The organism is Acidobacteriota bacterium, from assembly GCA_035471785.1.
Taxonomy (GTDB): domain Bacteria; phylum Acidobacteriota; class UBA6911; order RPQK01; family DATIPO01; genus JANQFM01.
In genome coordinates this window covers 1-57,671 of sequence record DATIPQ010000110.1, presented here as the reverse complement: position 1 = coordinate 57,671, position 57,671 = coordinate 1, and the positions used below count along the sequence as shown (strand labels likewise).

The window sequence follows — 57,671 nt, the reverse complement described above, 5'->3', positions numbered from 1 at the left end:
CTCACTTGGGCGGCCAGATTCTCGGCCACCTTGCGGAAGGCCGCGGCCTCTTCGGAGTCCGGCTCCGAGACCACCACCGGCTCACCGGTGTCGGAACGCTGACGGATCTTGGCCGAGAGTGGAATGTCTCCCAGGTAGGGGATGTCGAGGCCCTCCCCGAAGCGCTGGGCGCCGCCGCGTCCGAAGATGTCGCCGGTCATGTTCTCGACGATGCCCAGTACCGGAGTATTGAGCTGCTGGAACATGAAAATCGCCTTCTGAGCCACGTTGAGCGCCACGTCCTGGGGTGTGGAAACCACCACGGCCCCCGTCAGAGGGACCTTCTGGCAGAGACTCAACTGGACGTCGCCGGTTCCCGGAGGCAGGTCGATGACCAGATAGTCGAGGGCGCCCCATTCAACGCCTCCCATGAACTGGGTGACGGTCTTGTCGAGCATGGGGCCGCGCCAGATCACCGCCTTGTTCTCGGGCAGGAAAAAGCCCATAGAGAGCACTTTGATGCCGTGGGCCTTAGAGGGAATGATGCGGTTGTCTTCGGTGGCTGCCGGCTTCTCTTTGGCTCCCATGATGGTGGGGATGCTGGGGCCGTAGACGTCGGCGTCGAGCAGGCCCACCGAGGCGCCCGACTGATGCAGAGCCAAGGCCAGATTGGCCGCCACGGTCGATTTGCCCACGCCGCCCTTGCCGCTGGCCACAGGAATGATGTTCTTGACCTCGGGAAGCAAGGGCGAAGACTGGCTGCTGCCGGAACGCACCTGGGCCGTCATCTTCACCTCGGCCTTCTCGATGCCCTCAAGCCCCTCGATCAATTCCTGTGCTTGGGCCTGCATCTGGTCTTTGACGGGGCAGGCGGGAGTCGTCAGTTCGATGGTGACCGAAGCCACTCCGCCGCAAAGGGCCACGTTCTTGACGAATCCCAGCGAAACAATATCGCGTCCCAGGTCGGGATCTTGGACCCCTTCCAGAACGCGCAGAATATCCTTCTTCTCAACGCTCATGGATCTATCTTAACAGGTATGGGAGAGGCGCCTTCTCTAGTGAGGAATGTGGAAGCGGGTCAGTTTCTTCGACCACTCGCGACGCTGGAACTCTTCGCTGGAATGGTAGTCGGTCAGCCAGCGGCGGAATCCGCCCGGGTTCATCTCCAGGATCTGGCACACCCAGTTGAGGCTTCCCGGTCCGTTGCCCGAGGCGGTGAACCATTCCACGGCATCATCGCGCCAGACCTCGGAGTCCTCCCGACTGCTCTCCTTGGGTGCTGTGACGTCCCGCAAAGCCTGCAACAGTATGCCCAGGGCCAACTTAGAAACGGGCGGCTCCGGTCTCTTCAGCTTGGATTCAGGAATCTTGGCGGACGTCGAAACAGATCTCGTGCTCATAGCCCCTCAGTCTACTAGTGCGCTTTCACCATCCCCGATGGGAAACGGCCCCTACTCGGCGAAAAGATGTGCATACTTTTATACGAGATTGTTCAAAAAGTCAAAGAAAACCTGATGCGGCATCGAATTTTCGAATAGGGGAGAAAGGCGAAGACTCCAAATAATAAAGGATCTTTCGTGTTTCCGCAAAGGCGATGCTGCTCATCTCCTCCCAGGGCCGCCCGAGAGGCTGGAAAGGGTCCTCCCGTCCCTCCGATCAGTGCGCCTCTTCGACCGGGGGAGGAGTGCGGTGGGGGTTGGGAGGAGGCGCCTCGGAAAGGGCCAGCAGCTTCTTCATGTCCATCACCATCTCTTCGCGGCTGTAGGCCGAGAACTCGAGAATGCCGGTGTCCATGCGGATGGCGTCCTCAGGGCAAGCCTCCACGCAGTAGCCGCAGAAGACGCACAGACCCAGGTCGATGTCGAAGCGGGTGGGGTACTTCTCGATGTGGGGATTGGGATGTTCGCCGGCCGTGATGAAGATGCAGCGGGCCGGGCAAACCGTCTCGCACATCATGCAGGCCACGCAGCGGGGAGCGCCGTCCTCGCGCTTGGTGAGGCGGTGCAGGGTGCGCAGCCGGGGAGCCAGCGGGCGCCGCTCCTCGGGATACTGATAGGTTTCGGCGCCGCGGCTTGTTTTCTTCAATCCGAAGCGCTGGGCCGTGAAGATCCACAGATTGCGGAAGAAGTGCCGCGCCGTGATCCACACGCCTTTGAGGACTTCGGGGACGTAGGTGCGTTCCCAGAAGGTCAGTTCTCGGGCTTCGATTCTCTTGATTGCCATAGCGTCTTTTATCCTTCGATGAGCAGCACCACCAGGGCCGTCACCACGGTATTGAGTATCGAGAGCGGCAGCATGATGGTCCAGCCCAGCTTCATCAGTTGATCCCAGCGGAAACGGGGCAGCGTCCAGCGAATGAGCATGAAAAAGAAGCACAGGGCGGCCACTTTGAAGATGAAAGCTCCCACCTGCAGCGACATGACGGCCCAAACCGGCAGCAGCCATTCCCCTCCCCAGGGAAAGTGGAATCCGTCGGCCAGCAGATAGGGGACCTGCCATCCCCCCAAAAAGAGAGTGGTGGTCAGCGCCGCCGCCAGCACCGTCTCGATGAAATCGGTCATGAAGAAGAGCAGGAACTTCATTCCCGAGTATTCCACGAAGTAGCCCACGATTTCGGATTCGCCCTCGGGGACGTCGAAGGGGACGCGCTTGGTTTCGGCCAGGGCCGCCGTGACGAAGAGGATGCAGCCCAGCGGCTGCAGGATCAGCCCCCACTTGGGCAGCCAGCCCCACAGCAGCTCGCCCTGGTAGAGGACGATTTCCTGCAACTGCACCGAGCCGTAAACTATCAGCGCTCCGATCAGGGTGGCGCCCATGGTGATCTCGTAGGAGATCATCTGGGAACTTGCGCGAAGACCGCCCAGGGTGGCGTAGTTGTTGTAGGAGGCCCAGCCCGCCAGCACGAATCCATAGATGCCCAGGCTCATGAAGGCGAAGACCATCAGCAGTCCTGAGCTGATGGGGAAGACCTGCAACGAAACGGTCGTGTCCCCGAAGACGTAGATGCCGCCGAAGGGGATGGCCGCGAAGGCCATAATGGCGAAGACGAAGCCCAGGCCGGGGGCGATGGTATGGAGCACCTTGTGAGCCTTGGGCGGGATGAAGTCCTGCTTGGTGAATCCCTTCAGTCCGTCGGCCAGGATGTGAAAGAGGCCCAGCAGGCGGAATCCCATGATGTCGGCGCGGTTGGCTCCGATGCGGTCCTGCATCAGGGCGCTCTGCTTGCGCTCCACCCAGCTCAGGATGGAGGCGAAGCCCATGATGACGGAAAAGAGGAACGTCACCTTGGCGAACTCGATCGCCATGAATTCGTAGCTCATCAGCGCTCCCTCAATTGGCGGACGGCTGTTGGCCCGCCGATCCGCCGCTGGGGGGCGGCATCGACCCGCCGTCCCTGTTCTCGATGTTCTCGCCTCGGGGGTTCATCTCTTCATAGGTCATCCCGAACCATTCCATGAAGAGGTCCCCGGCGTTGTTGTAAACCAACTGCTGACCCATCCGGGCAGCCAGGTCCAGCAGGATTTCGATGTCGCGACGCGACTCGTCCAGCGGCTGCAAGGCGGCCTTAAAACGCTGCACGCGGCCCTCGAAGTTGGTGAAAGTGCCGTCTTTCTCGGCCCACACCGAAGAGGCCAGCACGACCTGGGCCCTTTGGCTGGTGCTGTTCCGGTTGCTGCCGTGGAAGATGAGCGTACCGGCTTGGTCCAGCAGCTTCCGGGCCTCCTCCGAAGCCAAGTCATGGAGGAAGACGTAGAGGACCTTGATGTCGCCCGAGGCGGCTTTCTCGAGGATCTGCTTGACGTCGCCCTTGAAGCCCATTTCCTCGGCTCCCCGGGTGTTGGGATTCTTGTCGGCCTTGATCAGGTAGTCGTCGCAGAAGCCTTCCTTCTCCCAGGGGTTCTTGAATCCGATGTTCTCGATTCCCAATCCTTGGCCGAAAACCTTTTTGGTCAGGTAGAGCTCTTCGTTCGAAAGCCGGGGCGATGCGATCACGCCGACGCTTTCAGGACCGTGTTCATCGATGGCCTGTTTGAGGACTCCCGCTGCTTTGTCCAGGGCTTCCTCCCATTCGGCGTACTGCAGCTCGTCCTGCAGGCGCAGCATGGGGAATTCGAAGCGGTGGCGGTCGACGAAGCCGTAGCCGAAGCGTCCCTCGTCGCACATCCACCAGGTGTTGACCTGTGGATGATAACGGGGCTTGAGGCGCTGCAGACGCCGTCCGCCGGCCTTGTAGGCGCGCCGCTGGTTGTAGTGGATGCTGATGTTGCATCCGTTGGAGCAGCCAGGGCAGATGGACTCTTCGCTGGAGAGATACCAGACGCGGCATTGAAAGCGGAATTCCCGTTCTGTCAGCGCTCCCACCGGGCAGATGTCGATGACGTTGCCCGAGTAGGGGTTATCGAGCGTCTTGCCGGGGTTGAGGTCGATGACGGATCGGTCGCCGCGGTTGAACACGCCCAATTCATGGGTTTCGGAGACCTCGTCGGTGAAGCGGGTGCAGCGGGTGCAGAGGATGCAGCGTTCCTGATCGAGCACCACATGGGGGCCGATGGGGAAGGCCTTGCGCTTCTTGACCTTGTTCTCGAGGAAACGGCTCTGGTAGCGCCCGTGCTCCATGTAGAAGTTCTGCAGGTCGCACTCGCCCGACTGATCGCAGACGGGACAGTCGAGGGGGTGGTTGTGGAGCAGGAACTCCAGCATGTCGCGGCGGCCTTTGAGCACCTTTTCAGAGCTGGTGCTGACCTTCATGCCGTCGTTGACCGGCGTGTAGCAGGCGATGGCCAGCTTGGGTATGTTCTCGACTTCGACCATGCACATGCGGCAGCTTCCGGCGATCGACATCCCCGGGTGGTAGCAGTAGCGGGGGACGTAGATGCCCAGCTTTTCGGTCGCCTCAATAATGGTTGAGCCGTCTTCGACTTGGACTTCCTGTCCGTCGATTTCAAGTGTCGCCATAGATGTCTCCAATGTGTCGGTTCCAGCCATCGGCCCGGCTGCGCCTGCTAGGCTGCGGGGGCGGACTCTTCGTCGGCCACCATGCTGCGTCCGTGAGCCGCCATGTAGTCGAATTCTTCCCTGAACTTGAGGATGAAGCTTTCCACCGGCCAGGCGGCGGCCTCGCTGAGGGCGCAAATACTGGTCCCCTGCATGTTGCCCGAGAGGCTGAGCATGGTGTCGATGTCCGAGGGACGTCCTTCCCCGCTCAAGAGGCGGTTGAGGGTGGTCAGCAGCCATCCCGTGCCCTCCCGGCAAGGAGTGCACTGCCCGCACGACTCGTGGGCGTAGAAGGAAGTGATGACCTGCAACGCCTTGACCATGCAGGTGTCTTCATGCATGACCATCACGCCGCCTGAACCCAGCATCGACCCGGCGGCCTGCAAGGCTTCGATGGAACAATCGCAGTCAGCCTCTTCGGCCGTCAGCACCTTGGCCGAACTGCCCCCCGGGATGACGGCTTTCATCTTCTTGCCGTCCAAAATGCCGCCGGCGTGTTCGTAGATCAGTTCGTACATGGGCGTCCCCAGGCGGATTTCGTAGACGTCGGGTTTGTTGACGTGTCCCGAGACGCACATCAGGCGCGTTCCGCCGTTCTTCTCGCATCCCAGGTCGGCGAACCACTGTCCGCCCTGCTTGATGATCTCGGGGACGTGTGCGATGGTCTCGACGTTGTTGACAATGGTGGGCGCTCCGAAGGCGCCTTTGACGGCCGGGAAGGGAGGCTTGAGGCGGGGCCAGCCTTTCTTGCCTTCCAGCGATTCCAGCAGGCCGGTCTCTTCGCCGCAGATGTAGGCTCCGGCGCCGCGGTGGATGTAAACGTCCAGCTTGAAGTCGCGGCCCATGACCCTGTCGCCCAGGAGGCCTCTTCGGTAGGCCTGGTCAATGGCCCTTTGCAGGTGCTCGTAAGGACGTACGTACTCGCCCCGGATGTAGATGTAGGCGACGTGAGCGTCGATGGCCCAGCAGGTGATGATGATGCCTTCGATGAGCCGGTGGGGATCCCAGGTCATGATGTACTTGTCTTTGAAGGTCCCCGGCTCGGACTCGTCGGCATTGACGGCCAGGTAAACCGGCTTGCCTGAGTCCTTGGGCACGAAACCCCACTTGACTCCGGTGGGGAAGCCGGCTCCTCCCAGTCCTCTCAGGTTGGAGGTCTTGACCTCGTCGATGATCTCCTGCGGGGACATGTCAAAGGCCTTGAGGGCGCCCTGGTAGCCGTCGCGGTTTTCTTTGTACCAGTCGGAGTCGCGCGCTTTCTCGTTGTAGAAGTCTTTGGAGATGAGCGTATGGAGGGGCATGTCTGCTTCCTTCTAAGCCGTGTGCTTTTCCAGGATCTGGTCGACCTTCTCGGGAGTCAGCTTGTCGTAATAGTCTTTGTCGAGCTGCATCATGGGGGCGTCCTCGCAGGCTCCCAGGCAGTCGCTGATGGCTTCCCAGGTGATCTTGCCGTCCGAGGTGGTGCCGCCGCTGCCCACTCCCAGCTTCTCTTCAAGGTGGTGCCTGATGCAGTCCGAACCCCGCAACCAGCAGGCCACGTTGGTGCACAGCCTGATCTGGTGGCGGCCCACCGGATGGCGGTGGAAGAGGGTGTAGAAGGTGACCACCTTGTGGACTTCCACCGAAGGCACTTCCAGCACTTCAGCCACCGCTTCCTCGACCGCCTGTGAGACGAAACCGTTCTGTTCCTGGGCCACGTGCAGGACGGGAAGCATGGCTGCCTGCTTGGTGGGATAACGCTTGAGGTAGTCCTGGCAGCGCTGCAGGTTCTCCGGGCTGAATTCGAATGTCTGGCTTTCTTGGCTCAACGGTCCAACTCCCCTGCGATCATGTTCACCGACCCGAAGGTGGGAATGATATCAGCTACCTGGTCGCCCACCAAGATCTCGCTGAGGGCGGCCATGATGGGAAAACAGGGCGGATGGCAGCGTACCCGGTAGGGATGGTCGGTGCCGTCGCTGACGATGTAGAATCCCAGCTCGCCGTTGGCTCCCTCGGTGGGGACGTAGCACTCGCCCTTGGGCGGACGCACTCCGTGACCGTCCATGACGATCTTGAAGTGCTGCATGAGGGCTTCGATGTTGGAGTAGGTCTGCTCCTTGGCCGGAATCCAGGCGTCGACGCTCTCGGCCGCGATGCCCGGGCGCTGGCGCTGGCCCGAGCCCTCCAGGGTGGGCTCCAACAGGGCTTCGTTGGTGAGCAGTCCCTTGGTGCGTCCGAACTTGCCCAGGTCGGCCATCAGTTCGGGCGAGATAAGTTCTCCCTGGGGATCGACGTTGGTGGGCCCCTCGGGCAGGCGGTCCAGAGCCTGCTCCACGATGCGGATCGACTGGCGCATCTCCTCCATGCGCACCAGGTAGCGGTCGTAGGAGTCGCCGTTTTCGCCCACCGGCACGTCGAAGTCGTAGTTTTCGTAGCCCGAATAGGGCTGGGCCTTGCGCACGTCGTATCCCGTCCCCGAGGCCCTCAGGAAGGGGCCTGTGATGCCGTACTCCATGGCCCGCTGGGCGCTGATCACGCCCACGTCCTTGACGCGGTCATAGAAGATGCGGTTTCGCTTGAGCAGGGAGTCGCATTCCTCGATGACTTCGGCGGTGTCCTTGATGACCTTGCGGCAGCGTCCCTCGAAGTCCTTTGGGAGGTCGGCCTTGACGCCTCCGATGCGGGCGTAGGAGATAGTCAGCCGGGCTCCCGTCACCGATTCCACCAGCTCCCACAGCCATTCGCGGGCTTTAATCATGTAGAGGAAGACAGTGAAGGCGCCGAGTTCCATGGCCGAGGCTCCCACGCAGGTCAAGTGGTCGCTGATGCGCGAAATCTCGTTCATCAGCACCCGGATGACCTGGCAGCGCTCAGGCACTTCCAATCCCATCATCTTCTCCACGCAGAGGGCGAAGGAAAAGTTGTTGATGAGGGGGGAGACGTAGTTGAGGCGGTCGGTATAGGGGAAGCACTGGGTGTAGGTGCCGACTTCGCACTCCTTCTCGAATCCGCGGTGCAGGTAGCCGATCTCGATGTCGCATCCCCTCACCATCTCCCCGTCCAGCTCGGCCTTGATCTGGATGACGCCGTGCATGGCCGGATGAGCCGGGCCCATGTTGAGCATCATGGTGCGGGTGTCTTCGCTGTCCTTTTGGATGCGAAGCTTTTCCATGGCCTCATGGGTGTCTGAAACGATTTCCGTCGCCATTAGTCGATTCCTGTCTTTTCAGAAGAGGTTATTCCGTTTCGCCCACCAGCGGCTGGCGCTTGTCGAAGGGATAGTCCTTGCGCAGCGGATGGCCCTCGAAGCTCTCGTACATGAGGATGCGCCGCAGGTCGGGGTGCCCCTGGAAGCTGATGCCGAACATGTCCCAGACCTCTCTCTCGTACCAGTTGGCCGAAGGCCACAGCCCGGTCAGGGTGGGCACCTCGGGACTCTCGCCTCCCACCGGGACCTTGAGGCGCAGGCGGTGATTGTGGTTGAGCGAATAGAAGTGGTAGACGACTTCGAAGCGGGGACGTCGCTTGAAATGGTCGACCGCGGTGACGTCCATCAGGAAGTTGTAGTCGAGCGTCGGATCCTCCTTGAGCATACGGGCGGCTTCCAAGAGGACCTTTTTGGGCAGGATCGCGGTGTCCTGACCCAGACGGGAATGGCTTTCGATGATGGAATCGCCGAACTGCTCCCGAAGCTTTTTCAGGGTGATGCTGTCTTCAGCCATGATGATCTTTCATTGGTTCTCGCTAGCCCGGCCGACAGAGGACGTCAGGCGATTTCGTTGGGCTGGTTCTGGATCTTCTCCTGCAGGAGCATCAAGCCGTTGATCACGGTTTCGGGCCGCGGAGGGCAGCCGGGGATGTAGATGTCCACGGGGATGACGTGATCGATGCCGCGAACCACGGCGTAGTTGTCATAGAAGCCTCCCGTGCAGGTGCAGACTCCGAAGGCTATCACCCACTTGGGGGCGCACATCTGCTCGTAGATGTGAACCAGCACCGGAGCCATTTTCTGATTGATGGTTCCCACCACGAAAAGGACGTCGGCCTGACGGGGCGAGAAACGCGGCAAGCCGGCGCCGAAGCGGTCGACGTCGTAGTGGGCGCAGGAGGTGGCCATGTATTCCATGCCGCAGCAGGCGGTCACGAAGGGATATTGAAAAATGGAGTATTTGCGCGACCAGCCGATGACGGCATCGAGCTTGCTGGTGAAGAATCCGGTTTCCGGCGATCCTTTGAAATCTAGTCCCATTCCAGGGCTCCCTTTTTAACGGAGTAGTAGAGTCCGGCCACGACGACGAGCAGAAAGATGAACATCTCGACGAAGCCGAACAGTCCGAGTTCGCGATAAATGACAGCCCAGGGGAAGAGGAACATCAGTTCCACGTCGAAGAGGATGAAGAGAAGCGCCACCACGAAAAACTTGATGGAGAGCCGTCCCCGCACCACTTCCTTGGGCGGGAGGCCGGCCTCATAGGGCATCTCGTAAGAGGCGCCGCGGGCGGGATTGACGCGGGGCCCCAGATACCAGGCCAGGGCCAAGAAAGCGACCGCGTTTCCGGCGACCATGAGGAACAGGAACAAGAGTCCGAGATAGGTCTCCACGTGAGCTATTTACCTCCCCTGAGTCAGGCGCCGCGGCGGGGCGAGGACCAGTCTCCGCGGCCGGCGCCTTTTCGCCTCGGAGTATAGCAAATGACGGTATCCGCTGTCTGCCGCCGTGGCAGGCCGACAACCCGCTGCGGGCCTTGGAATCTGCTATCCTCAAAGATGTTATGAGCGACGATTCCGCCAAGTCCTCGGCCTCACGCCGACGCCACCCTCCCTGGCTCAAGGTCAAGGCGCCCTTCGGGCACAAGGTCCACCGGCTTAAGAAGCTGCTGGGAGGGCTGCAGCTCAACACGGTCTGCGAAGAGGCCCGCTGCCCCAACATGGGCGAGTGCTGGGGCCACGGCGTGGCGACCTTCATGATTCTGGGCGACATCTGCACCCGCGGCTGCCGCTACTGCGCCGTGGGCAAGGGAAAGCCCCAGCCGCTGGATTTAGCCGAGCCCTCCCGGGTGGCCGAGGCGGTGGAGGCCATGGGACTCAAGCACGTGGTCATCACCTCGGTGGACCGCGACGACCTGGAAGACGGAGGCGCCGCCATTTTCGCCGCCACCGTGCGCAAGATCCGCCGCACCTCGCCGGAGTGCGTGGTGGAAGTCCTCATTCCCGACTTTCAGGGCGACCAGGCGGCTCTGCGCCGCGTCCTCGATGTCGAGCCCGAAATCGTCAATCACAACATCGAAACCGTCCCCCGGCTCTATCGCCAAGCCCGCGGCGGAGGCATCTACGAGGTGTCCCTGCGGGTGCTGGAGATGGCCAAGGAAATCAAGCCTCATCTCACCACCAAGACGGGCATGATGCTCGGTTTGGGAGAAGAAGAGGCCGAAGTCAAGCAGGTCATGGACGACCTGCTGCAGCGGGGGGTCAGCATCCTCACGCTGGGACAGTATCTGCGCCCCAGCGGATGGCACCTGCCGGTGAAACGGCACTACACGCCTGAAGAGTTTCGAGACTTCAAGGAAATGGGCGAGAAGATGGGATTCGCCCATGTGGAAGCCGGCCCGCTGGTGCGCTCCAGTTATTTGGCTGACCGCCAGTTCGACGAGATGACCCGCAAGTCCCCTCCCGTCAGCTAGTGACCTGCAACGCGGCAACCGAGCCGACCCTTGAATGGTGGGAGGCGCATCCCTGCGGCGATGGAGGGAAGGCCGCGAGGCGGCTGGCTGAAAAGGACTGGGGGGGGGCTGCATCACGCAGAGGTCAGCTTCCGGTTAGACCTTGACCAGGATGCGTCCTTCTTCCACCCGGGTCTGGAAAGTCTCCTGGCGGATCGATTCGTTGAAGGTGCAGATGCCGGTGCGGACGTCGAAGGTCCAGGCGTGAAAAGGGCAAGAGACCACGCAGCCTTCCAGGGCGCCTTCGGCCAGGGGCCCTCCCCGGTGCAGGCAAACGTTGTCGATGGCGTAGATGTTGCCGTCGATATGAAAAAGCCCGATCTCGCGCCCCTGGGCCAAGACCGCCATTTGGCCGCCCTCGGCCAGCTCCTCAAGCGACGCCACGTCCCTGAACTCAGCCATGGGGCCCGATTGTACAGCACCGGAGGCCCGGGCCGAGTCCGCGGGCGGGGGGTTATGATTGAGAAGACCGAGATTTGAGAGGTGCTTATGTGTTTCCGACCCCAGGCCGTTTTCTTCGACCTCTTCAACACCCTGCTTCATTTTGATTACGAGCGCTTGCCGCTGGTCGACCACCGGGGCCTCGCCAGGCGCACGACCATGTTGAAGGTGCACCGCGAATTGACCCGCGAGTGGGGGCTGACGCATACGCTGAGCGCCTTTCTGGAGGCCTTCGACGAGGCCACGCGGGAGATGTACCGGCTTAAGGGGGGAGGACGGGAATATCCCTCGCTGGCCCGTTTCGAGCTCTTGCGGCAACGCTTGGGGTTGGCGGATAAGGCCGTCAGCGAACGCATGGTGGAGGTTCACATGGAGGGCATGTATTCCATGATGCATCGTCCTCCCGAGCACCTCGAGATGTTGCAGCAGTTGCAGGGCGTTCCCAAGGTGCTGGCCTCGAACTTCGACCACGCGCCCACCGCCCGGCGGGCGCTTAAGGCCTTTGGCCTGGAAGCCCACCTCGATCACATCTTCATTTCCGACGAAGTGGGATGGCGCAAGCCGGCTCCCCAGTTCTTCCAGGCCATCTGCCGCCAATCGGGATTCGAGCCGTCGCGCTGCGTTTTCGTCGGCGACGATCCCGAGGCCGACGCAGGGGGCGCGGGACGGGCCGGCTTCCAGGTGGCCTGGCTGCGCGACGGTCGTTCCTTGACGCCTTCTCCGGCGCCCCGCTGGACGCTGGAGAGGGTCACCGACCTCCCCGCCATCCTGGAGTCGGCGTCAAGCACAGGTTGAGTCCCAGACATCAAAAAGGGCGGCCTGCCTGGCCGCCCGTGGGGTCATCAGCCGATCTGAGGAGGTCTAAAAGCGGCGCATCAGGCCGACGACGACGCCCTGGATGCGGATCTTGTCTTCGTCCACGTAGATGGGCTGGAGTTTTTCGTTGGCGGGCTGCAGGCGGATCCTGGCCCCTTCCCGGTAGTACTTCTTGAGGGTGGCGTCGCTGCCGTCGATGAGGGCGACGACCATTTCGCCGTTGTTGGCGTGGGAGCGCTCTTCCACCACCACCATGTCGCCTTCCTCGATGTGCTCGTCGATCATGGAGTCGCCTCTGACCGTGAGCACGTAATTGCGTCCGCGGGTAAGCAGGTGCTCGGGCACGTGAACGGTTTCAGGGTTGGGAATGGCTTCGATGGGCTGGCCGGCGGCCACGTAGCCCTGCATGGGCACGGCCGTCTCTTCGATGATGGCCTTGTCGATCAGCTCGATGGAACGGGACTGGTTGGGCAGACGGCGGATGAAGCCGCGCTCTTCCAGGTTCTTGAGATGCTTGTAGACGCCGTTGAGGGAAGCCAGGTCGAACTTCTCAGCAATCTCCTCCAAGGTGGGAGAATAGCCGTTGCTGTTGATGAACTCCCGCACGAAATCGAGGATCGATTTCTGCCGCTTAGTTAGTGACATTGTATCCTTGCTCCTTCCCCGTCCAAGTTTCTCTCAAGGTGTGGATTTGCGCTTCTCCCGCCGGCTCTGATGGCGCAATCCCCACCCGTTTTTACCTTCTTCGAGACTAGGCCATTCGCTCGCCAACTGTAGTGTATGTTGGGTGAATTGTCAAGCTGAAAAGTGGAGTGGGGGTGGAAAATCCGGTGCTCTCAGTATGCATTTTCCTGGATTTGCAAAATTCCGGGTATGTGTTAGAGGCGCTGGCGGGAATCGAGCATGAGGGTGACGGGGCCGTCGTTGACCAGTTCCACCTGCATGGAGGCCTGAAAGACGCCCGTCTCAACGGGGACTCCCCCCGCTCTCAGGTCCTCCACCAACTGATCATAGAGGGCCTGGGCCTTGTCGGGGCCGGCCGAGCGCGTGTAGGAGGGCCGGTTACCCTTGCGGCAGTCGCCGTAGAGGGTGAATTGGGAGACCGCCAGGATCTTTCCGCCCACCTGGCTGAGAGAGAGGTTGAGCTTGCCCTCGGCGTCGTCGAAGAAACGCAGATTGATGAGCTTGCGCCGCATCCAGGAGACGTCGCTTTGTTGATCGTCGCGATGAACGGCCACCAGGGCCAGCAGGCCGGGTCCGATCTTTCCCGTCACTTCGCCGTCGACGGACACTTGGGCGCGGCGGACTCGCTGCAGTACGGCTCTCATCCATCTTCTCCTTCCCCGTTCCGCGTCAGGCTGTCTGAAGGCCCGGCATCCTTGCCCAGGAGGCCGGCCGCCAGGCGGACGCCCCAGCTCAGGGCATAGAGCAGCAAAGCGGGCAGCAGACGCGATTGCAGCGGGCTTTGAGGGTCCAGGGACCAGGGCGAGACGCGGTTGAGCCCCACGGCGTAGTCGATGATGAAGACCAGGATGACGCAGACCGCGAAAATCCTCAATTCGGTTCGCAAGACCGGTCGTTTCATGATGCCGTCCGCTGTTTGTTAAGCGCCCTGCCCGCTTTTGCCGGGGAATTCGCTACTATGATACAAACACTTGCATGGCGGCAAATTGGAAAGTGTCCCTGCACGGCGGTCATTGCGGCGAATACTGCGAGCACGCCAAGGGTACGCTGCGCGACGTCGTGGAAGCGGCCGTGCAAGCCGGATACCATGTCTTCGGCGTCAGCGAACACGCCCCCCGATCCGATCCCCGCTTTCTCTATTCCTCCGAGAAGAAAAAAGGCTATGACGTCGGGCGCTTGCGGCGCGACTTCGATACCTATGCCGCCGAAATGCTGGCTCTTCAGGAGGAATTCGAGGACCGCATCGTGCTGCTGCGCGGATTCGAGGCCGAGTCGGTTCCAGCGGACCGCTACGGCGACGAGATGGCCGAACTGCGGCGCAAGTACAACTTCGACTTCATGGTGGGTTCGGTCCACCACGTGGAGGACATCTCCATCGACGGGGCCAAGCAAGACTTCCAACAAGCCGTGGAGGCCTGCGGAGGACTGGAAGAACTCATCCTGCGCTACTACGAGCGGGTGGCCGAGATGGTGGAAGCCGTCAAGCCCGACGTGGTGGCTCATATCGATCTCCCTCGCCTTAACGCCCCCAGGGGAGACGGCGCCCTCAGCAGTCCCAAAGTCCGCCGCCGCCTGGACCAAACGCTGGATGTAGTACGCAGCCATCAATCCATCCTGGACGTCAATACCGCCGCCTACCGCAAGGGTCTGTCGGAGCCCTATCCCGAGGGGTGGATCGTGCGGGCCGGCGTGGGCATGAGAATCCCTTTCTGTTTCGGGGACGACAGCCATGGTCCCGATGAAGTGGGGCAGGGGCTGAATGAGGCCCGCCGCTTCCTGCTCGAGCACGGAGTGGATCATGTCGTCAACCTGACCCTGCGGCATGGGACGGTGATTCGGGAGCGGCGGATGCTGGGGTGAGTTCGAGGGCTTCACCTCGGGCCTGTTCAATGGCCTAGTCGGTTTCTGTGTCCCGGGGGTCCGGGGGTTTACGAAGTCTTGATAATCCCTTCATCCACTGATTGGTGGAAATGCCTGTGGAAAAGCCTTGGAAAAGGGCATCAGGGCCTCATGCTGCGGGCATCGACAGCAGATTGCATTCTTCGTGTGCATTAAGATGTGATTAAGGAGGCCCACCGGGGCCGTTTTTACCCAAGGGCCTGATATTGCCCTCCTCGATGACCTTTGCGGGCAGATTAGCAAACTGTGGATGCTGACGCCCCAAGAGAATGGTCACTTCGCTCTTTTGACTCCGCTCGCGCACCCAGCGTTCGATTTCAAGATTCGTCTTTTCCACAGTGAGGATTTCGCGGATGTCTTCCCGGATCAGATCCAGGTCGGGCAGGGGCTGCCCCGATTCCTCCAACTCGGGACGCAGGCGGTTGTCGTAGAAGTCGGAGATCTCGTCGGGCAGGACGATGATGAAGGGCTCGAAGCGGAGTTGCAGAAAGCGCAGCACGGCCAACTGCCGTCCGATCAGATTGCGCAGGTCGGTGCGGTCCATATCCATCTCCTGCAGCCGCCGCTGAAAGGCCTCCTCGTCGGGAAAGCGTTGCCGGTAGGCCTCCACCTGGCGCTCTACCTCGACGGCTGTGACGTTCACTCCCGGCGTCCGCCGGGCTTCGTTGGCGATGAGCTTCTCCTCGATGATTTGCTGCAGGATGTCGAGGCGGAAATCCTGCACTTGCCGCGGGTCTTGAGGAGGCTCGAATCCTTTGTAGAGGATCAGCCACTGGACGTCGGTCAAGGTGATCACCTCGCCCTCGACCACGGCGGCCAGGCGGTCGGCCAGGCGGCTGTCGCCGCTGGCGGGAGCGGGTGGCTGAGCGAGGGCCGGCGCATTCAACTGCAAGCACAGAAGCAGCAGGGCCGGGAGTCCCCGGATCAGGCTCAAGATCAGCGATGGTCTGGTCATGACATGCTCCTCCTTAAAAGGCCTGCCCCAGGCTGATATGAAAGGTCCAGCGGTCGAACCCGGGCGCCGAGGGCGGATCGGGATTCCATCCGGCGTCGAAGCGGACAGGCCCTACCGGGGTCTTGACCCTCAGCCCCAGGCCGAAGGTGTGCGAGAAGTCTCGCAGAGAGATCTCGCTGTAGGACCTGAAGACATTGCCGGCGTCGTAGAAGAGGGTTCCCGAGAGAATCTTGTAAAGGGGGACCCGCAGTTCGATGTTTCCGATGATGAGGGCGTTGCCGCCTTCGGGGATGGGCCGTCCGTTGGGGTCGATGCGTCCCTCGTTGTCGACCAGAATCACCTCTCCCGTTTCAGGATCGCGCAAGAGCGGGCCGGCCAGGTCCTGGGGCAGGCCGCGCAGGCTGGTGGACCCGCCCGAGAAGAAGCGTTCCGAAATGGGCACGGGATTGCCGGCGCTGCTGGTCCTTCCGTAGGAGGCGATCCATCCCAGTCGAAGCGAGGTGGCCAGAACCACGTCGCGGGGCAGCGGACGGTAGTGCTGTCCTTGTGCCAGGATGCGGAAGAATTCCTCTTGAGAGCCCAAGGCGCGGGTGAAGAGGGAAGAGGAGCCGGAAAGGAAGAAGCCCTGGTTGGGGTCGGAGGGGACGTCGCGGCTTTCGTTGACGTAGGTCACCTGCAAGCTGGCCAGCGTGAGGTCCGCTTCCTGGCGGAAGAAGCCCAAAGTGGCGTCGGAGAGGTTGGGGGGCAGATCGACGTTGACGTCTTCGAAACTGAGTCCGAAGAGCAGCGACTCGCGTCGGCTGAGCTGTTTTTGGCTTTGTGACGAGGCGGTCAGGCGAAACTCCTCGAAGGGGCGCCCGTCGATGGTTTCGACGTCGCCGTCGGTTTGAGTGCGCAGTCCCTCGTTGCGGGCGGTGAGGGAGAGGATGGTGGGCAGATCGCGGCTGAAGATCCGCGGGAAGTTCCAGGAAAGGGTGCCCCGTTGGCGGATCTCCGAGGCCCGCACACTGAGGGAAAGGACCTGGGCGCGGCCCAGGAAGTTGTTGTCGGACAGGCCCAGAGTGCCACGAGGACCCTCGAAAGAGCTGTAGCCCAGACCGTAGAGCAGAGTAAAGCGGGGCGCCTCCTCCAAACGGATGACCACCGTACGCTTGTCGGGATCGCCGGAAATCTCGGCGGCGTCGATCTGCACGCGGTCGAATACGGCCAGGTCGTGCAGGTTGGTCTCGGTGTCCAATACCTGGCGCAGGGCGAAGGGCTCTCCGCTCTGCAGGCGAATCTGCCGCTGCACGACCGCCCGGCGGGTATTGAGGTCGCCCACCACCACCACTTCGTCGACGAAAGTCTGGCTTCCTTCCTCCACGGTGAAGTGGAGAGACACCCCGTTTCCGCTGCCTGAGGTCACCTCGGCTCTCACGTCGGCCTCGCGAAAGCCCCGGTCCTCGTAGGCGGCCAGCAGTTCGGAACGGTCGCGGGCGGCGTGAAAAGGCGAGAAGGGCTGCCCTTCTTGAGAGATGATCAGCTCAGCGATCTCCTGGTCGCTGAGGGTCGTGTTGCCGCTCCAGCTCACCTCTTTCAGGGTCGAGCGGGGCCCCTCCTCGATGTGGTAGACGATTTCCAGGTGCCGCTCTTTTCCTCCCTTGAAGGGCTGCAGACGGTGGGTCACGGTGGCTTGCTGAAAACCCTCGCTGCGGTAAAGGTTCTGCAGCGTCTCCTCATCCTGGCGGGCCAGGCGTCGGCTGAATTCTCCGCGCGAGAAGAAGCCCGCCGTCTCAACCCGCAGCACTTGCCGCAGGCGGGCCTCCGGGATCTCGCGGGCTCCTTCGATGACGATATTGCGCAGGGAGGCTTTCTGGCCCTTGTCGACAAAAAAGGCGAGTCCTCCGCTGGAAGTGGCGTTGACGTCGGCACGGGCCTGGAAATAGCCCTTTTGATGATGAAGCTCTTCCAGCCGGCGGACCGTCTCGCGGGCCAGCACCTCGGAGGCGCTGGAAAAGTTATAGATGGGCAGGCTCAGCCTCTCGCTGTCCTTGAGGTCGGCGCCCTCGATGAGGATTTCGGTCCGGGGGCCCCGTTCGAAGTCCAGCGTCAAGGCCACTCTTCCGGTCTCCGGGAAGTAGTCTTCGCGCACGATTTCCAGGGTGGTGTCGAGGTAGCCCTGCAAGGTCAGGTCCTGGCGGATCCGTTGCAGGCGCTCTTCGGCTTCGACTTTGGAGTAGGGCTGCCCGGGCTGAATGTCGAGCTCTTGCAGCAGGTCGGGATCGGTTGAACTGACGGCCGTCATCTCCACGCTGTCCACCCGCGCCTGCTGGCCGGACTCGATGTGCATGTCGATCTCGATGAGGGCCTTTTCGCGGTTGACCGAGTAGCGGGGCTGAATGGAGGGCAGGTAGTAGCCATGGCGCTGATAGAGCACCTCAAGTTGGCGCACTCCCGCCTCAAGCTGGTCTTCCGAGAAGGCGGTGCCGACCCGCAGGGGGAATTCGCGCCTCAGCATCTGCCGCGGCAGGCGCAGTTGGCCGCTGAACTCGAGCTTGGCGATGAGGTAGCGGCGGTAGAGCAGGAAGGTGACCTCCACGGCTTGGCCCGCGACGGGCTCGACTTGGGCCCGGATATCGTAGAAAGCCTGAGAGGCGTAGAGCTGCTCGATGGAGTACTTGACGCGCGAGCTGGAGAAGGGCTGCTGGGCCTTGATCTCGATGAGGCGGCGGCAGTCGGCCTCGGAGATGCGCGAAAGAGGACCGTCGGAGCGGATATGAAGGGCCCGCACGGTGCGGCCCTCGTAATCGCTTTGGGCCAGGGCGGGGCCGGGCAGGCCCGGAAGAAGGCAGAGCACGACCAGCAGGAGAGTGCGCATGGGAAGCAGTAAAGCCGCCGCTGTCGTATTCATCGTTCGTTGGATTGAGACCGCATTCCCGCCGCTCTTGTTCATCGGGCCGCGCGGCGGTGGGATACTAAAATCGTTTCTTGAGCTTGAAGTCGACGGCCAGCGAGCCGTCCTGCTCGCGCGTGGCAACGGCTGTCAACCATTCCAGCAATTGAATTTCCACGATGACGATTTGGCCCGAGTTCTCGGATCCGATGTCGGTCACGTAAGTCACGCCTACATTGTCGCTGATTTGGCGCCCCAGTGTGATGCGGGCGCCGGGGTCCCGTCCTTCGTCGGCCAGGAAAGGGTCGACGGTAAAGCGCTGCAGTCCGAAGAGCTTGTCGGTCCGCGACTCCAGGCTCTCTCCCAGGGCTCGGCTGAGCACCCGGCCCGCTCCCACCACGCCCAGCGATCCGGTGCGGTAGATGGAATCGCCGCCGCCTCCGCCCAAATCCTCCAGCGTCTCCCCCACTGCCAACAGGGAAAAGATGTCGGGCTGAGGCAGCGGCGGATCGGAGCGGAAGTTGAAATTGAGGCGGTCCAGCGGCCCTCTGATCTGCACCGTCACGTCGAAGTCGCGGACGTTGGTTTCGGCCTCGAAGTTGATGTTGGGCTTGGTGCGGCGAGGATCGTTGAAGTTGATGACGCCCCGGTTGATGGAGTAGTCGTTGCCCTCCAGCGTCAGCTCGCCGCGGTCGATGTTGATATTGCCCAGCAGGACGGGCGAGGCCACCGTCCCCCTCACCCGAAGGTCGGCGCTGGCATTGAGATCGGCCAGATTGTTGTCCACCCGCAAGGCGCGGTAGCCTTCCACCGATACGTCCAGGTCGATGTCCGATCCGGTCTGCTCATAGAGGTCCAGGTCGGTTCCGGTCAGATAGCCGGTGATCAGTTCGGTGAGGGAGATGTTGCGGGTGTATTCGGCTGACCGAACCACCACCGATCCGGTAATGAGTTGGCCGGCCTCGCTCTTCAGGTAATCGAGGTTGGCGTCCACCACCGAAAGCACGTTTTCGGGAAAGGAGGGCTGGAGCCCGGTGCCGTAGAGATTGATCTGCCAGGACTCGGGCAGGAAGCCGTTCAAAAAGATGCCGCCTTGGGCCTGGATCTGGCCCATCGAGGTCCCGGCCCTGAGCGAGTCGATGGAAACCTGGCTGGGATTGAACTTGAACTCTCCGCGGACGTTGTAGAGGGAGGTGAAGAGGTCAGGCGAGTAGAAGATGCCTTTGCTCAGGGATCCGCTGCCCACGATGCGCGGGTCGGCCAGAGAACCCGAAATGACGGTGTTGAGCTGAACCTCCCCCGACATCACTCCGCTGGGAAGGAAATCGTTGAAGAGACGCAGATTGGTGTTCCCTTCCAGGCGCAGTTGCAGTTCGCGAGGCGGTTGGACGGAGATGTTTCCCGACAGGGTCAGGGCGGTTTGAGGGCCTTGGACGGTGAAGGGCTCGATCCTGATCATGCCCTGCCTGAGGCTGGCCTTGAGGGGCGCGGGATTACTCAGTTCATATCCCGTGGAGGTCAGGTGCAGAGTGTCGAGGTCGATGCCGATGTCGGCCCGTGCCAGTTGGGCCAGGTCGCCCTTGAATGTGACGCTGCCGGTCACCTGGGCGGCGAAAGCGTCGCCCAACTCCACTTCGGCGGCCTCTTGAATGAAGGGTCCCAGGGCCAGGTCGGCGAAGCTCAGGCGGGCGTCGGCTTGATAGGGCGGCTGCAGGGAGACGGTTCCCTGGCTGTGGAGGACGTCGGAGCCGTACATGCGGTGTTCGAACTGGAACTCGACGCGGCCTTGGCGTCCCTGCGCGCTCAGCTTGGCATCTTCCAGCTTGTAGTCGGCCAGGCTCAGGGCGGGAGCCTCGATGCGCAGGTCGAAGTCGGGACTGGTCCATGGCCCCTGGGCATCGAGGGTCAGGTCGGCGCGTCCAGCCAGGGGCAGGTCGGGACCCGCCAGGGGTTCGAGGGGAAGGTTGCGGGCTTGCAGGCGCAGTTCCTGAAAGGACTCCTCATCGAGCAATGCCGTCAGCGAGCCCCTCAAGCTGCCTTCCTCCAGGGAGCCTTGCAAGTTCTCCAGCAGCAATCGTTGCTCGGCCAGGCTCAAGCGTCCGCTCAGGGAGTCGAGGCGGCGTCCCAGCAGGCGAGGTTGGGTGAGGCTGAAGTCGCTTTGCAGCGTCCAGGGTTGGGCGGGGGCGCGGGACAGCCTGAGGTCGCCGCTGACGCGTCCGCCCGCCTCCAGCTCGGGAGGCAGGAAAGACTCGAACAGCTCCACCGGCAAGTTGGCGGCCCTGGCCTGCATTCGCAGGGTGAAGTCGGCGGGATGCGGCAGCGGCAGCAAGAGCAGTCCCTGGCCGTCCACCGGACCTTCCTGCAAGTGGATCTCTTCCAGATGCAGCGCTTCGGGCGTCCACAGGGCTTGGGCGCTGAGGCGGCCCATGGGCTCGCCCTGCCACAGCACTTGAGTCGGCTCCAACTGGCTTCGCAGGTTGAAGGCATCGCCCCGGCCCTTGAGTTGGGCCTCCAGCCGCAGCGCGCCCCGCAGGGCCAGACGGTCCTGCAATTGGGGGGGGAGTTGCTGGGCGTATTCGATGAGGACGGCCTGCAGCAATCGGTCGGCCCATTCAGCTTGCAAGCTGGCTTGGCCCCGGTAGTTCTGGTCGCCGTCGATTTGAAAGGAATACTTGAGGGCGAGCCCCTCGCCGGAAGCTTCGCCGCCCTGAAGATAGACGGTGCTTTCGGCGATGCGGATGGGGGTGCTTCCCGCCAGGGAAAGGGCGGGCAGGCGGGGGTCGAGCAAGTCCAGCTTCAGCTCGGCCTGATAGCGTCCGCGGCCTCGGCCCCGAATCTTTTCCCACTGGCGGCCCGGGTAGGAAAGGTCGATGGAGGCGTCGGCGCGTCCGCTGAGGAGGCGGTGGAAGCCGTCCAGGCGGGTTCCTTCAACCTGGGCCTTTATTTCGGTTTGCAGGTCCTCTGAGATGGCCAATCGGCCCGAACCGCTAATTCGGCCGCCCCTGAAAATTCCTCCCAGATCCGAGAAGTCAGCCTTCTCGGCATCCACCGTGATCTGGGCGGAGATCTCCTGAAAATCGAGGTCGTAAGCAGTGACGAGCGCAGAGGTGACCCTGCCCTGGTAGAGGAACGACTTGCCCTGACCCGTGAGGGTTCCGCGGCTCCGCAGGGGAGCGCTTTGCAGCGAGTCGAGAAAGCCCGGTCGCTTCAGGTCCTCCACGCGGCTTTCGATCTCGGCCTGAAATTGATAAGCGAAGCTGCTGAAGTCCGCGATCTGACCCTGAAGAGCCGCTTTCAGCGGCGCCGAGTCGAGATCGATGCGCAGATCGCTGATCCCTTCCATGTTGCCGCTCAGGTTCACCGCCACGTTGGCCGAGGGGATCAGCACTTTCTCGGTTTCCAAATCGAGCCCGCTCAAGGCCAGGCGCCCTTGATAGCTGCCCTTGGTGATCCCCGCTTCCACTGCGCCGCGGAATCCGAAGCGGGTGGTGGTGATGGGCAAAACCCGGTCGTTGTAGATAAGCCGGCCCCGGTCGATGTTCAGTTCTTCGATGGTCAGCGATCCCAGATCGAATCCGCTGCCGCCGCCGGCTGCCCCGGCTGTCTTACCCGCGAACATGGCGCGCAGGTTGAAGGGACCGTCTTGAGGGCTGCGCAAGCGCAGCACGGGACCGTTCAAGTCCACCCTCTGCAGCCGGATTTCATCCGAGAAGAGAACGCTCAAGTGAGCGTCTACCAGCACCGACTCGAATTGCAAGGCAGGTTCGGGATACTGGCGGGGGCGCTGGAAAATGCGCAAGCCGGTGAGACGGGCGCGCAGCCTGAAGATGTCGAGGTCGAGGCCGTCCAGCTCGACCTCGACCTGATAGCGGGCCTCCATCCAATCGACCAGCCAAGCCTGGGCCCGCCGGGCAAAGGAGCCGGAATTCAGGTAGACGAAGAAAAAAACTACCGCTAGGACCAGTAGAATTGCCGGAATGGCCAGAATTTTTTTCAGGCGTGGCGACATTCAATACGCTCTAACTGTTTGAACCCACTCGATTTTACCAGAAATAGTAGGTTGGGGACGGTGGTTGACAAAGGCCCGGTTGGAGATTATGATTTTCCCCATTTTGGGGAGGTTTGCGATTAGCGAAACGACGGTGACTCAGGCACAGGTCGACTTATCCTTCGCGAGCGCGGTCTGTTACCTCGAACTCGTCCAGGATGTTTCCGACAATATCACAAAGCTGATTGGATTTGATGAGGACGCCCGCTACTGGATAGGCATGTCCATCCGGGAGTCGGTGATCAACGCTATCCAGCACGGAAACAGGGAGGACGAGAACAAGACGGTCGGAGTTTGCCTGACGGCTTCTCCGGACGGTCTTGTCGTTTTGGTACGGGACCAGGGCGAGGGATTCAACGAAGATGATCTCCCCGATCCCACCGACTCAGAGAACCTGCTCAAGCCAAGCGGACGCGGCATTTTTTACGTTCGCTCCTTTATGGACGACGTATCCTTCGCGGCGCTGCCGGAAGGCGGGCTTGAGGTACGCATGGAAAAAAGATTGAACCGAGAGAAAAAGGGAGACCACGATGAAGATTGAAGAGCGGAAGATAAGCGGCGTCACGATTCTCGACGTGTCGGGCAAAATTACGATCGGGGAGGGCAGCGCCGAGATCCGCAACAAGGTTCGCCAGCTATTGGAGCAGGGCGACAAAGACATCCTGCTCAACTTGGGCGAGGTGAGCTATGTCGACAGCTCCGGCATCGGGGAGCTGGTGAGCTGCTACACCACCGTGACCAACCAGGGAGGCCAGCTCAAGCTGCTCAACCTGACCCGCAAGATGCGCGAGTTGCTGGCCATCACCAAGCTGCTGACCGTCTTTGACGACTATAAAGAAGAGGGAGCGGCTCTCGCTAGCTTCAAGAGCTGAGCGAGTCGAAGACGACATTTGAGAGGCCGCGACAGTTTCCCCGCGGGGATAACTGCGCGGCCTTTTTTTTCCGGGCCGTGTGAATTCCGCCTACTGCCGCTGCCCCATCGTAGGATGGCAGCGGAATGGACGACGCAACATCGTACCCTTCGGCGGACCCGAGGTCGACCTGCGCAGTGGGGAGTTGGGTTTTCGTTGACTATTGGCAAGAATTTAAGCAAAATTGTGCAATGAGAACTTCAAATCCTGCCCTTGGATCGCGCTTTGAACGGCATCTGAGCGCCTCCGCCGGCCAAGCCGCCATGACCGTTGACGGGACCGTCCACAAGACCGGTTTCCTCATCTTGCTGGTCGTATTGGCTTCAGCCGTGTCCTGGACCTACGCCGATACGCCGCTGGGATCATTGCTGCTTTTCGGCGGACTTATCGCGGGCCTCATTCTGGCTCTGGTCACCATTTTCAAGCCCCAATGGGCGGTCATTACCGCGCCTCTCTACGCCCTGGCCGAAGGGGCCTTGCTGGGAGTGATCTCGCGCTACTTCGACGCCCAGTACCCAGGCCTTCCCGTCTATGCGCTGGGACTCACCATCGGCACCTTGCTGGCCATGCTGATGCTCTACCAGACCGGGACTATCAAAGTCACCGCCAAACTGCGTTCGGGGGTGATGATGGCCACCGGCGCCATTTTCCTCTTTTACCTGGCCAGCTTCGTGGTGGGGTTCTTCGGAATCAGCATGCCCCTGCTTCACTCCAGCGGACCTCTGGGCATCATCTTCAGCCTGGTCATCGTGGGCGTGGCGGCCTTCAACTTGCTGCTCGACTTCGATTTCATCGAGAAGGGCGCCGAAAAGGGCGCTCCCCGCTACATGGAATGGTACGGGGCCTTCGGGCTGGTGGTCACGCTGGTCTGGCTCTACCTTGAAATGCTGCGGCTGCTGGCCAAGCTGCGCGACTAGTGCCGACGGTCCTGGATTCTGCGCCTGGGTACCCCGACGGCATCGCCCGCGACAGCCGGGGACACTTCTAGGTAGCTCTCTTGACCCTGCGCAATCCATCATCACTGGTTCCAAAAGCATCCCCAGACTATTTGGCCCGCCTTCCCTGGTGAGGGAATGACGAAGGGCGGTATGCGAAGTGCGAACTCGGGCTGAAAGGGAAACAAATGGAACACTTGGTCGGGGAACTGGGGCCCGAGGGACGCGTGCTCGACCTGGGAGCCGGGGGCGGAAGCTTCAACTACGCCGCCACCCGGGCGCGGGTGCTGGCCCTCGACCTCGACTTTCCGGCGGGACCGGCGCCGGGCAATGCACGCCGCCTCAAAGCCGGAGCCCAAGGGCTTCCTCTCAAGGACGCCGCCATCGACGTGGTGGTCTGCAACCACACTTTGGAGCACTTCGAGGATCTGGACAGCGTCCTGGACGAGATCGGCCGCGTCCTCAAGCCGGGAGGTCTGCTGTGGGCCGCCGTGCCCGACGGGTATTCCCTCGATGACCGCCTCTACCGATGCGTCTTCAAGGGGGGAGGCCACCTCAATCAATTCCGTTTCGGCGAGTTTGTAGACCGGGTGCAGCAAGGCGCGCAGGTGGCGGCGCGCAGCTCCAAGGGACTCAATACCGGTTTCGTTTACCTCAATCCCCCGGATCCCTCCAAGCTGCCCCATTTTCCTCGCCGCGCCCGCCTTCTGGGACGCATCCGCCCCTCTTGGCTGCGGGCCGGCCTGGTCTTGCTCAACTACCTGGCCCGCGCCATGGACAAAGCCGGCTGGAAGGGCCTCAGCCGCTATGGATGGGGCGTGGTCTTCCAACGGCTCGAAGAGGCTGATCCTCCGCCGCCCCCGCCCCGGCTGGACGGCGAGCACCTCAGCACCAAGCCGCAGGAATGGAACGTCTGCTGCCGTTGCGGCGCGGGACATCCCGAGGATTCTTTGCGTCCGGGCTTGCAGCGGGTGTTCCTCTGGATCAAATCCTACCGTTGTCCACTCTGTGGACAGCGCAACCTCTACTCACGTCCCGGCTGACGCAAATCCCAACCCCCAACGGCCAACTCCCAATCAACTCGAAACCTCCCCGTCCTCTGGCGAAGGTTCTTCTTCGTCGCGGGGCGGCAGGTGGACGCGGACCTTGTTGCCGGGAGGCTCGTATTGCAAGTCGAGCAGGGAACTGGCCATCAGGATGCCGCGCCCGTGGGAGTCATAGAGACGCTCCTGATCAATGGTCATGAAGTTGTCGAAGTCGAACCCGGGGCCGTCGTCGGTGATGACGATGTCGCCCCCCTTCTCGCTGATGCGCACGTGCACGGTGACGAACTTGTTGCGGTTGGGAGGCAGGGCCAGGAGGCGCTTGATCTCTTCACGGTAGCGGCCTTCCTTGAGCAGCTTGCTCTTCTCCTCGTAGCCGATTCCCAGGTTGCCGTGCTCGATGCCGTTGCTGAGCAGCTCCAAGATGGCCATGCTGTCCTGCCGGTTGCGGCACAGACGGCCCAATCCGATGGCCAGCGACTCGGCGTCCTTGAGGGTGTGGACCTTGAAGATGCCTTCTTTGAGCAGTCCGAGGGCGTCTTCATACTCGCGGATGCGTCCCAGCAGCGATTCCTTCATCTTGGAATCGGAGACCGCGGAACGCAAGGCGGCCTGCAACTGAATAGGCTGCCAGGGTTTGCTGACGAAACGGCAGGCTCCGCAATCGAAGCAGTGGCGAACGTCTTCGGGTCCCAGTCTGGAGGATTCGACGACTACTTCAAGGTAGGGCAATCTCTCTTGCCGGCGGGTCCACTGAAGGAGTTCAAGGCCGCCCTCCGGAGGAAGCTTCCAATCCAGCAGCAAGACGCGGACATTCGTCTGTTCCTGGCTGAGAATCCGGCGCGCCTCGGCGCTGGATTCGGCCCGCAGCAGTTGCACGTCTCGGTCGGTGATCGTTTCGGCCAAAACCGGCGGAAGCGGCTCGGCGTCCGCGACCAGAATGAGGTCCATCGACAAGCTCCCGGATCAAGTTCAGAATCGCCTCAAGAGCATCGCATTCTGCCGCGCCATTTTCAACCGGCCAAGCCCGATTTCTTGACGCTTGGCCTTGTGCTTTGGAACAATGACTTTATGGTTAAGACTGCTTCGACGATGCTGGACCTGGGAACCCAGGCCCCTCCTTTTGAACTGCCCGACACCGAAGGAAAGCTGGTTTCCCTCGACGATTTCACCGACAAGAAGGGCCTGCTGGTGATGTTCATCTGCAATCACTGTCCTTTCGTCAAGCACATCAGCCAGGGCTTGGCCGACTTCGCCCGCGACTACACTTCCAAAGGACTGGGCATCGTCGCCATCAACTCCAACAACGTCGAGACACATCCCCAGGACCGGCCCGAGAAAATGAAGGAAGAGAAGGAAAGAGTCGGCTATGTCTTTCCTTATCTTTTCGATGCTTCGCAGATGACCGCCAAAGCCTACAGGGCTGCCTGCACCCCCGACTTTTTCCTCTTCGACCAGGACCTGAAGCTGGTCTACCGAGGCCAATTCGACGACAGCCGTCCAGGAAACGAGGTTGCCGTGAGCGGGCGAGACCTGCGTCAGGCCGCCGATGCCGTGCTTGAAGGCAGAGCGGTGAGCCAAGACCAGAAACCCAGTGTGGGATGCAACATCAAGTGGCGCGGCGGTATGGAGCCTGACTATTTCCACGGGTAACCGGTTCTCTCAAAACTGATTCGGACTTAAGCCTCTCTTTTCTCCAAAAATCGCTTCATCTTTCTGCGGTCTCTGGCATTATAGATGCGGAAGCTATTGAAGCGGGAACCATTGTTGAGGAAGGAACCATGGTTAAGCGATTGTTCGTTGCAGTCTTGATGATGGCTGCCGTCCCGACGGCGCTGGCTCAGGAAGAAACAGTGCCACCTGAAGCGGTGGAGGAGAAAGCCGCCGAGATTGCTCCTGACAGCCTGGATGCCGCCGCCCTGTGGCAGCGATTACGCAGTCCCGAGTTCGCTCAGGGCGGCAGCCTCGCCGACCTGACGCTGCGCAGGGACGAGGCTGAAATCGTCTTCCAGCAAGGGCGCCTGGCCTTGGACTCGCCTTTGCCGGGGCGTCCCTCCATGGCCTATTTTCAGGGCTCGGGCCGCCTTTCCATCAAACCGTCCTTGTCGGCCGAGCGTGACCAGTTGGCCCTTCACGCCAAGGAAGCGACGGTGGACGCCGAGTTCACCGAAGCTTTGCTCTTCTTCGGCGACGGCACCGGCGGCAAGTTCTCTCAGGCCCTTCAGTCGCAAGATGGCTCCTTCCGCCCCGACCTCGACCGCTTGCGCAAACTGCGCCGCCACGGACTCGACTGGGACGCCCGGCTGCTCAAAGCCCTGTTGGCTTCTCAAGGCTCTCACCACGCTTTTCTGGCCGCCGAAATCAAGACCAGGAAGCACGGCTGGCTCAGCTTCTGCTTTGACGAGTTCGATCCCGAAGAGCTGGAACTGATCAACTGGCGGGAATCGCATCGCAGCCGCGATGTCTGGGTCAAGTATCCCAAGGACGGACGCACCCCGCAGGAGGTCTTTCAAGATCCCGTCTCTCATCAAGAGACGGTGGTGCGTTCCTACAAGATAGACGTCACCGTCGAAAAGAACACCGAACTCAGAGCCACGGTCGACGTCACTTTCGATCAAAAGCGGGCGGGCGAGCGCGTCCTGCTCTTCGCCATGACTCCCGACTTGCAGGTTTCTTCGGTGAAGGACCAGGAAGGCAATGAATTGACCTTCCTGCAGCCCGAAAAAGACCGCGACGATGTCTTCTACAACGACTATCTGGCCGTGGTGGCGCCACAACCGTGGCCACAGGGCTCACATCAACTCACTTTTCAGTACGCGGGCAAGAAGGTAGTTGAAGAGGTCGGGGGCGGCAATTTCTTCTGCCGCAGCTTCGGATGGTATCCCAGTTATGGAATGGGCAGGCCTTCCATAAACGAGAACGCTTTCGCCACCCGCAAGGATTTCGAGATCACCCTGAGCGTCCCCAAGCGCTACGATGCGGTGTCTGTAGGCGAGAAGCTCTCGGACCAGAAGGAAGGCGATCAGCGGATCACCCGCTGGAAGAGCGAGATTCCGCTGGCCGTGGCGGGGTTCGCTTTCGGCGATTACAAGATCGAGACTCACGACGTAGGCGATGTCAAAGTCGAGGTCTACGCCAATGCCCGGGGAGACGATTTCCTGCGCCGTATCGAGCATCTGGCAAGTCCAGGCATCGGACAGACCCGAAGCGCGGTCAACCTCGGGTCCCTCTCGCCCGGACGCATGGCCGGAACCATGGCCGTCGAGGTGGGCAACAGCCTGCGTGTGATGCAGACTTACTTCGGTCCCTATCCCTACAAGAAGCTGGCCGTCTCCAACATCCCCTTCAGCTACGGGCAAGGCTGGCCCTCGCTCCTCTACCTTTCGACGGCGACTTTCCTCGACAGCACTCAACGCCATCAACTCGGCATCGACGACGCCGTGGGCATCACCGACTACTTCAGGGCCCATGAAACCTCTCACCAGTGGTGGGGCCACGTGGTGGGGTGGAAGAGCTACCGCGACCAGTGGCTGTCGGAGGGCTTCGCTCAGTTCTCGGGCAACCTCTACGCCTGGTACAGCCGCTCGCCCAAGGAATACTTCGAGCGCATGAGGAAGGACCGCGAATTGTTCATGCACGGAGACGGCAAGGGCTCCTACAACGTCCTCGGGCCCATCTACATGGGCAGGCGCCTCAGTTCGGCCGAGTATCCCCGCGGCTACTCGGCCTTGGTTTACGAAAAAGGCGGCTGGGTGCTGCACATGTTGCGCATGATGTTCTACGACCCCAATTCCAAGCAGCCGGATGAACGCTTCATCGCCATGATGAAGGATTTCACCAAGACCCATTTCAACCAGCCTGCCTCGACTGAAGACTTCAAGAAGGTGGTTGAGAAACACATGCTGCCTATGATGAACATCGACGGTGACGGCAGCATGGACTGGTTCTTCGATGCCTGGGTCTACGGCAACCAGATCCCCAAGTACGAACTCGAATTCAGCATCCAGCCCGACCAGCAGGAAGGCAAGTGGACGGTGAGCGGAAAGCTGCATCAAAGGGAGGTCAACGACGACTTTCGCGCGCCCGTCCCTCTCTACCTGCATCTGAACGGGCAAGTCATGCGCCTGGGCTTCCTGACCAGCCGGGGAGCGATGACGCCCTTCAATATTCCCGGCCTCGGCTTCAAGCCCGACAAGGTCACCATCAACGAATGGGACGATATGCTGGTCCGCTGACGGCGGGCAGGGGCGTCATGCCGCGCGGGCGCTTGTTACAATGTGCGGCGGTTGATTCATGCAAGAGGCCGTCGTTGAAACCCGCAAACTGTCCCGCGATTACGGCAGGCGCCAAGCTTTGCTCAATGTCGACTTGCGTTTGCAGGAAGGTGAAATCCTGGCCTTGGTGGGTCCCAACGGCTCGGGCAAGACCACGCTCTTGAAGATTTTGGCCGGACTGCTGCAGCCCAGCGCGGGGGAGGTGCGGGTCTTCGGACTCGACCCTTTCAGCCGCAGGCGCCAGGTCATGCGGCGGACGCGCTTCGCCTTCGCACCGCCGCCCCTCTACGACAGCCTCACGGCCCGCGAGCACCTGCGCCTGCTGGGAGGTTTGGGCAGCAACGGCGCCCGTCCTTCGCGCCAGGACGTGGACAGCGCTCTGCTTACGGTGGGGCTGCTGGGACGAGGCGACGACCGGGTGGGCGGCTATTCCTTCGGCATGCGCCAACGCTTGGCCCTGGCTCAGGCGCTGGTTCCGCCGCCCGATCTGCTGGTGCTCGACGAGCCCACCGACGGACTCGATCCGCTGGCCGTGCTGGACCTGCGCGAGGTGCTGGGCCGCCTGCGCCAGGAACGCGGACTCTCCATCCTGCTCTCCAGCCACCTGATGATTGAGGTGGAACAACTCGTCGACCGCATGCTGGTTCTTGAAGAGGGGCGCGTCCTCTTTTCGGGTCCGCCCTCGGGACTGCGCGACGGACGCCAGCGCCTGCACCTGCGCGTCGACGATTCGGCCCGCGCTCTGGAAGCCCTGCGGCGTCGCGGCCTCAAGCCCGAGGCCGCCCCCGACGGCACCCTCCTCCTGCCGGCCTCCGCCCTCGACCTGGCCCAAGCCTCAGCGCTTCTGCAGGACTGCGGAGTGCGCCTGATCGAGTTCCACGAGGCCAAACCCACACTGGAAGAACTGTTGCTGCAGCGCATCCGTCAGGCCCGCCGCGACCAGGGACTTCCCGCCAGGGGAGACGTGCGCTGATGCTGGCTCGGTTGGAATTGCTCAAGCTGGTGCGTTCCAAGCGGCCCTGGGTGGCCATCTCGGCGCTGGTGCTTTTCCTGGCCCTCATGCTCTTCGGCTTTTACACCTACGCCCAAAAGGAAACCGGAGGACAGGCCGACTTCCGCTACACCTTCGAAAACAGTTCCTACTTCAACGGCTTGACCTTCTCGCTCTACGCCTTCTATTTCGGATTCGTGCTGGTCTTGCCCATTTTCGCGGCCACCGAAGCCGGCGCCCAGATCGCCTCGGAGACCCATTCCCGCACCATCGACCTGATGCTGACCCGTCCGCTTTCACGCCGCAGTCTCTTCCTGGCCAAGTCCGCCATCTCCTTGAGCTACCTCTTTCTTCTGGTGGGCGGCTTTTTAGGCCTGAGCCTGCTGTTGGGATTGCTGGCCGTGGGCTGGGGCGATCTCAACATCTATCCGGGCGTGCTGCAGATGACCTCTCAGCACCAGTTCCTGCCCCAGTCAGAGGCTCTGGCGCGTTTCTTGATGGTGTGGCCGGCGGCTACCCTGGGGCTGCTGGCCACCCTTTCGCTGGCTCTGCTGCTCTCTTCCTGGGTGGGCAATCCGGTTAATGCCGTGGGATCGTCGGTGGCCGTCTATCTGGTGCTCTACGTGGTCAGCGAGATTCACTTTTTCCGTGACTTGCGTCCCTGGCTCTTCACCAGTCATCTGGGCTACTGGAGGGCCCTTTTTCAGGAGCGGATTCCCTGGCACCAGGTGGCCTTTGAGGCTTCGATGCTGGCCGGCTTCGCCTGCCTTTTCCTGGCTCTGGCCCTCTACCGCTTCCGCTCCCGCGAGGAGGTGGGATGAAGCTGCGGAGCTGGCGCGGATGCTGGATGGAGGGGGCGCTGCTGCTGGCTGCCCTGATCTTCTTTGTCGCCGGTTGGGGTTTGCGCCCGGCTCCCGTTCGGGGATTCGCGGCCGCTCCTCCGGCGGAGGGTGTTTTTCGGGTGATGACCTGGAACGTGGGCGGCAGCGCCGACGGGGGCCGTCCGCTGGACGACGAACTCATCGATCACGTGGCCGCCACCCTTCGCGAACTCGCCCCTCACCTGGTGGCCTTGCAGGAGGTGCGTTCGCGCCGCCAGGCCCAGCGGCTGGTCGAGCGCCTGGGCCAGGATTGGAGGGTCGAGGTAGGGGGGCGCGGAGAGGCGCCCAGGGTGGCCCTGATGATGCGTGGCGGAAACCTGCAAGCGCGTTCCTGGCCGGGACGCAACCGTCTCCTTTTCGGACTGTGCCGTCCGCCTGGAGAGCAGCGCTCCATTGCCGTGGCCGTGCTCCACGCCGACGCTTTTTCAGCCCAGGAACGCAATCGCGCCGTGGGGCTGGCCATGGACGTCCTGGAACGGGTCCCGTCGCTTCCCAGGCTGCTGATGGGAGACCTTAATTTCGACCTGGGATTGGGCCGCCGCCAGGACCTCTTCAGCAACGACGAGCACCTCGACGTGGAGTCCTACAACTACCTGGCCGAGCGCCTGCGCGATGCCGGAGAAGGCGGCGGGTCCACGGCCGAACCCGACCGCCGCCTCGATTACGTCTTCTTCAGTCCCGAACACTTCGAGCTGCTCGAGTCCGGCCCCCTCAAGGGCCGCCGCCTCAAAGACATGGACCACGACCCCGTGGTGGCCGACCTGCGTCCCCGCTGATTATCACTCACGGCTCAAGCTGGCGTGGATGGTTTCGATCCAGGCGTCCTCGTTGATGAAGAACTTGCCCCAGGATTCCCACTTCGGGTCCAAGCCGGCTTCTTTGATCTCCTCCAGGCTCTTGCCGTCGGCCATGTGCACCTCGACGGTGGCTATGGTGTCCAGCATCATTCCGTGGAAGCGGCGCAGGTCGGCCTTGTCGGCCAGGGGGCCGTGGCCGGGGATGACCTTGACGTCGTCGGGGATCATCTCCAGAACCTGCTGCACGTTCTCGGCGTAGCCGCGCACGTCTCCTCCGCTGTCCAGGTCGACGAAGGGAAAGAAGCCGTTGAAGAAATGGTCGCCCATGTGCACCACTTTCGATCCGGTGAAGTAGATGATGGAGTCGCCGTCGGTGTGTCCATGGGGCAGGTGCATGACCTCGATGGTTTCGCCGTTGAAGTGGATTGACACCGATTCGTCGAAGGTGATGACGGGCCAGGCTTCAGGAGGTGAAGGCTCCACCACGCGTCCGCGCACGTTCTGGGTCGTGCTCAGCCGCTTGCGCACGTTGTGGTGGGCGATGATGGTGGCCTCTTTGCCGAACTCCTGGTTGCCGCCCGTGTGGTCCCAGTGCCAGTGGGTGTTGAGGACGAACTTGAGGTCGCCGCTGTTGAGGTCTTTCAGCGCCGCCCTGATCTTGTCGGCCAGCGGGGCGAACTGGTCGTCCACGATCATGATGCCGTCTTCGCCCACCGTCACGCCGATATTGCCGCCCTGTCCCACCAGCATGTGGACGCTTCCGGATACGTGGGTGGCCTCGATTTCGACTTGAGAAAAGTCCTGGGCAGCCGAAACCGACGCAAGCAGCAAGAAAAAAAGCCCGACTATGGTAATGATACGCGTTCTCTTCATCTCTGTTTTCTCCTGGTTGGTGAGCCTTTAGTCTGCGAGATACTGCCAAGATCTGCAACTCGCGTTATCTACTTTTACGGACGCCCGCAAGGGCTTTTCGGCTTGGGGCGGCCAGCGCTGCCCCTAACACCAGCAGCAGAGCCAGGAGGCTGAGGATGGCGCCTCGGCTAAAAGAGGCGGGCCGGTAGGAGAATTCCACGCGATGCCGGCCGGGAGGCAGCAGCACGCCTCGGAAGAGGGAATCGACGCGCAGGGCCGGTCTTTCCTCCCCATCGGTCTTGACGAGCCATCCAGGACTGTGGCGTTCGAACTCGACAAAGAGGGCCGGAGCCGGCGTGGAGACACGGTACAGACGGCGCTGGTTGGACCTTTCAAGCAGATCCCAGGAGGGGGGCGCGTCGGTTGCTGCCTGCCCTTGGGCAGGTACGGCGAGATCGTCCGAGCCGGATTCGATGAGGGCGGTTTCAGCGTCCTGCAAGCTTTGCAGCCGCTGCAAGGCTTGTTGGGGGCCATCGGCATGGCGCCATTTGAAGAAGAGCCGGGCGGGCTGCGCCAAGGGATTGCGGTAGAGCCTCACGGGGCCGCTCTCCTCCACCGGCTGATAGCCCGCCGGCGCCTCTCCATCCCGCGTCCACAGCCATTCGACGTTGAGCCGGTTGAAGAGGTGAGGGCGGGTGATGCTGGCGGCCGTAACCGACCAGTAGGACTCGCTTTTCAGATAGCCTTCCAGGGCAGGGCCCCAGGAAGATGCCAGGGCGCGGTCGAAAGCCAGGGTCATGCGCCGCTGAGGATGCATGGCATTACGGTCAAGGGCTTGAAGTGCCGTCCACTCGTCACCCAGAGAAGGATCGATGGCCTGCATGAAGCGGAAGAGGTTGCGGGGCGTCATGACATCGTATCCGCGCACGTCCTGCAGGCCGTAGACCATGGAAGAGTTAGGAGCCAGCAGGGTGTGGCGGGTGGAATAGAGGCGCGGCAACTCTCCTTGAAGTTGCTGGCGCAGACGGGGCAAAGGCGGGTACAGCGCTGGGGCGCTTCCACGCGGATTCTTGGCGTAGCCCATCAGGAACAACTCGCCGCAAACCAACCCGGCCAGCAGCCACCCGCGCCATCGATAAGGCGCCAAGAACAGCGTTGCCAGCCCGGCGGCCATAACGGCCAGAGCCATCCAGGGCGCGCCTTCGAGGAGGGTCTGGCCGCTGAAGTGCAGGCGTTCGGCCTGGAAGTAGAGGAGAGCCGCCCACAGCGCCAGGAGCAGAACGACTCCCCAGGCTGCAAGCAGCTTCCAGGATGAGGCGCCGCGGTCGGCGGCGCGGGGCGGCTTGCCGCCGGTCAGGTGATGACAGCCCTGGCCCGCCATCATGGCCAGGGCGAAAACGGCCAGAAAAGCCATTTTGTTGCGGCGGATCAGGTCCAGGCCGGGCAAGTCCAGGAGGTTCTCCAGGGGAGCAAGCCCCAGCATGATTCCGAGCGACAGCGCTGCCAGGAGGGCGGCAAAGAGGGGCCCCTGGGGCGATCGGGGACGCAGGAAGGCGAAGGGCGCCAGCAGCAGAGCCGTCAGAGAGGAATAAAAGGCGGCGTCGTGATATCCGGGGAATCCCCAGAAGTCGCCCCTGAGGGGCGAACCGAAGAGGTCGGGGACGAGGAAGTTGAGCAGGTTTCCCGGCAGGTAGGGCAGTCCTGAAGAGATGATGCGCGGCCCCTCGCCCACCAGTCCCTCGGCTTTGTAGTCGAGAGCGGGCAGCCATTGCACGGCGCACAGCAGCGCCCCGGCACAAGCGGCTGACGCCGCCAGCAGGGCTGTCCGCAGCCGGTGTCGCCAGGAGGGCGAGGCGGCTGACGGCCAATGGGGAGGAGGCCGCAGGAGGCGCAGCAGGCCGAAGAGAGCCAGGGCCAGAAAAGCGGCCAAGGCCGACTGCGGCTGGCCCGCCGAGACGAGCAAGGCGCAAGCCAAGGCCAGAGCGGCCCAAGGGCCCCAGGAGGGACCCGCGTGGCATCGTTCCAGCAGGCGGTCCAGGGCCAGCAGCGCCCAAGGAAAGAGCACGCTGACGCTGGAGTAAGGGAAGGCCAGCGAAACCAGGGTGTGAGTGGAAAGGGCGAAAACCGCGGCTCCCAGCAGCGAAGCGGGAGGCGGGAGTCCCCGGCGGCGCAGCCACAAGAACATCCCCGTCAGGGCCAGAGCCGCCTTGAGCATGAAGAGCAGGGTGAAGGACGTCTCAGGAGGAACCGCCAGGTGCAGCCAGGTCCCCGGAAAGAGCACGGCGGTCTGGGGATTGGCCCAGAAAGGCGTCCCCAGATAGGTGTGCGGGTCCCACAGGGGGAGCTGGCCGCTGAGCATCGACTCCCGGAAAAAGAGGGCCCAGGGATAGAACTGGTAAAGCAGGTCGTACTGTTGAGCGGGATCGCCGGCCAGATTGGGATGCTCAGAGGCCCAGGGTTGGCGTTGGTAGAGGAATCCGGCGGGCAGCAGAGTTCGGGAGGGAAGGAGCGCGTCGGCGAAGAGTCCCAGAGACAGCAGCAGACAGATCAGGATGGCGGCCCGATGGGCGTTCACATCGCGTCCTCGGAGAGAATGCGGCGGCGTCGCGCCCCGGCCTGAGCGGGGCGTGACGCTTCTTTGGGTTTCGCTTGTCGGTCTACTGGGCCGGTATCGAACTGGAATCGGTAAGCACGAAGTCGACCGTCTCGGTCAGGTTCTGTGCCGCCACCTGGTCGGTGACCCGGACATCCATGCGGTACTTGCCTTCTTGCAGTCCCGCGAAGGGAATGGTCTTGTAGACCAGCAAACGGTCACCATCGAATTCCCATCCCACGCCGGCTTCGATCTGAGACCAGGGTATCAACTCCTCGCCGTCCTTGAAAAGCCTGATTTCGACTTCAACCGAGGGCTTCTGAGCAGCCTGGTCGAGGGCCAGGTTGTAGACCTCGAAGTAGGCAAAGGCGTACTGTTCCTGGGCCGAGAAGCGGTCGTCCTCAGCCGGAACCACCTTGAATTGCCCCATCACGAACGGCTGGCTGAAGTCGGGCTCCTCCAGGCGGGTGACCTGCTGGGCCAGAATGACGCTGCTGGAGCGCAGACCCTCTGTTCCGGCCTTGGGAACCAGAAGCAGGTGGTCTTTGGTGCCGGTCAACTCGGAGGCCTTGTCCTTGACAGCCATCGAAAGCTTGTAACGTCCGGGCTGAAGAGGCAGCGACTTCTGGAACATGGAGTAGCCGGCCAGATCAGACTCGAGACGGGATTTCTCGACGATCCGCTCGATGTCTTCTTCGAATGTGTAGGCGATGCGTCCGCCCAGGGTTTCGACCTGACCGTAGATCTCGAGATTGGCCGCCATGAGGCTTTCCTCATGGCGATGGGCTTCGAAGGTCAGGTTCTTGTTGTCGATGAAGAGGGTGACCGGAACCATGGAGAAGTTCTCGGAGGCGTGGATGTAATCCGAGCGGACATCGAAGTCCAACTGCTCGTACTGCACGCGCGTCGAGACGATCTTCTGCAGGTCGCTGTAATCGGTGGTGGGAGCGCTCTGAAGCTTGTACAGCTCGATCAGCCGGTTCATGGGGTAGTCGCGGTAGCGCAGCGGCCTGGTGGCGGGATCGTAGGCGATGGGGTTGCCCAGGTTGGTGTTGGTGACGCGGTCGCGGCGATTGACGGTTCCCAGGATCTCACCCAGGGTGTAGCCGGCTGTGGGAATGAGGAAGTGGGCGTCCTTGGTGTCTGAATTGGTGGCGATGCGGTATTCGTTGGTACGGGAGACGTCCACGAACTCGATCTCGATACCCGAACCTACTCCTGGCAGGTGGTTGTAAAACCAGACCTCGAAGGGATGGACCCAGGTCGATCCTCCGCCCTCTTCGGGCTTGCGGGCGTAGGTTCCGCCTTCGGGATACTTTTCGATGCCGGTGGGTTCGCCGAAGCGGATGTAGATCATGCCCCGGTCGGTCCTCCATCCGGCAACGCCCGAGTGGAAGTTCTCGTTGGCGTAGGCGATGCGCCGGTAGTGCTCCTCTTTGGCCTCGTTGATGGCCGTGGTGGGATCGGTGTCGCGCCGCCGCCAGAACTGCTCGATGAACTGGTCCTTTTCTTCAGGTGTTGCCAGGTCGAGAAAAACCTCCTTCTCTTCCGGGGTGATGATATAGACGACGTCCTGCTGGAGCCATTTCTTGTAGTAGTCCTCGCCTTCCTCGCTGGATTGGGCTTGCAGCCCCGAGAAGCCGAAGAAGCAGATCAGCAGGATCAGTAGTATCCGTTCTGTGAATGATTTGCTGTTGGGGTTAATGCTCATCGTGCTGCTCCGAAAATGTCTCTGCTCGTTAGCCTTCTAAGCTATCGACGGCTAGCGCCCGCCGAAGTTTCAGATTGAGGGGCGCTGTGCGGCGGAAGGCCTTCCCGGCCTATTCGCTGATGGCAAAGGCGTTGGCGGGCAATTCGGCGCCGTGGACGATCCGCTCGAAGCGATGAATCCACTGCCACAGGGTGCCGGGCCCGTTTCCGAAGAGGTTGTGCTCGACCTTCCATTGCGTGGGCAGATAGAATCCGTCCACTTCCTTAAAGTCGGAGAAATACTCGATCACGTGGATGCGGCTGTCGCGCAGACGCGCGGTATCGGTCGGCGTGGCCGAGGGCGGAGCGGGCACTCGCAGCTCATACTCGGTGCCCAGGTGAGTAAAGTTCTCCTCGTCGAAATAGAGCGTGATCTTGACGCTTGTCCGCCGCGGCTCATAACGCAGGACATGGGCCTTCGTGTTGCCGAACTTCTTGCTGCCCTGATACTTGAGTTTAGGGGCGTTCTTGCGGGCTTCCAGGTCGTCGGCCAGTGGCCAAGCCGCCGACAAGACCCCTCCGAAGAGGCCTTCCTGCAGGACGACTTTCTGGGAGAAGAGAAACTCTCCTAGAAAGGAGCGCTCTCCGGGAGTCGCATAGGCGACCGTCACCTTGCCGTCTTCCACCACGGCCCCTTCGCCGTTGTAGTCAGCGCGGGCCACCGCGAAACTGTAGCGCAGGTCGCCGTCTCGGGAGACCAGTTGCACAACGCCCTCGGCGGTTCCTTCTCCGGGAGAGACGATCTCCAGCCTCCCGGTGCCTTCAGCCCAGATGTTGTTGCGCTGGCGGACGGCGCTTTCCTCGCCGATGCTGTTCAAATGGCGCTGGATGAGCTCTTCCGGCTCCATTTTCTCCTTGGCATCCGCTTTGTGCGTCCAGAGGACGGCAGAGAGGGCTACCGACAAGGCCGCGGCCAAGCTCAGCCAAAGCACCCGCTTGATGGATGGGGGAATGCTCGACATGTCAACTCCTTGGAAAGGTGTCTGTAAACGAGAAAGTCCGCCGGGCGGGTGAGCCCGGCGGACTTTTAGTCTACACCAGTCTTAGCTTAGAAGTTGATCTTGAGCGAGAACTGGGTAACACGGGCGGCAGTGTTGGTGCCGGTGATTTGACCGAACGTGGAGTGGTCCAGCTCCAGAGTATTGGAAGTCTGGGCGGAGTTGCCGATGCCGAAGTTGGTGTGGTTCGTGAAGTTGAAGAACTCGGCACGGAACTCGACGTTGACATCCTCGGTCACGTGGGTGCGCTTGATGATGCCGAAGTCCCAGTTGAAGTTGTTGGGACCGTTGAAGGCCAGCGTCTCAAGGTTTCCAAGTTGACCGGGAGCGGGGTGCGTGAAGGTGGTGCCGCCCAGCGACGGATCGATGAAGATCGGACCGCTGGGGCCGTTGGACACCCCGATCAGATCCCTGATGGCGGAATTGTCCAGGTTGCTGGAAGCCGTGTTGCGGCCGTTGGAGCGGCCGGCACGGTTAAGCGTACCGCGGTTGGACATGATGCCGAAGGGATCGCCGCTGCGCCAATTGAAGATCGAATTGATCTGCCATCCGCTCAGGACCTTGTTGACGAATCCATTGCTGGAACTCACTCGGTGCCCGCTGCCGATAGGCAGTTCATAGACGAAATTGGCGTTGAAGTTGTGGGTGATGTCGAAGACCGCCCGGGAGACGTCGTAGTCGGGGTTGGCCAGATCGAGGATAGGCTCGAAGTTGGTCTGTCCCACACCCGAGGCGTTGGTCAGCGACTTGGAGAACGTGTAGTTGGCGTTGAAGAGCAGGCCGTCGGAGAAGCGACGGCGCACGTCGATGATTCCGCCATGGTACTTGGAGAAGCCCTGGTTGGTCACGACGTCGGCCACGAACACGTTAGGGTTGGCGCCGCACAGCACGTTGCCGCAAAGCCCGTTGGTGAAGTAGATGGCCATCAGCTCTCCAGGCTCACCGCGCTGAATGAAAGTGCGGATAGTCCCGTTGTTCAACAGTCCGCCGAAGGCCAACTGATCGAAGACCGGAAGCGGAACGCTGCCCGGAATACTGGCGTTGAAGGCGGGGTTGAATCCCAGGCCGGCGGCTTGGGCCAATGCGGCGTTGTTCTGGGCGTTGATGAAGTCGGTCAAGAAGCCCGACTCGCGCACCCGCACCTGGTTGAAGTCGAAAGACCGCACCAGGTCGACGGCCCGGGTACCCACGTAGCGGACCTCGACAGCCGTGTCCCAGCCCACTTCGCGCTGAATGCCGAAGCTCCAGGTCTGAATGTAGGGAACCTTCAGATTGGGGTCGACGTTGAAGGCGGCCGGGTTGGTCGTGACGAAGAACGGCGAAGCCGGGTTGGTGATGTCGTCGACGAAGCTGAGCGGCAGCTTGAAGGCCGGAGCGTTCACGGTGGGAACGCCGTCCGAAAGCAATCCGGTCAGGTCGTCCCTGGTCACCGTGGCGGCGATACCGAAGCGGTTGATGGCATTGCCGGGAGCGCGCTGCACTTCGTCGTTGGCGTAGGAGATGCCGTAGGATCCGCGGACGGCCGTCTTGCCGTCTCCGAAGATGTCCCAGGCAAAACCCACGGTGGGGGCGAAGTTGTTGTTTTCGTTGTTGATCAGCTTGTCAACGAAATCGACGCCGCCGTTGGGATCGAGCACGCCGGCCACAGCGTCGCCGCCGGGGCCGAGAGTGGTCTGAGTGATCAGGTTATCGCGCTCCCTCAACTGGTCGTAATACTCCCAGCGCAGACCCAGGTTGAGGGTCAGGCGGGGGCTCACACGCCAGGCGTCCCCGAAGTAGAAGCCATAGACGTCATAGATCCAGTTGAAGTCGTCAGCAGCGTTCTCGAACATCGGGTTGTCGCGCGAGAGGACGTTGAATTCCAAGGTCGTGTCGTCCAGAATCCCGCCCAAGTCGGCCAGGATGTCGTCGGCGCGGTTCAAAGAAGAACTGCTGATGCCGCCGGGGAATTCGTCGGCGCTGAGGCCGAAGCCGTTAGTGGCGTCCGTTCCCAGGGTCACGTCCTGGAAGACGTTGAATCCGGCGAAGGAATTGATGCGGACCGACTGTCCCTGGAAGCCGAAGCGGAAGGAGTGGGCTCCCCGCTGCCAACTGGCGTTGTCGGCGAAGTTCCAGGTGTCGGTGTCGCGTCCCTGGCGCTCGAAGTTGGTCTCGTTGGTAGTGAAGCTGGCCGTGGAGATCTTGAAACCGCGCGGGAATTGCTGATCGGTTTCGAAGACCACCGGGCTCAGGTTGGCGCCGAAGCGGACCTGGTTGAGGAAGGTGGGCGTGACAGCCCAGTTCCAAGCCGTCGAGAAGAACCGAGGACCGCTGTCAGTGAAAACCAACGGGGTCGTTCTGAAGCTGCTGTCGATGTCAGGACGCTCGTTGATGACGCTGGTGTCGCGGAAAATTCCCTCGAAGGAATGCTGGTCGTTGAGGTTGTAGTCGAGGCGGAAGCCCCACTGTTCGCGGTCTTCGTTGCTCCCTTGGTTGAAGAAGAAGCCGCCGGTGTTGACGCCGTCACCCACCTGGAAGTCGTTGAAGGTGGAAGGCACTTCCGCCAGCAACTGCTGAATGGTCGGATCCAGGCTTAGTCCGCGCAGAGCGAGCAAGTCGATCTGGCGGGTTTGGCCGGCAGGGATGCCGTCCGCGCCCGTAGTGGTGTAGGTGTAGATGCCTTGACGGGCGTCAGGGCTCAGGATGGTGGCACGGGTCCCGGTCTGGGTACGCTCGCGGAAGAGGTCCAAGTTGGCGTAGAAGAGCAACTTGTCCTTGACAACGGGGCCGCTGACCGAAAATCCCACCTGGTTGCGGATCAAGCTGGGTTGCTCGACACCGTTCAGGTTGTTGAAAAAACTGGTGGCGGCAGCCGCGTCATTGCGGTGCACCCAGTAGACGTCTCCGTGAAGCTGGTTGGTTCCCGAGGGGGTCACGAAGTTGACCTGGGAAGAACCGAATCCCGAAGAGACACCCTGGTTCTGGGTGGTGAGGCTGAACTCGCCGACTTGCGACTGGGTCAGCCGGTTAGGCGTGAAGGTGGAGGCGTTGGAACGGATGAAGTTGTCCTGGATGTTGACGCCATCCTGGCTGATGTTCACGAAGGAAATCCGGACGCCGGCGATGGAAGTCCCCGTCAAGCCGTTGTTGGCGGTACCCGCGTTCAAGGTGATCAAAGCCAGCGGGTTGCGTCCGTTGAGAGGCAAATCGTCGATCTGCCGCTTCTGAATGGTGGTGGAAATCTGAGTGTCTGAGGTGGCGACCAAGTCGACACCTGAGGTAACTGTCACGGTTTCGGAGATGTCTCCGATCTCAAGAGTCGCGACGATGGAGAACTCTTCACCCACGTTGACTTTGACGCCTTCGGCGACAAAGGTTTTGAAACCGGTCAAGCTCACCTCAACGGTGTACGCGCCGGGAATCAAGGACGGCACCGCAAAGGAGCCGACATCGCTGGTGACAGTGTTCCATTCGCGCCCTGAGGCGACGCTCGTCACCTTGACTTCGGCGCCCGGCACCGCCGCGCCCGAGGCGTCGCGCACCGTGCCCGAAATCGAGCCGCTGGCAGCCTGGGAAAACGCGGGGGCGATGGATAGTGCGCCGGCGATCAAGAGGACGATCGCAATACGAATCACTTTCATCAATCTAACCTCCCCTGAAATAGTCAGGTTTTCGATTGTGCAAAGGTTCGAGCCCGCTCAATCGATGGCAAAAAAGCCTGCGGACTCAAGGAATACTGGCGGTGGGACTGGTATCAGCCCCGAACCGCCGTCGCCGTCCCGGCTCCTCCAGGGAGATCGAGACGGATCAATCTTTTCTCGGTTGGAAGAAGGTGCAAGAACGGTGCCAGAAACCGCCAGGGGCGCTCAAAGCCGCTGTCAGCGGTGAGCAGCGTCGAATGGCCGAGGGCTTGAGCGGGCCTTGATTCAAAAAAATGGAGGCCCGTTCCCTTGCCAATCCAAAGACTTGAATGGTGCTTCAAGCCGCCAAAAGGGACCCATTCCGACTCCCCAAAGCGGCAGGCAGTCAAAACGGCACAGCCGCCGGGAGCAGGCGGCGGACTGCCGTTTCTGACATACCTTGTTTTCTTCGCAGCGCCTCATCCTTATTCGGAGCGCAGCGCCTGGATGGGATCGACGGCGGCCGCCCGGCGGGCGGGCAGATAGCAGGCGGCGCCGGCGACCAGCACCAGGACCAGCGCCACGGCGCCCAATCCGCTCCCTTCCACCTCGGCTATGCCGGCCAGCACGTAGGAGATTCCATAGTGGGCCGCCAACACTCCAGGCAGGGCCAGCAGCAATCCGATGGCGGTCAGCATCAGTCCTTGCCGGGTGATAAGACCCAGCACCTGTCCCTTGCCTGCTCCCAGGGCCATGCGCACTCCGATCTCGTGGCGGCGCTGGACCACCGAATAGGCCAGCACTCCATAGATGCCCACGGCGGAGAGGACCAGGGCCAGGGCGCCGAAGCCGCCCATGATGATGGAGATGACGCGGGCCCCGGTGAAGAACTGGGCGATAAAAGCATCCAATGTGAGCATTTGCCCCACCGTGGCGTCGCGCTCCAGCGACTCCATCTCCTGTCGGATCGATTGACTCAGGCCGGGGGCCGCCTCGCCTCGCGTCTTCAGCATGAAGGCCATGGAGTTCCTCGACTGCTGGGCCAGTGGAAGATAGATGACGGCTTGACCTTGCGAGCCCACTTGCAGGAAGATCTGCATGACGTCGTCCACCACTCCCACAATGCGCCGCTCCTTCTCCAGCACCCGGAGGCGGCCGCCCACGGCTTCTTCCTCAGCGAACCAGCGCTGCGCCAGCGAACGGCTGATGACGGCCACGGCCTGGCCCTCCCCGCGGTCGGAGTCGAGCAGCGGGCGGCCGGAGCGCAGCGGAATGCCCAGGGTCTCGAAATATCCTGGCAGCACCGTGATGCAGAGGGCGCTGGGCGGGGATTCGCCGTCGCGGGGAACGAGATCCTCAGGGGTGAAGGGAACGCTGGGCAGGAAGGGCATGCGGGGCAGGCTGCTGGCGGCGGTGGCGCCCTCCACGTCGGGAAGGCCGGCCAATCGCTCCGCGGCCTGCTCGAAAAAGGAGGCCGACTGCTCGTCCTTGTAGCGTTCGCCGGGCAGGGAGACGCCCATGGTGAGCAGGTTAGAGGTGTCGAACCCGCTTTCTACCCGCTGCAGGCTGCTGAAACTCTGGATCAGCATGACGGCCCCCGCCAGCAGCACGGCGGCCATGGACACTTCGGCCACCACCAGTCCCTTGCTCAGCAGTCGGCGCCGCCCTCCCGCCGTAGCTCCCCGGCCTCCTTCGCGCAGGGTGTCGGAGATCTCCACCCTGGAACCTTGCAGCGCCGGAGCGCTGCCGAAAAAAAGCCCTCCGGCCACCGTCACGGCCAGGGTGTAGAGCACTACGTTGGTGTCCAGCACCGGACGCATGAAGGCCGGCATGAGGGGAGCGAAGGCGGCGTGCATGAAGTGGATTCCTACGTAGGCCAGCAGCATTCCGATGGCTCCGCCGGCCAGCGACAGGAAGAGGCTCTCGCTCAGCAGTTGGCGCAGGATGCGCAGGCGTCCGGCCCCCAGCGCCCGCCGCACCGCGAACTCGCGCTGGCGCTCATATCCGCGGGCCAGCAGCAGGTTGGCGATGTTGGCGCAGGCGATGGCCAGCACGAAGATGAGGGCGAACTGCAGAAGAGCCATGAGGATGCGGTTCTGGTCGTCGGGTATGCGGTCCTGAAAACGCTCCAGCACCGCCGAGTGTCCGCTGGTGGTTTCGGGGTGCTCCTCCCTCAGGCGCCTGGACACGGTTTCGATCTCGGCTCGGGCCTGGGGCAAACCGACTCCCGGCGCCAGGCGTCCCAGCACCAGCAGGTTGCGGTTGGAGCGCGATCCCTGGCCCTTCTCCAGGGGCAGGGGGATCCACAGCTTGGCTCCGGGCGTGAAGATCTCGAATTCGGGCGGCATGACGCCCAAAACGGTGTAGGGCTCGGAATTCAGTTGCAGCGTCTGTCCCAGTATGGAGACGTCGGCGCCCAGGCGCTCTTCCCAGAAGCGGTACTGCAACACCACCACCTTCTCGTGCTCTTCTCCGGGCTCAAAGGTGCGTCCATGCAGGGCGTCCACTCCCAGCACCTGAAACATGCCGTCGGTGACCCGCTCGCCCATCAGAGGCTCGGGACGATCCCCCCGGGTCCAGTTGACCCGGGCGCCGCGAAACCCCTCCAGCAGGCCCAAGCCCCGCGTGCGCTCGCGATAGTCGATCAACTCAGGTTCCGACAAGGGCGTGAAGTTGGCGGGCGGCACTTGCCCCTCGCGATCCAGCCAGAGCAGCATGAGATTGCCGGGATCATCGAAGGGCAGGGGACGGAAAAGCAGGCCGTTGGTAAGACTGAAGACTATGCCGTTGCCTGCGATGGCCAGCGCCAGGGAAACGATGGCCAGGCCGGTGATCAGCCAGCCCCGCCTGAGAGTGCGTAGAGCGAATCGGACATCCTGAAGTAAAGTGGACACGGCGCCTCCTCATCCAATCTCCCTTGCCTGGCGGCTTTCCCGATATCCCCTCTACGAAAGACGGAGCGCAAATATTCGGATGGGATCGCGCCTGCAGCAATCTGGTCTTTTGACGCGCCACACTCATAGCCCACCTCAGCCAAGGCTATGGAGTGTTTGGGCGCAGGCAAGGCGCCCACGCCTACGTAAGGCGCCCACGCCTATACGTTGAGAACGTCCAGGGTGGGCCAGGACTCTCCCAGCACGGCGGCGGAGTCGCCGCCCAGCCAGTTCTCGAGCACGGTGGCATAGACGCTGCGGAAGTCCTGGGTGAAGGTCATGTCGCCGATTTGATCGAGCTGATCGGGAGCCAGGCTGGGATGCTCTCCGTGGAATCCGCCGATGACCGGTCCGCCCAGCAGGAACATCTGGTTGGCGGTGCCGTGGTCGGTGCCGTCGCTGGCGTTTTCGAAGAGCCGCCGTCCGAACTCGCTGAAGGACATCACCAGCACGTCCTGGTCGAAGCCCAGTTGCTTCATGTCGGCCCAGAAGGCGGCCAGTCCTTGCGAGAAGGTGTCCAGCAGGGTGGCGTGAACGCCCTGCACGGGATTGCCGTTGCTCTGCTCGGCGTGAGTGTCGAATCCGCCCAGGGTGACGTAGAAGACGCTCACACCCAGGTCGGCGGCCATCACCCGGGCTACCGTGCGCAGGTTCTCGGCGAAAGCGCTGTCGGGGTATTCCACGGTGCTGTTGTATCCGCCCTGTCCCTCCAGCAGTTCGATGGAGGCCAGGGTGGCGTCCAGCGCCGTCTGGCCCACGAAGTCCTGCAGCCCGAAGCGGTTCTGGGGCTGGGCCAGCACCTGCTGGAAGGCGGCGTTGATATTGGCGCCGTCCGGGTACTCGCCGCCCCCGTCGCCCGGATTGAGGTTGGTGTCGAGCTGGAAGGTCTCGATGCTGCGGATGGCGGGAGACGCTCCCTGAGAGGAGATCATGGCCTTAGGTACGCCTCCCCCGATAGCCAGCGCCTCCAGGGTGGCCTGGCTGTCCAGTTCGTCCAGGTGCTTGGCCAGCCATCCGTCTTTGGCCACGATCTCAGGTTCGGCCGTGTGCCAGATGTCGGAGGAGCGGAAGTGGGAGCGGTTGGGGTTGGGGTAGCCCACCCCGTGAATGGCTGCCAGGACGCCCTCGTCCCACAGGTCGCGCATCCCCGTCATGGCGGGATGCATGCCGTAGGTGTCGTCGATCGTGAGCACATCATTGGCAGGGATTCCAAGGGTAGGGCGCTTGTCCCTGTAATTGAAGTCGTTGTAGGGGATGATGGTGTTGAGCCCGTCGTTGCCCCCCGCCATCTCCAGCACCAGCAGCACCCGTCCGTTGGCCGCGGCGGCCTGGGTGATGCCCTGGGCCTTGGCGGCCTTGATGGACTTGACCAGGAAGGTGGGCGCGCACAGCGCCGAGGAGAGAAAAGTCAGGTTCTTGAGAAAGTCTCGCCGTTTCATGGATCGCGCCTCCCCTAGTTGGTTTGGTAGGCCGGAAGCAGGGTGACCAGGTAAGCCAATCCCCGCACCTTGGTGTCGATGTGGACGGGATTGGCGATGTCGAACTCGCCGATGGTGCCGTCGGCCTGACGCCGCAGGTAGTCTTCCAGCACCAGCTTCTCGTCGGCGGTGGCGTCTCCGGCCAGCAGGCGGTCCACGAAGTGATCCACTACGTCCTCTTCGGAAACCAGTCCGTACCGCTGCACCATGCCTTCCAGATCGGCGGGATTGACGAAACGCACCACGTCGGTCTCGCGGTTGCGTACAGGGACCGGCTGACGGATGGCCAGCATGTCGTTGTAGTAGTCGTAGCGGAAGAGCAGGGTGGAGGTGTTGACCCAGCCCACCCCGCTGGTCCATCCGCCCACGTCGGGAGGCAGGAAGAGGAGCTGGTTCATCTGATTGATGAAAAAGGGCAGGAACTCGGGGCTCTCCAGCTCCATCTCGCGGGCGAAGGCCACTCCGGCCTCCACCGGCGCCTTCATCAGGCCGCGGTAGGCCCGCTGGGAGAAGAACTCGGGATGGCGGAAGATGGCCCGCAGCAGCGGCTTCAACTCGTATCCGTTCTCGCGCAAGACCCTTCCCAACTGACGGATCAGCCCCGGGTCGGGATCGGGGTAGACCAGGAACTCCCACAGCTTGGCGGCGATGAACTCGGCGGTCACGTCCTGCTCGAAGATGATGTTGATGATGTCGTCGCCGTTCCAGTTGCCGGTCCGGCCCAGGAAGGTCTTGGGGCCGAAGTCGTGGAGGACCGGGATGAAGAGGAAGTCGTAGTCGAATTCGTCGGGGTTCATGCGGTCGAAGTCGAAAGTCCATCCGGTGAAGGCCCGGGCTGCTTCCTGAATGTCTTCTTCGGTGTACTGGTCGACTCCCATGGTGAACAGTTCCAGCAACTCGCGGGCCCAGTTCTCGTTGGGCTGGTTGCGAACGTTAAGGAAGTTGTCGAGCCAGATGAGCATGGCCGGATCGCGGGCCATGTCGTGCACCAGGTCCTTGAAATTGCCCAGGGCGTGCTCGCGAAAGGTGTCCTGCTGGATGAGGATGAGGGGCCGTCCGGTGGAGGGCTTGACCTGATTGACCTCCTGCAGCGAAGTGGCGAAGTGGTCGTGCCAGAAGTAGGTCATCTTCTCCAGCAACTGGCGGCGGCTGTTGATCATGCGGTAGAGCCACCAGCGGTTGAGTTCCACCGGATTGGCCAGCACCAGCCCCTCCACCTGGGGAACGGCGCGGCTGAGCTGGTAGTCGCGGGCCGCCAGGGCTTCTTCCATGGCCGAGTCGTCGACCGTCTCGTATTCCAGGAGTTCGTCCAGCGTGGCGATGAATCCCTGCGAGACCATGCGGTCGATTTCTTGAGGAGAGGCTGAGAATCCGGCGCGGCGCATCAGGTGGGCGGCGTTGGCGCGGTCCCAGGTGAAGCCCGGGTCCCGTGCGGGAAAGGAGGGGCGTGTGGTGACCGGCCCTTGGGCCGCCAAGGATGCTCCGGCCAGCGCCAGGATGAGAATGAACAGAAGCGGGCGTTTCATGTCTCCGGCCTTTCGCAACTGAAGTGTTCGGGCTTAAACGTTATTCTCTTACGGACCTGTCGGCCGCCTGTTTCAGTACAATTGTCCTAAAAGCGAAAATTTTCGCTTTTAGGAACGCTGAGAGGCGGTGGCTGGAAGTCGCCTTCTACTGGACTTGCAGGCTGTTGACCACCGAGAAAACGGCGTCCACGCCCTTGGCCTGGATCTCTGCGATTTGAGCGTCCTGGCGGTTGTTGACGACTCCCAGCAGGGTGATATGGCCTCGTTCCACGATGATGTGGATGGCGTGTGCGCCCAGATGGAACTGTCCCGTGTCGACTAATTCGGAGGCGCTGCGTCCGCGGGGAGAGGGGGGGATTCTGACCGATCCGCCTCCCGGCAGGTATTTGCGCAGTTGAGGATGACCGTAGATGGCCGAGTAGGCGGCTATGCGGATGCGGTCGTCCACTGTCGAGACCGGCAGCACCTGGATTTCATTGTTGACCGTCTCGACGCCCTCGATTCTCTGGACGGCGGCATTGGCCGAACGGCGAAGCGTGGGCCTGCGCACCATTCCCGACAGGTGGACGGTGCCGCCTTCCACTGAGTAGGAGAGCCAGTCGAAGGCTCCATAGTCGGCCAATCTGCGCAGGCTCTTCTGAACGTCCCCTTGCAGCGTGGACTGAGCCGGCAGCAGGACGCCCGCAGTTGCCAGGGCCAAGGCCAGCAGGGTTAGCACGGATTTGCGATGCACGGGACCTCCTTCTCCTGCTCTCTCCTCTTATCGATCTACCCGACATGATAGCCCAGTGGCGCTATCGGCGCAGCGCAAAAGGGGCGGGTGTTGCGGCTGAAGCGGGTTTCTGAGTGAAAGCAAGCCTGCCTGGCGTTGATCCATGTGGGGCTGTCGACTAGACTGCTAATGTCATGTTCGTGCTCGAACAAAGCGAAAACTGAAAGCGTAGGAAGAACCAATATGTTTGATGCGCAGCGTTTACTGGGCGGATTGGTCAAGTCGCAATTTCGCGGGTCTCGTCGGCGCAGCCGGAGACGCCGCCGCCGCCGATCGAGCGGACTGGGATCGCTGCTGGGAGGGGGAGCGGCCACAGCCGTGGGCATGGGAGCCCTGGGTGTGGGCATTGCCGCCTTCGAGCACTTCACCCAGTCCAAGAAAGGCGGTTCGGGTCAGCAGTCGCCGCCCGGGCAGCAGCCTGCTTCGGGAGGCCCTCCGCCGCCCCCGCCTGGGTCCGGCTCATCGGGCGCGGCCCCTCCTCCTCCTCCGGCCGCCGCCGGGGGACCTCCGGGAGCACCGCCTGCGCCTGAGTCCTCTTCTCAACAGAATCAGGAGCAGGCCCTCCTGCTGATCAGGGCCATGATCGCCGCTGCCGCGGCCGACGGCGAAATCGATGCCGAAGAGCGGGGAGCGATTCTGCTCAAGCTGCGCCAGAGCGGGTTCGGCAAGGAAGAACGCGACTACGTGCGCCAGCAGATGGAGAAGCCGCTGTCGCTGGACGAATTGCTCAAGGAACTGGTCAAGCAACCCCAATCCCAACAGCTCAAGCCCCAGGTCTATGCCGCCTCGCTGCTGGCCATCGAAGTCGACACCGAGGAAGAGCGGGCCTACCTCAAGCAACTGGCCGAAGGCATGGGCCTGGATGAAGAAACGCGGCAGGACATCGAGTCCGAGCTGGGCCTGGAATTGGATTGATGGACGACCAAGACCCGGTCGTTAGAAAGAAGTTAAACGTGCCGCTTCAGGCATAGAGGGAAGGAAATCAGCATGTCTCAATGGTATCTGAGTTACGACGGCAAGCAGGAAGGCCCTTACGACCTCAAGCAGGCCTCCGAGAGAGCACAAGCCAATCCCAGCGGATACGGCTGGCGCGAGGGGCTGGGCGAGTGGAAGCCCATCGGCCAGATCCCCGAGCTGCAGGGCGGGGCCTCTTCGTCGCCGCCTCCGCCGGTGCGGGTGGGAGCTGCCGACGAGATCGACTACGAGGTCAAGGGCACGGAAATGCAGTTTGTGGAGGTGGAACTGGACCCCGGCGAGAGCGCCGTGGCCGAGGCCGGCTCCATGATGTACAAAGACGACGACATCGTCATGAACACCATCTTCGGCGACGGCTCCCACCAGGCCGAGAGCGGCGGGTTCATGGACAAGCTGCTGGGGGCCGGCAAGCGGCTGATCACGGGCGAAAGTCTCTTCATTACGGTTTTCACCCACCAGGGGTCGGGCAAGGCCAAGGTGGCTTTCGCGGCGCCTTATCCGGGCAACATCCTGCCCATCAGCCTGCCCCAGGTGAACGGGACGCTGATCTGCCAGAAAGACAGCTTTCTATGCGCCGCCAAGGGCGTTCAGATCGGCATCTTCTTCCAGAAGAAGATTCTCACCGGTCTCTTCGGAGGAGAGGGCTTCATTATGCAGAAGCTGGAGGGCGACGGCCTGTGTTTCGTCCACGCCGGAGGAACTCTGGTGGAACGCCAGCTCAAGCAAGGCGAGACGCTGCATGTCGATACCGGCTGCATCGTAGCCTTCGAGCAGACCGTTGACTTCGACATCCAGAGGGTGGGAGGGGTCAAGTCGATGATCTTCGGCGGCGAGGGCATCGTCTTCGCCCGTCTGCGCGGTCCTGGCCACGTGTGGATGCAGTCTTTGCCCTTCTCGCGCCTGGCGGGACGCATGCTGGCCGCCGCTCCTCAACGTGGCGGCAGCAAGGGCGAGGGATCCATCCTGGGTGGACTGGGCGACATGTTCGGCGACAGCCGCTAGCTTCGCAACTTCCAATCTCCAACACACCCAACTCACAAGTGCGGGCTGAGCCTGCGAGTTGGGGATTGGTCCTTGGAACTTCGACCGCAGGTCGCTAAATGGCGCCTTCGGCCATCAGGGCCAGCACGGCCAGTCCCAGCACTCCCATCACGAACAGGGTGGGGACGGCGAGCAGCAGGAAGATGTAGAGGACCACCTTCCAGGCCGGGATTTCGCGGTGCTCGACGTCGAGTTCGAGTCCGCGGTCCCACCTGGTGTCGCCGTGCTCCTTGTAGCTGAAGTACGACCAGATCAGGGCCGCCAGGGCCAGGATGTGGAAGCCGGCGGCCATGCCCATCACCATGGCCCATCCGGTGCGCCGCATTCCGGTGCCGAAACCGACTTTGTCTCCAGAGCGGTCGCGCACGCGGACGTTGAGCAGCCATTTGCCCGGCGTCCAGCCCAGCGTCGAAAGCATGGCGCCTTCCACCACGATCCAGATCAGGAGGAAGATGAGTCCGGAGAGGATGCGCGAGTCGAACACCCATGGGGGCATCGTCAATCCCATGGCGAAGCCGACGAAGATGCCGCCCATGGTGAGATCGAAGAAACGGGCCCAATAGCGCACCCAGGGCCGGATCTGAGCTCCGGTGGCCCAGCCGTCCATTTCAAAGCCGTCATTGCGTTCCCAGCTATCGTTCAGCGTGCCTTCGGCAAAGGAACCGTTGACGACCGTTCCGGCCGATCCCTGCAGCGGCGATCCGGGAGGAGCCGGCGGCATGGAAGAAGGCCGCGCCACTTCGGGCGTGCTGAAGAAGTCGACTTCGCTGGCCGGCCTCCACTCGGCGCGGAATTGGTCGGGACGCACCAAGGCGTCTCCGGGCAGGGAACCCTTGTCGAAGAGCGTCTGCAGCTCTTCGGCCTCGACCGGTCCCCGGCGCTTTTTGTCCTTGAAGTAAAACCACCGGGAAACGCCTGAGGAGGCATCTTCTCCAAGTGGCGGTGCAATATTTGCCAGTTGAGCCATACCCGCCATATCGGCGCGGGGCGCTTGAACTTGAGGCTGAATTCACCTTTGTGACAACGGTCACTTTATTGGCGCTAGGGCCGATAGGCGGCCAACAAGTTCACACCCCAATCAAGTTCCAGCGACCGCGCTGAAGGCCTAATTGCTCTCGGCGGCATCAGGCTGCTCGCCTGTCTCTCTCGCTGCCGCCTCCGGCAGAGTCCACAGCGCTCATCCCCTCTTGCGACTTGGACTTTGGAAGTTGGCCATTGCGCCCCCCCGGCGGTCTTGACCGCCGGGAGGCGCTGGGATACCGTGGGTGCAGGCGCAAATCCCTTCCCCCTCAAGGAGGACATCCCATGACACGACTTTCCCTTCGCTTGCTGGCGGCGGCGCTGGGGCTGGCGGTCCTCGGCCTGCCCGCCTCGGCCCAGGATTCCGCTGACCCGACACCTCAACTCAAACGCCTGCAACTCGAGACTTTTCTCGACTTTGAGCGCGTCTCCAATCCCCGCATCTCGCCCGACGGAAAGCAGATCCTCTATACGCGGCGCTGGATCAACAAGATGGAGGACAAGTGGGAGTCGGAGATCTGGATACTGAACGCCGACGGCAGCCGCAACCGCTTCCTGATCAAGGGCTCCAACGCCGAGTGGTCTCCCAGCGGCGACCGCATTCTCTTTACCGCGCCCGGAGAGCCCAAAGGCAACCAGATCTTCGTGCGCTGGATGGACGCTGAAGGGGCCGTCAGCCAAGTCACGCGCTTGACCGAGTCGCCCTCCAGCCCGACTTGGGCCCCGGACGGCGAATCGATCGCTTTTCTCATGTTCGTGGATGCTCAGAGCCGGGACTGGAGCATCGACCTGCCCCGCGCTCCCAAGGGCGCCAAGTGGACGCCGGCCCCCAAGATCGTGGAGAATCTGCGTTGGCGCCGCGACCGCATCGGCGATTTGCCCGACGGGCATCGTCACATCTTCACCGTACCGGCCGAAGGCGGCACTCCCCGCCAGATCACCTCGGGGGAGTGGAACCACAACGAGATCGAGTTCACGCCCGACGGCAAGTACATCCTCTTTGACGGGCTGCGGGTTGACGACGCCGAATTGGTCTACCGCGAATCGGAAATCTACAAAGTCGAGGTGGAAAGCGGCGAGATCACCCAGTTGACGACCCGCAAAGGACCCGACTCGGATCCGCTGGTGTCTCCCGACGGCAGCCAGGTGGCCTACCTGGGCCATGACTGGACCGATGACCCCTACCTGGTTCCGCACGTTTACCTGATGTCGGCGGACGGCTCCAATCCCCGCCTCATCTCCGGCGACTGGGATCGCCGCCCCTCCGACATGACCTGGGCCGAGGACGGCAGCGGCCTCTACTTCACCGCCCGCAGCAGGGGAAGCGCCAACCTCTACTTCCTGCCCGCCGAGGGCGGTTCGGTGCAGGCTGTCACCCAGGGCCAGCACATGCTGTCGGTGGACGACATCTCCCCTCAGGGCCTGGTGGTGGGCACCCGCAGCGCGCCCCACGACCCCGGCGACATCGTCTCTTTCAGCCTCGGAGACGCCGCCGCCATTCGCCGGCTGACGCAGGTCAACGACGACGTCCTGGGCGACCTCACGCTGGGCGATGTCAAGGAGATCGTCTACACTTCCTCCGACGGGCTGGAGATTCAAGGCTGGTACATCACTCCTCCCGGATTCGATCCCTCGCGCCAGTACAAGATGATCCTCCAGATCCATGGGGGCCCCCACGGCATGTACGGCGTGGGATTCAACTTCGCATGGCAGGAGCACGCCGCCAACGACTACGTGGTGCTCTACACCAATCCGCGCGGGAGTTCCGGCTACGGAAGACAGTTCGGCAACCGCATCAAGTACGCCTATCCCAGCAAGGACTACGACGACCTGATGGCGGGAGTCGACGCCCTTCTGGCCAAGGGATTCGTGGACGAGAGCAACATGTTCGTCACCGGATGCAGCGGCGGAGGCGTGCTGACGGCTTGGGTGGTGGGCCATACCGACCGCTTCGCGGCCGCTTCCTCCAACTGCCCGGTCATCGACTGGGTCAGCTTCGTAGGGACTACCGACGGCAACCTCTACTGGTACAAGAACTTCGCCAAGTATCCCTGGGAGGACGCCTCGGAGCACTTGCGCCGCTCGCCCCTCAGCTACGTGGGCAACGTCAAGACGCCCACCATGCTCATGACAGGCGTCAAGGACCTGCGCACTCCCATCGCCCAGACCGAGGAGTTCTACCACGCCCTCAAGATGTTGGGAGTCCCCACCGCCATGATCCGCTTCAACGACGAATGGCACGGCACCGGCAGCAAACCCAGCAACTTCATGCGCACCCAACTGTACCTGCGCCACTGGTTCGAAAAACATTCCCGCAGCCCTTCTCCTGAACCCACCGAAACCACCGGGGGACAGGAGTAGCGGGGTCCGCATGTCTCTTGAGGCCGCTTCCGTTTCAGGGCGGTGGCGGCCTGGGGGGCTCCCGGCGGGACTGCCGACTCACTGAGGAGAACGAACCCCGCTCGGCTGCGCCCTCAGAGCGGTTGCGGAACTCCGGCCTCAGCGGTCGCCGCTGGGGACTGAAGTCCTACGACTGCCCAACCTGTTCTACTGGAATTTTTACTTCGATGACCGCCATTGAATAAGATGGCCCCCCGGTTCGTTCATACAGGAGCAAGCACGAAAGACGAGTCGAGGCCCGCCATGAACGAGCCCATCCCCAACAGAGAGCGTGACGCCCGCACCTGGGCGGCCTTTTGCCACCTGGCGGCCTTCGGCGCCTTCCTGGTGCCGTTTGGCCACATCATCGGCCCGCTGGTCGTGTGGCTGGTGAAACGCCACGAGCACCCCTTTATCGACGAGCAGGGGCGCGAGGCCGTCAACTTTCAGATCACCCTCACGCTGATCTTCGCGGCACTCGTTTTCTGCCTCATCTTCCTGGCCCTGATCATGCTCCCGGTGCTGGACCGCCAGCCTGGTTTGGTCTTCCTGTTCATCCCTGTAGCCTTCTTGTTGCCCGTCGTGGCCTTGACCGATTTCATCCTCATCCTCGTGGCCACCATCCGCGCCGGCAACGGCCAACCCCACCGCTACCCCCTGAACCTCCGCCTCATCCGAGGTTAGCTGCCCTTCGAGGTGAAACACGATGACGCCGAGGGAGGCACTGCCATATCGCTCGATTCCGATTTCGAGCAAGTCGGCTTCCAGCGGCTTACCCAGTGATTAGGATCCGATGCTTTCGCAGGGTCAGACAACTCCTTAGACAATCGGGCCTCGAATGGAGCTGCAGTTCTGCTGTGAACCGCGGAGCCGATTCGCCACTATTCGGCAGGCGGGGGCGACTGCCAGAGGACGTTCATGATGACCCACTTGCCATCGACTTTGGCCAGGTGGAAGTAGTCGATGCCCCACTCGGCGGTCAGTTTGGCCGAGGCGGTCTTGTCGAGCACTTCGTAGATTTCGATCTTCTGAGGCGCGGACTCGGGGTCGACGCGTCCGTTCTCGTTCCAGTCGCCGGCCAGCTTGACCAGTTGCTCGAAGGTCATGGGGTAGAGCGTGTACTGGCCGTCCTGGCGGTAGAAGCCGCGCTTCCACAGGTCGGGATGGACGCTTCGCTCGATGCGCTCGGGTTCCACCAGGTAAATGCCCAGCACATAATCTTCAATGGCGGCGCGGACGCCTTTTTCGTCTTCGGCCTTGTCGGCCGATGCCGCCCAAGCCGACCCTGTAATAAGTGAGATCGCCAGTAGAATCCATAGGAATCTCTTCATTTCGTGCTCCTCTCAGTCTTTCAACGTCGCGGCGAGGCTGGCGTTCCGCTTATTGTGCCCGAGCCCTGGGCCGGGGAGGCTTGGGTGGAATCAGCACGGCACAGCTATGGCACTGCTTAGGCCGGCAGACGACCATTGGGATCCAAGTCAGGCAAAGCCGTCAGGAGGTGGCCGTCGGGATCCCATTCAGGACCGCCCCTGTGTGTCCAGTCCATGGGACCCAGGACTGGATTTGTGGCCAGCATCCGCCCGTTGGGGTCCAGATACGGGAGTGTCGCCAGCATCCTTCCGTCGGGGTCCAGATACGGGAGTGTCGCCAGCATGCTTCCGTCGGGGTCCAGGTGGGGAAGCGCGGCCAGCGTCTGTCCGTTGGGGTCCAAGTGGGGAAGCGCGGCCAGCGTCCGGCCATTGGGATCCCAGTCAGGGCCACCGGTGCGCGTCAAGCCGTCGGGATCGAGGGTCGAGCCCAGGGCCAGCCGGTCGGGAAAAATGACGGGACCTGGAGTCCGCAAACGGCCGTTGGGGTCCATAGTCGGATGGGAGGCCCGTCCATTGGGGTCCCAGTCAGGGCCTCCGGCCAGCAGACGGCCATCGGGATCGAGCAACGAGCCGATGGCAAGCTGCCGCCCGTCGGGGTCGAGCAGCGAACCGATAGCCAACTGGCGCCCGTCGGGATCTATCTGGTAATTGACAGCGTGGCTGTCGGGTGTCGCCTTCTGAAGCGAAGCGGGCGCGAAGGACGAGAGCAGCGCCAGTGAGGTGAGAGCCAGCGCCGCAATGAGCAGACGACGGCCTGCGGGGGAAAGGTAATTCGACATAGTCTTCTCCTTCTCCGTAGAAAACTAAAATTTGTCCCCCGACAGGCCAAAGGCTACTCGAAAACCCGTCAACGTGTCAATGGGCATTGTGAGGAATGGTGCTCTCGTCTACCGCTGCAGATCTTCCGGCTTTTGGACGGCGTTCTGGTTGTCGGCATTGAGCTGCATGGACTTCTCGTAGAGGGCGGCAAGGTGTGAGCGGAGGCTGGCTGTGGGGGTGAGTTTCACCTTCTCGTGAAAGGCTTGGGAATGGTGGCGGTGAAAGTGCAAGCTTCGCGGTCGTCATCGAATCTGATTTGGGGCCACCTCTTCGACGGCGCGCGGCGACGAGGTTTCAGCCGCTCAGGCGGCCGGGGTCGTGGTAGGTGTTGAAGTCGCCTTGGCGAACGAAGCCGCACAGGGTGAGGTCGAACTCCTGAGCCAGTTGGACGGCCAGGCTGGAGGGGGCGCTGACGGCGGCCACCATGGGGATGCCGGCGGCCAGGGCCTTTTGCAGGATCTCGAAGCTGGTGCGTCCGCTGACCATGAGGATGCAGTCGGAGGCCGGCAGGGCGTCGTCCAGCAGGAGGCGTCCCACCGCCTTGTCGACCGCGTTGTGGCGTCCCACGTCTTCGCGGCTGAGGATGAGCCGGCCAGTAGGCGAGAAGATTCCGGCGGCGTGCAGTCCGCCGGTTTGCTGGAAGACGGCCTGGGCATCGCGGAGCTTCTTGGGCAGCGAGGAAATGACGGAGCGGTTCACTTGAGGACAGCGGGGATCGAGCGCCACCTGGCCCAGATTGGCCCGCAGCGCGTCCAGCGAGGCTTTGCCGCACACCCCGCAACTGGAGGTGGTGTAGAAGTGGCGCTTGAGCGACGAAGGATCGAAAGCCGCCTCCTTGGCGAAGTTGACGCGCACGCTGTTGCAGCCGGAACGCTCGGGCAAAAGCGGCTTGCGCGAGGCCAGCAGCGAGGCATCGGGCAGAAGTCCTTCGCCGTGCAGGAAGCCCAGCGCCAGTTCCCAGTCGTTGCCCGGCGTGCGCATGGTGATTGAGACCGCCTCTTCGCGAAGCTCTCCCTCATCAAAATAGACCACGCGGATCTCCAGCGGCTCCTCCACCGCCAGCAGATCCTCGACCTGCCGTCCCTGGCGCTCAATATTGACGCTGGCGACTCTTGGGTCCATCTGCTGCCCAGTATAGCGTGCCGGAGGCCTGGGGCCGAATAACCGCTAATGCAGCGCGTCAGAAGTTTTGAGCCACCCTGTGGCGTTATCCCACGCTTTCAGATGCTATGTGAGCCGGTTTTCGAACCGGCGCCGGAGAAAGCAGCGGGTCGCTGCTGTTAGGCTGATCAAAAACTTCAACGAAAGGAAAAGCCATGAAGACAACGACCCGTGAGAGAAAGT

49 protein-coding genes (1 of these 49 running past the window's edge) are annotated in these 57,671 nt (G+C 62.2%); 16 read left to right on the top strand and 33 right to left on the bottom strand.

The window, feature by feature from the left end:
- The 11 genes from VLU25_16430 to ndhC form a co-directional block, all read right to left on the bottom strand.
- A protein-coding gene (locus tag VLU25_16430) for an Mrp/NBP35 family ATP-binding protein (GenBank protein HSR69524.1) crosses the window boundary here: on the bottom strand, positions 1–998 show its 5' portion. 52 nt of this gene lie to the left of the window's left edge; only the first 998 of its 1,050 coding nucleotides appear in the window; the start codon lies at positions 996–998; the stop codon falls past the left edge of the window.
- A 36-nt stretch (positions 999–1,034) separates the two neighbouring features.
- A complete protein-coding gene (locus VLU25_16425; protein ID HSR69523.1) occupies positions 1,035–1,379 on the bottom strand; it encodes a hypothetical protein in 345 nt (114 codons plus the stop codon).
- A 256-nt stretch (positions 1,380–1,635) separates the two neighbouring features.
- Positions 1,636–2,202, bottom strand: coding sequence for an NADH-quinone oxidoreductase subunit I (locus tag VLU25_16420; protein HSR69522.1), 567 nt, complete (start codon positions 2,200–2,202; stop codon positions 1,636–1,638).
- A gap of 8 nt (positions 2,203–2,210) precedes the next feature.
- Positions 2,211–3,299: a complex I subunit 1 family protein gene (locus VLU25_16415; protein HSR69521.1), complete on the bottom strand. Its 1,089-nt coding sequence runs from the start codon at positions 3,297–3,299 to the stop codon at positions 2,211–2,213.
- Between the two features lie 10 nt (positions 3,300–3,309).
- On the bottom strand, positions 3,310–4,935 hold the full coding sequence (locus tag VLU25_16410) for a molybdopterin-dependent oxidoreductase (GenBank protein HSR69520.1): 1,626 nt from the start codon (positions 4,933–4,935) through the stop codon (positions 3,310–3,312).
- 47 nt (positions 4,936–4,982) lie between these two features.
- Positions 4,983–6,275: an NADH-quinone oxidoreductase subunit NuoF gene (nuoF, locus tag VLU25_16405; protein HSR69519.1), complete on the bottom strand. Its 1,293-nt coding sequence runs from the start codon at positions 6,273–6,275 to the stop codon at positions 4,983–4,985.
- 12 nt (positions 6,276–6,287) lie between these two features.
- Positions 6,288–6,782, bottom strand: coding sequence for an NADH-quinone oxidoreductase subunit NuoE (nuoE, locus tag VLU25_16400; protein HSR69518.1), 495 nt, complete (start codon positions 6,780–6,782; stop codon positions 6,288–6,290).
- A complete protein-coding gene (nuoD, locus tag VLU25_16395; protein ID HSR69517.1) occupies positions 6,779–8,164 on the bottom strand; it encodes an NADH dehydrogenase (quinone) subunit D in 1,386 nt (461 codons plus the stop codon). Before nuoD ends, nuoE begins: the two co-directional genes overlap by 4 nt.
- A gap of 28 nt (positions 8,165–8,192) precedes the next feature.
- The gene (locus VLU25_16390; GenBank protein ID HSR69516.1) at positions 8,193–8,678 is read right to left on the bottom strand and encodes an NADH-quinone oxidoreductase subunit C; all 486 of its coding nucleotides are present in this window, start codon (positions 8,676–8,678) and stop codon (positions 8,193–8,195) included.
- 44 nt (positions 8,679–8,722) lie between these two features.
- Positions 8,723–9,205: an NADH-quinone oxidoreductase subunit NuoB gene (gene nuoB, locus VLU25_16385; GenBank protein ID HSR69515.1), complete on the bottom strand. Its 483-nt coding sequence runs from the start codon at positions 9,203–9,205 to the stop codon at positions 8,723–8,725.
- Entirely contained in the window at positions 9,196–9,558 is a 363-nt protein-coding gene (gene ndhC, locus VLU25_16380) for an NADH-quinone oxidoreductase subunit A (protein HSR69514.1), read from the bottom strand. The genes nuoB and ndhC overlap by 10 nt, the downstream gene beginning before the upstream one ends.
- 170 nt (positions 9,559–9,728) lie before the next feature.
- Between ndhC and lipA the strand changes: the two genes are divergently transcribed.
- Positions 9,729–10,637 carry a lipoyl synthase gene (lipA, locus tag VLU25_16375; protein ID HSR69513.1) on the top strand — a complete coding sequence of 303 codons (909 nt, stop codon included), beginning with the start codon at positions 9,729–9,731 and terminating at the stop codon, positions 10,635–10,637.
- A 135-nt stretch (positions 10,638–10,772) separates the two neighbouring features.
- Here the strand turns inward: lipA and VLU25_16370 are convergent, their stop codons facing one another.
- A complete protein-coding gene (locus VLU25_16370; protein HSR69512.1) occupies positions 10,773–11,078 on the bottom strand; it encodes a Rieske 2Fe-2S domain-containing protein in 306 nt (101 codons plus the stop codon).
- 87 nt (positions 11,079–11,165) lie between these two features.
- On the opposite strand from VLU25_16370, the gene VLU25_16365 reads away from it, so the two are divergent.
- Positions 11,166–11,912, top strand: a complete 747-nt coding sequence (locus VLU25_16365) for an HAD family hydrolase (protein HSR69511.1) — start codon at positions 11,166–11,168, stop codon at positions 11,910–11,912.
- Positions 11,913–11,978: 66 nt separating this feature from the next.
- Here the strand turns inward: VLU25_16365 and lexA are convergent, their stop codons facing one another.
- The 3 genes from lexA to VLU25_16350 all read right to left on the bottom strand — a co-directional run bounded on the left by lexA (position 11,979) and on the right by VLU25_16350 (position 13,518).
- Entirely contained in the window at positions 11,979–12,578 is a 600-nt protein-coding gene (lexA, locus tag VLU25_16360; GenBank protein HSR69510.1) for a transcriptional repressor LexA, read from the bottom strand.
- 233 nt (positions 12,579–12,811) lie between these two features.
- Positions 12,812–13,261 (bottom strand): D-aminoacyl-tRNA deacylase, encoded by a 450-nt coding sequence (dtd, locus tag VLU25_16355; protein ID HSR69509.1) that lies wholly within the window; start codon positions 13,259–13,261, stop codon positions 12,812–12,814.
- Positions 13,258–13,518 carry a hypothetical protein gene (locus VLU25_16350; GenBank protein ID HSR69508.1) on the bottom strand — a complete coding sequence of 87 codons (261 nt, stop codon included), beginning with the start codon at positions 13,516–13,518 and terminating at the stop codon, positions 13,258–13,260. The genes dtd and VLU25_16350 overlap by 4 nt, the downstream gene beginning before the upstream one ends.
- 74 nt (positions 13,519–13,592) lie before the next feature.
- Between VLU25_16350 and VLU25_16345 the strand changes: the two genes are divergently transcribed.
- Positions 13,593–14,477, top strand: a complete 885-nt coding sequence (locus VLU25_16345; GenBank protein HSR69507.1) for a histidinol-phosphatase — start codon at positions 13,593–13,595, stop codon at positions 14,475–14,477.
- A 202-nt stretch (positions 14,478–14,679) separates the two neighbouring features.
- Here the strand turns inward: VLU25_16345 and VLU25_16340 are convergent, their stop codons facing one another.
- The 3 genes from VLU25_16340 to VLU25_16330 all read right to left on the bottom strand — a co-directional run bounded on the left by VLU25_16340 (position 14,680) and on the right by VLU25_16330 (position 22,352).
- Positions 14,680–15,471 (bottom strand): SurA N-terminal domain-containing protein, encoded by a 792-nt coding sequence (locus tag VLU25_16340; protein ID HSR69506.1) that lies wholly within the window; start codon positions 15,469–15,471, stop codon positions 14,680–14,682.
- 13 nt (positions 15,472–15,484) lie between these two features.
- A complete protein-coding gene (locus tag VLU25_16335; protein HSR69505.1) occupies positions 15,485–18,361 on the bottom strand; it encodes a POTRA domain-containing protein in 2,877 nt (958 codons plus the stop codon).
- Positions 18,362–18,425: 64 nt separating this feature from the next.
- The gene (locus VLU25_16330; protein ID HSR69504.1) at positions 18,426–22,352 is read right to left on the bottom strand and encodes a translocation/assembly module TamB domain-containing protein; all 3,927 of its coding nucleotides are present in this window, start codon (positions 22,350–22,352) and stop codon (positions 18,426–18,428) included.
- A gap of 88 nt (positions 22,353–22,440) precedes the next feature.
- On the opposite strand from VLU25_16330, the gene VLU25_16325 reads away from it, so the two are divergent.
- The 4 genes from VLU25_16325 (at position 22,441) to VLU25_16310 (ending at position 25,280) form a co-directional block, all read left to right on the top strand.
- Positions 22,441–22,932, top strand: a complete 492-nt coding sequence (locus VLU25_16325) for an ATP-binding protein (protein ID HSR69503.1) — start codon at positions 22,441–22,443, stop codon at positions 22,930–22,932.
- Positions 22,922–23,263, top strand: a complete 342-nt coding sequence (locus VLU25_16320) for an STAS domain-containing protein (protein ID HSR69502.1) — start codon at positions 22,922–22,924, stop codon at positions 23,261–23,263. The genes VLU25_16325 and VLU25_16320 overlap by 11 nt, the downstream gene beginning before the upstream one ends.
- A 230-nt stretch (positions 23,264–23,493) precedes the next feature.
- Complete coding sequence (locus tag VLU25_16315) at positions 23,494–24,219, top strand: Bax inhibitor-1/YccA family protein (GenBank protein HSR69501.1); 726 nt, start codon at positions 23,494–23,496, stop codon at positions 24,217–24,219.
- 206 nt (positions 24,220–24,425) lie between these two features.
- Positions 24,426–25,280 carry a class I SAM-dependent methyltransferase gene (locus VLU25_16310; protein ID HSR69500.1) on the top strand — a complete coding sequence of 285 codons (855 nt, stop codon included), beginning with the start codon at positions 24,426–24,428 and terminating at the stop codon, positions 25,278–25,280.
- Positions 25,281–25,313: 33 nt separating this feature from the next.
- On the opposite strand, the gene VLU25_16305 is transcribed toward VLU25_16310, so the two are convergent.
- A complete protein-coding gene (locus tag VLU25_16305; GenBank protein ID HSR69499.1) occupies positions 25,314–26,231 on the bottom strand; it encodes a response regulator in 918 nt (305 codons plus the stop codon).
- 120 nt (positions 26,232–26,351) lie between these two features.
- On the opposite strand from VLU25_16305, the gene VLU25_16300 reads away from it, so the two are divergent.
- From VLU25_16300 to VLU25_16280, 5 genes are all read left to right on the top strand, one after another.
- Positions 26,352–26,933, top strand: coding sequence for a thioredoxin family protein (locus VLU25_16300; GenBank protein ID HSR69498.1), 582 nt, complete (start codon positions 26,352–26,354; stop codon positions 26,931–26,933).
- 128 nt (positions 26,934–27,061) lie between these two features.
- Positions 27,062–29,515, top strand: a complete 2,454-nt coding sequence (locus VLU25_16295; GenBank protein ID HSR69497.1) for a M1 family aminopeptidase — start codon at positions 27,062–27,064, stop codon at positions 29,513–29,515.
- A gap of 58 nt (positions 29,516–29,573) precedes the next feature.
- Positions 29,574–30,527, top strand: a complete 954-nt coding sequence (locus tag VLU25_16290; protein ID HSR69496.1) for an ABC transporter ATP-binding protein — start codon at positions 29,574–29,576, stop codon at positions 30,525–30,527.
- The gene (locus VLU25_16285) at positions 30,527–31,366 is read left to right on the top strand and encodes an ABC transporter permease subunit (GenBank protein ID HSR69495.1); all 840 of its coding nucleotides are present in this window, start codon (positions 30,527–30,529) and stop codon (positions 31,364–31,366) included. The genes VLU25_16290 and VLU25_16285 overlap by 1 nt, the downstream gene beginning before the upstream one ends.
- The gene (locus VLU25_16280) at positions 31,363–32,202 is read left to right on the top strand and encodes an endonuclease/exonuclease/phosphatase family protein (protein ID HSR69494.1); all 840 of its coding nucleotides are present in this window, start codon (positions 31,363–31,365) and stop codon (positions 32,200–32,202) included. Before VLU25_16285 ends, VLU25_16280 begins: the two co-directional genes overlap by 4 nt.
- Before the next feature lie 3 nt (positions 32,203–32,205).
- On the opposite strand, the gene VLU25_16275 is transcribed toward VLU25_16280, so the two are convergent.
- The 9 genes from VLU25_16275 to VLU25_16235 all read right to left on the bottom strand — a co-directional run bounded on the left by VLU25_16275 (position 32,206) and on the right by VLU25_16235 (position 48,684).
- Positions 32,206–33,096, bottom strand: a complete 891-nt coding sequence (locus VLU25_16275) for an MBL fold metallo-hydrolase (GenBank protein ID HSR69493.1) — start codon at positions 33,094–33,096, stop codon at positions 32,206–32,208.
- 64 nt (positions 33,097–33,160) lie between these two features.
- The gene (locus VLU25_16270) at positions 33,161–35,650 is read right to left on the bottom strand and encodes a hypothetical protein (protein HSR69492.1); all 2,490 of its coding nucleotides are present in this window, start codon (positions 35,648–35,650) and stop codon (positions 33,161–33,163) included.
- Positions 35,651–35,732: 82 nt separating this feature from the next.
- The gene (locus VLU25_16265; GenBank protein HSR69491.1) at positions 35,733–37,379 is read right to left on the bottom strand and encodes a GWxTD domain-containing protein; all 1,647 of its coding nucleotides are present in this window, start codon (positions 37,377–37,379) and stop codon (positions 35,733–35,735) included.
- Between the two features lie 109 nt (positions 37,380–37,488).
- The gene (locus VLU25_16260) at positions 37,489–38,379 is read right to left on the bottom strand and encodes a hypothetical protein (GenBank protein ID HSR69490.1); all 891 of its coding nucleotides are present in this window, start codon (positions 38,377–38,379) and stop codon (positions 37,489–37,491) included.
- 86 nt (positions 38,380–38,465) lie between these two features.
- A complete protein-coding gene (locus VLU25_16255; protein ID HSR69489.1) occupies positions 38,466–42,035 on the bottom strand; it encodes a TonB-dependent receptor in 3,570 nt (1,189 codons plus the stop codon).
- Between the two features lie 464 nt (positions 42,036–42,499).
- Positions 42,500–44,908: an ABC transporter permease gene (locus VLU25_16250; protein ID HSR69488.1), complete on the bottom strand. Its 2,409-nt coding sequence runs from the start codon at positions 44,906–44,908 to the stop codon at positions 42,500–42,502.
- Between the two features lie 200 nt (positions 44,909–45,108).
- Positions 45,109–46,386: a DUF1501 domain-containing protein gene (locus VLU25_16245; GenBank protein ID HSR69487.1), complete on the bottom strand. Its 1,278-nt coding sequence runs from the start codon at positions 46,384–46,386 to the stop codon at positions 45,109–45,111.
- A 14-nt stretch (positions 46,387–46,400) separates the two neighbouring features.
- Positions 46,401–47,951 (bottom strand): DUF1800 domain-containing protein, encoded by a 1,551-nt coding sequence (locus VLU25_16240; GenBank protein ID HSR69486.1) that lies wholly within the window; start codon positions 47,949–47,951, stop codon positions 46,401–46,403.
- A gap of 145 nt (positions 47,952–48,096) precedes the next feature.
- Positions 48,097–48,684 carry a BON domain-containing protein gene (locus tag VLU25_16235; protein HSR69485.1) on the bottom strand — a complete coding sequence of 196 codons (588 nt, stop codon included), beginning with the start codon at positions 48,682–48,684 and terminating at the stop codon, positions 48,097–48,099.
- 222 nt (positions 48,685–48,906) lie between these two features.
- On the opposite strand from VLU25_16235, the gene VLU25_16230 reads away from it, so the two are divergent.
- Together VLU25_16230 and VLU25_16225 are read left to right on the top strand one after the other, a co-directional pair.
- Positions 48,907–49,638: a DUF533 domain-containing protein gene (locus tag VLU25_16230; GenBank protein HSR69484.1), complete on the top strand. Its 732-nt coding sequence runs from the start codon at positions 48,907–48,909 to the stop codon at positions 49,636–49,638.
- Between the two features lie 72 nt (positions 49,639–49,710).
- Positions 49,711–50,700, top strand: coding sequence for a TIGR00266 family protein (locus VLU25_16225; GenBank protein HSR69483.1), 990 nt, complete (start codon positions 49,711–49,713; stop codon positions 50,698–50,700).
- A 94-nt stretch (positions 50,701–50,794) separates the two neighbouring features.
- Here the strand turns inward: VLU25_16225 and VLU25_16220 are convergent, their stop codons facing one another.
- Entirely contained in the window at positions 50,795–51,706 is a 912-nt protein-coding gene (locus VLU25_16220) for an RDD family protein (protein ID HSR69482.1), read from the bottom strand.
- A gap of 338 nt (positions 51,707–52,044) precedes the next feature.
- Here VLU25_16220 and VLU25_16215 point away from each other — a divergent pair, with 338 nt between their 5' ends.
- A complete protein-coding gene (locus VLU25_16215) occupies positions 52,045–54,120 on the top strand; it encodes a S9 family peptidase (protein HSR69481.1) in 2,076 nt (691 codons plus the stop codon).
- Positions 54,121–54,402: 282 nt separating this feature from the next.
- Entirely contained in the window at positions 54,403–54,822 is a 420-nt protein-coding gene (locus tag VLU25_16210; protein ID HSR69480.1) for a DUF4870 domain-containing protein, read from the top strand.
- Between the two features lie 197 nt (positions 54,823–55,019).
- Here the strand turns inward: VLU25_16210 and VLU25_16205 are convergent, their stop codons facing one another.
- From VLU25_16205 to fdhD, 4 genes are all read right to left on the bottom strand, one after another.
- Positions 55,020–55,469 (bottom strand): nuclear transport factor 2 family protein, encoded by a 450-nt coding sequence (locus tag VLU25_16205; protein HSR69479.1) that lies wholly within the window; start codon positions 55,467–55,469, stop codon positions 55,020–55,022.
- A 116-nt stretch (positions 55,470–55,585) separates the two neighbouring features.
- The gene (locus tag VLU25_16200) at positions 55,586–56,287 is read right to left on the bottom strand and encodes a hypothetical protein (GenBank protein ID HSR69478.1); all 702 of its coding nucleotides are present in this window, start codon (positions 56,285–56,287) and stop codon (positions 55,586–55,588) included.
- 108 nt (positions 56,288–56,395) lie between these two features.
- Positions 56,396–56,557, bottom strand: a complete 162-nt coding sequence (locus tag VLU25_16195) for a hypothetical protein (protein ID HSR69477.1) — start codon at positions 56,555–56,557, stop codon at positions 56,396–56,398.
- Between the two features lie 64 nt (positions 56,558–56,621).
- Positions 56,622–57,449: a formate dehydrogenase accessory sulfurtransferase FdhD gene (fdhD, locus tag VLU25_16190; protein HSR69476.1), complete on the bottom strand. Its 828-nt coding sequence runs from the start codon at positions 57,447–57,449 to the stop codon at positions 56,622–56,624.
- Positions 57,450–57,671 lie beyond the last annotated feature (222 nt).

Coding starts and splice junctions, on each gene's coding strand:
- VLU25_16425 (HSR69523.1), bottom strand. CDS start 1,379: ATGAGCACGAGATCTGTTTCGACGTCCGCCAAGATTCCTGAATCCAAG.
- VLU25_16420 (HSR69522.1), bottom strand. CDS start 2,202: ATGGCAATCAAGAGAATCGAAGCCCGAGAACTGACCTTCTGGGAACGC.
- VLU25_16415 (HSR69521.1), bottom strand. CDS start 3,299: ATGAGCTACGAATTCATGGCGATCGAGTTCGCCAAGGTGACGTTCCTC.
- VLU25_16410 (HSR69520.1), bottom strand. CDS start 4,935: ATGGCGACACTTGAAATCGACGGACAGGAAGTCCAAGTCGAAGACGGC.
- nuoF (HSR69519.1), bottom strand. CDS start 6,275: ATGCCCCTCCATACGCTCATCTCCAAAGACTTCTACAACGAGAAAGCG.
- nuoD (HSR69517.1), bottom strand. CDS start 8,164: ATGGCGACGGAAATCGTTTCAGACACCCATGAGGCCATGGAAAAGCTT.
- VLU25_16390 (HSR69516.1), bottom strand. CDS start 8,678: ATGGCTGAAGACAGCATCACCCTGAAAAAGCTTCGGGAGCAGTTCGGC.
- nuoB (HSR69515.1), bottom strand. CDS start 9,205: ATGGGACTAGATTTCAAAGGATCGCCGGAAACCGGATTCTTCACCAGC.
- lipA (HSR69513.1), top strand. CDS start 9,729: ATGAGCGACGATTCCGCCAAGTCCTCGGCCTCACGCCGACGCCACCCT.
- VLU25_16370 (HSR69512.1), bottom strand. CDS start 11,078: ATGGCTGAGTTCAGGGACGTGGCGTCGCTTGAGGAGCTGGCCGAGGGC.
- VLU25_16365 (HSR69511.1), top strand. CDS start 11,166: ATGTGTTTCCGACCCCAGGCCGTTTTCTTCGACCTCTTCAACACCCTG.
- lexA (HSR69510.1), bottom strand. CDS start 12,578: ATGTCACTAACTAAGCGGCAGAAATCGATCCTCGATTTCGTGCGGGAG.
- dtd (HSR69509.1), bottom strand. CDS start 13,261: ATGAGAGCCGTACTGCAGCGAGTCCGCCGCGCCCAAGTGTCCGTCGAC.
- VLU25_16350 (HSR69508.1), bottom strand. CDS start 13,518: ATGAAACGACCGGTCTTGCGAACCGAATTGAGGATTTTCGCGGTCTGC.
- VLU25_16345 (HSR69507.1), top strand. CDS start 13,593: ATGGCGGCAAATTGGAAAGTGTCCCTGCACGGCGGTCATTGCGGCGAA.
- VLU25_16340 (HSR69506.1), bottom strand. CDS start 15,471: ATGACCAGACCATCGCTGATCTTGAGCCTGATCCGGGGACTCCCGGCC.
- VLU25_16335 (HSR69505.1), bottom strand. CDS start 18,361: ATGAATACGACAGCGGCGGCTTTACTGCTTCCCATGCGCACTCTCCTG.
- VLU25_16330 (HSR69504.1), bottom strand. CDS start 22,352: ATGTCGCCACGCCTGAAAAAAATTCTGGCCATTCCGGCAATTCTACTG.
- VLU25_16325 (HSR69503.1), top strand. CDS start 22,441: ATGATTTTCCCCATTTTGGGGAGGTTTGCGATTAGCGAAACGACGGTG.
- VLU25_16320 (HSR69502.1), top strand. CDS start 22,922: ATGAAGATTGAAGAGCGGAAGATAAGCGGCGTCACGATTCTCGACGTG.
- VLU25_16315 (HSR69501.1), top strand. CDS start 23,494: ATGAGAACTTCAAATCCTGCCCTTGGATCGCGCTTTGAACGGCATCTG.
- VLU25_16310 (HSR69500.1), top strand. CDS start 24,426: ATGGAACACTTGGTCGGGGAACTGGGGCCCGAGGGACGCGTGCTCGAC.
- VLU25_16305 (HSR69499.1), bottom strand. CDS start 26,231: ATGGACCTCATTCTGGTCGCGGACGCCGAGCCGCTTCCGCCGGTTTTG.
- VLU25_16300 (HSR69498.1), top strand. CDS start 26,352: ATGGTTAAGACTGCTTCGACGATGCTGGACCTGGGAACCCAGGCCCCT.
- VLU25_16295 (HSR69497.1), top strand. CDS start 27,062: ATGGTTAAGCGATTGTTCGTTGCAGTCTTGATGATGGCTGCCGTCCCG.
- VLU25_16290 (HSR69496.1), top strand. CDS start 29,574: ATGCAAGAGGCCGTCGTTGAAACCCGCAAACTGTCCCGCGATTACGGC.
- VLU25_16285 (HSR69495.1), top strand. CDS start 30,527: ATGCTGGCTCGGTTGGAATTGCTCAAGCTGGTGCGTTCCAAGCGGCCC.
- VLU25_16280 (HSR69494.1), top strand. CDS start 31,363: ATGAAGCTGCGGAGCTGGCGCGGATGCTGGATGGAGGGGGCGCTGCTG.
- VLU25_16275 (HSR69493.1), bottom strand. CDS start 33,096: ATGAAGAGAACGCGTATCATTACCATAGTCGGGCTTTTTTTCTTGCTG.
- VLU25_16265 (HSR69491.1), bottom strand. CDS start 37,379: ATGAGCATTAACCCCAACAGCAAATCATTCACAGAACGGATACTACTG.
- VLU25_16260 (HSR69490.1), bottom strand. CDS start 38,379: ATGTCGAGCATTCCCCCATCCATCAAGCGGGTGCTTTGGCTGAGCTTG.
- VLU25_16255 (HSR69489.1), bottom strand. CDS start 42,035: ATGAAAGTGATTCGTATTGCGATCGTCCTCTTGATCGCCGGCGCACTA.
- VLU25_16245 (HSR69487.1), bottom strand. CDS start 46,386: ATGAAACGGCGAGACTTTCTCAAGAACCTGACTTTTCTCTCCTCGGCG.
- VLU25_16240 (HSR69486.1), bottom strand. CDS start 47,951: ATGAAACGCCCGCTTCTGTTCATTCTCATCCTGGCGCTGGCCGGAGCA.
- VLU25_16230 (HSR69484.1), top strand. CDS start 48,907: ATGTTTGATGCGCAGCGTTTACTGGGCGGATTGGTCAAGTCGCAATTT.
- VLU25_16225 (HSR69483.1), top strand. CDS start 49,711: ATGTCTCAATGGTATCTGAGTTACGACGGCAAGCAGGAAGGCCCTTAC.
- VLU25_16220 (HSR69482.1), bottom strand. CDS start 51,706: ATGGCTCAACTGGCAAATATTGCACCGCCACTTGGAGAAGATGCCTCC.
- VLU25_16215 (HSR69481.1), top strand. CDS start 52,045: ATGACACGACTTTCCCTTCGCTTGCTGGCGGCGGCGCTGGGGCTGGCG.
- VLU25_16210 (HSR69480.1), top strand. CDS start 54,403: ATGAACGAGCCCATCCCCAACAGAGAGCGTGACGCCCGCACCTGGGCG.
- VLU25_16205 (HSR69479.1), bottom strand. CDS start 55,469: ATGAAGAGATTCCTATGGATTCTACTGGCGATCTCACTTATTACAGGG.
- VLU25_16200 (HSR69478.1), bottom strand. CDS start 56,287: ATGTCGAATTACCTTTCCCCCGCAGGCCGTCGTCTGCTCATTGCGGCG.
- fdhD (HSR69476.1), bottom strand. CDS start 57,449: ATGGACCCAAGAGTCGCCAGCGTCAATATTGAGCGCCAGGGACGGCAG.